General features: G+C 41.6%; 27 protein-coding genes, 1 tRNA gene and 1 pseudogene. 7 read left to right on the top strand and 22 right to left on the bottom strand.

The window, feature by feature from the left end; genetic code table 11:
* Positions 1-440: 440 nt before the first annotated feature.
* Entirely contained in the window at positions 441-827 is a 387-nt protein-coding gene (locus ATH1_RS0104000; protein WP_010417879.1) for a DUF302 domain-containing protein, read from the top strand.
* Positions 828-938: 111 nt separating this feature from the next.
* On the opposite strand, the gene ATH1_RS0103995 is transcribed toward ATH1_RS0104000, so the two are convergent.
* From ATH1_RS0103995 to ATH1_RS0103945, 10 genes are all read right to left on the bottom strand, one after another.
* A complete protein-coding gene (locus ATH1_RS0103995; RefSeq protein ID WP_010417876.1) occupies positions 939-5357 on the bottom strand; it encodes a hybrid sensor histidine kinase/response regulator transcription factor in 4419 nt (1472 codons plus the stop codon).
* Positions 5358-5530: 173 nt separating this feature from the next.
* A complete protein-coding gene (locus tag ATH1_RS0103985; protein WP_245531702.1) occupies positions 5531-7252 on the bottom strand; it encodes a glycoside hydrolase family 28 protein in 1722 nt (573 codons plus the stop codon).
* Positions 7239-7685 carry an SGNH/GDSL hydrolase family protein gene (locus ATH1_RS18900; RefSeq protein ID WP_280959754.1) on the bottom strand — a complete coding sequence of 149 codons (447 nt, stop codon included), beginning with the start codon at positions 7683-7685 and terminating at the stop codon, positions 7239-7241. The genes ATH1_RS0103985 and ATH1_RS18900 overlap by 14 nt, the downstream gene beginning before the upstream one ends.
* A gap of 213 nt (positions 7686-7898) precedes the next feature.
* Positions 7899-9524 carry a glycoside hydrolase family 43 protein gene (locus ATH1_RS0103975; RefSeq protein WP_010417868.1) on the bottom strand — a complete coding sequence of 542 codons (1626 nt, stop codon included), beginning with the start codon at positions 9522-9524 and terminating at the stop codon, positions 7899-7901.
* A 565-nt stretch (positions 9525-10089) separates the two neighbouring features.
* Complete coding sequence (locus ATH1_RS0103970; protein WP_010417865.1) at positions 10090-11532, bottom strand: DUF1593 domain-containing protein; 1443 nt, start codon at positions 11530-11532, stop codon at positions 10090-10092.
* Positions 11525-12955 (bottom strand): pectate lyase family protein, encoded by a 1431-nt coding sequence (locus tag ATH1_RS0103965; RefSeq protein WP_029163949.1) that lies wholly within the window; start codon positions 12953-12955, stop codon positions 11525-11527. Before ATH1_RS0103965 ends, ATH1_RS0103970 begins: the two co-directional genes overlap by 8 nt.
* A gap of 295 nt (positions 12956-13250) precedes the next feature.
* The gene (locus ATH1_RS0103960) at positions 13251-14225 is read right to left on the bottom strand and encodes a pectinesterase family protein (protein ID WP_010417857.1); all 975 of its coding nucleotides are present in this window, start codon (positions 14223-14225) and stop codon (positions 13251-13253) included.
* A gap of 91 nt (positions 14226-14316) precedes the next feature.
* Positions 14317-15531 (bottom strand): glycoside hydrolase family 88/105 protein, encoded by a 1215-nt coding sequence (locus ATH1_RS0103955; protein WP_010417854.1) that lies wholly within the window; start codon positions 15529-15531, stop codon positions 14317-14319.
* Positions 15532-15833: 302 nt separating this feature from the next.
* Entirely contained in the window at positions 15834-17474 is a 1641-nt protein-coding gene (locus tag ATH1_RS0103950; protein WP_010417851.1) for a RagB/SusD family nutrient uptake outer membrane protein, read from the bottom strand.
* A gap of 149 nt (positions 17475-17623) precedes the next feature.
* Positions 17624-20554 (bottom strand): SusC/RagA family TonB-linked outer membrane protein, encoded by a 2931-nt coding sequence (locus ATH1_RS0103945; RefSeq protein WP_162096775.1) that lies wholly within the window; start codon positions 20552-20554, stop codon positions 17624-17626.
* A gap of 819 nt (positions 20555-21373) precedes the next feature.
* Between ATH1_RS0103945 and ATH1_RS0103935 the strand changes: the two genes are divergently transcribed.
* The 4 genes from ATH1_RS0103935 (at position 21374) to asnB (ending at position 28121) form a co-directional block, all read left to right on the top strand.
* Positions 21374-22633, top strand: coding sequence for a hypothetical protein (locus tag ATH1_RS0103935; protein ID WP_010417842.1), 1260 nt, complete (start codon positions 21374-21376; stop codon positions 22631-22633).
* A 19-nt stretch (positions 22634-22652) separates the two neighbouring features.
* The gene (ftsH, locus tag ATH1_RS0103930) at positions 22653-24545 is read left to right on the top strand and encodes an ATP-dependent zinc metalloprotease FtsH (protein ID WP_010417840.1); all 1893 of its coding nucleotides are present in this window, start codon (positions 22653-22655) and stop codon (positions 24543-24545) included.
* Positions 24546-24664: 119 nt separating this feature from the next.
* Positions 24665-25888 (top strand): phosphoserine phosphatase SerB, encoded by a 1224-nt coding sequence (serB, locus tag ATH1_RS0103925; protein WP_010417837.1) that lies wholly within the window; start codon positions 24665-24667, stop codon positions 25886-25888.
* A 646-nt stretch (positions 25889-26534) separates the two neighbouring features.
* A complete protein-coding gene (gene asnB, locus ATH1_RS0103910; protein ID WP_010417830.1) occupies positions 26535-28121 on the top strand; it encodes an asparagine synthase B in 1587 nt (528 codons plus the stop codon).
* 90 nt (positions 28122-28211) lie between these two features.
* Here the strand turns inward: asnB and ATH1_RS0103905 are convergent, their stop codons facing one another.
* The 3 genes and pseudogenes from ATH1_RS0103905 to ATH1_RS18895 form a co-directional block, all read right to left on the bottom strand.
* Positions 28212-31724, bottom strand: a complete 3513-nt coding sequence (locus tag ATH1_RS0103905; protein WP_010417827.1) for a DEAD/DEAH box helicase — start codon at positions 31722-31724, stop codon at positions 28212-28214.
* A gap of 3 nt (positions 31725-31727) precedes the next feature.
* A pseudogene (locus ATH1_RS22730) lies at positions 31728-31874 on the bottom strand (PDDEXK nuclease domain-containing protein); the annotation flags it as partial.
* 207 nt (positions 31875-32081) lie between these two features.
* Positions 32082-36917: a RecQ family ATP-dependent DNA helicase gene (locus ATH1_RS18895; protein ID WP_010417821.1), complete on the bottom strand. Its 4836-nt coding sequence runs from the start codon at positions 36915-36917 to the stop codon at positions 32082-32084.
* A gap of 197 nt (positions 36918-37114) precedes the next feature.
* On the opposite strand from ATH1_RS18895, the gene ATH1_RS0103895 reads away from it, so the two are divergent.
* Positions 37115-37188: transfer RNA gene (locus ATH1_RS0103895), tRNA-Arg, on the top strand.
* Between the two features lie 184 nt (positions 37189-37372).
* On the opposite strand, the gene ATH1_RS0103890 is transcribed toward ATH1_RS0103895, so the two are convergent.
* The 9 genes from ATH1_RS0103890 to ATH1_RS0103850 all read right to left on the bottom strand — a co-directional run bounded on the left by ATH1_RS0103890 (position 37373) and on the right by ATH1_RS0103850 (position 44128).
* Positions 37373-38185, bottom strand: coding sequence for a nucleotidyl transferase AbiEii/AbiGii toxin family protein (locus ATH1_RS0103890; protein ID WP_010417818.1), 813 nt, complete (start codon positions 38183-38185; stop codon positions 37373-37375).
* Entirely contained in the window at positions 38182-38970 is a 789-nt protein-coding gene (locus tag ATH1_RS0103885) for a type IV toxin-antitoxin system AbiEi family antitoxin (RefSeq protein ID WP_245531701.1), read from the bottom strand. Before ATH1_RS0103885 ends, ATH1_RS0103890 begins: the two co-directional genes overlap by 4 nt.
* Positions 38971-39330: 360 nt before the next feature.
* Positions 39331-39549, bottom strand: a complete 219-nt coding sequence (locus ATH1_RS18890; protein ID WP_010417812.1) for a hypothetical protein — start codon at positions 39547-39549, stop codon at positions 39331-39333.
* Between the two features lie 255 nt (positions 39550-39804).
* The gene (locus tag ATH1_RS0103875; protein WP_010417810.1) at positions 39805-40101 is read right to left on the bottom strand and encodes a hypothetical protein; all 297 of its coding nucleotides are present in this window, start codon (positions 40099-40101) and stop codon (positions 39805-39807) included.
* A 90-nt stretch (positions 40102-40191) separates the two neighbouring features.
* Positions 40192-41013: a hypothetical protein gene (locus ATH1_RS0103870; protein WP_010417807.1), complete on the bottom strand. Its 822-nt coding sequence runs from the start codon at positions 41011-41013 to the stop codon at positions 40192-40194.
* A gap of 368 nt (positions 41014-41381) precedes the next feature.
* On the bottom strand, positions 41382-42323 hold the full coding sequence (locus tag ATH1_RS0103865; RefSeq protein WP_010417806.1) for an integrase core domain-containing protein: 942 nt from the start codon (positions 42321-42323) through the stop codon (positions 41382-41384).
* 128 nt (positions 42324-42451) lie between these two features.
* The gene (locus ATH1_RS0103860; RefSeq protein ID WP_010417803.1) at positions 42452-42766 is read right to left on the bottom strand and encodes a transposase; all 315 of its coding nucleotides are present in this window, start codon (positions 42764-42766) and stop codon (positions 42452-42454) included.
* A 31-nt stretch (positions 42767-42797) separates the two neighbouring features.
* Positions 42798-43553, bottom strand: coding sequence for an IS21-like element helper ATPase IstB (gene istB, locus ATH1_RS0103855; protein WP_010417800.1), 756 nt, complete (start codon positions 43551-43553; stop codon positions 42798-42800).
* An 11-nt stretch (positions 43554-43564) separates the two neighbouring features.
* Positions 43565-44128: a hypothetical protein gene (locus tag ATH1_RS0103850; protein ID WP_010417798.1), complete on the bottom strand. Its 564-nt coding sequence runs from the start codon at positions 44126-44128 to the stop codon at positions 43565-43567.
* 304 nt (positions 44129-44432) lie between these two features.
* Between ATH1_RS0103850 and ATH1_RS0103845 the strand changes: the two genes are divergently transcribed.
* Positions 44433-45527 carry an ATP-binding protein gene (locus ATH1_RS0103845; protein WP_211208061.1) on the top strand — a complete coding sequence of 365 codons (1095 nt, stop codon included), beginning with the start codon at positions 44433-44435 and terminating at the stop codon, positions 45525-45527.
* Positions 45528-45790: the final 263 nt, after the last annotated feature.

Genomic DNA, 45790 nt, shown 5'->3' with positions numbered 1-45790 from the left:
TTTGCCACAATCAGAACATGTATAACACCATTTAACCTCTAATCATCAAGGAAACCAAATACATGGAGCAGATTCTTCGTCGTTACCTCCTCAGAATGACATTAAACAGTCTGTCATTCTGAGCGAAACGAAGAATCTAAAAAAAGCAAACATATTAAAATGTGATTTTTATTGATGCCAATAAATAATCTGTGTTCATCTGTGTCATCTGTGGTGAATTCTCAACCTTAACCTCAACCTCAGCCTCAACTTTAGCTGTTTGTCATTCTGAGCGGAGCGAAGAATCTAACATCAATTAAAGTATGATAAGTTGCATCATTTCAATAACTTAGATGAATTTTATACTGATGCAACTGATTTAAAAAAGTCTTAATTATACCTCTGCCTCATGGTATCTTTGCGCTGAAATACAATTGTTACACACAAAAAAATATACAACTATGAATTATTACATCGAAACAACGCTAAACACAGATTTTGACTCTGCAGTAGAAAAAACCAAAGCAGCCTTAAAAGAACAAGGCTTTGGTGTTTTATCAGAGATCAATATTCACGAGAAATTGAAAGAAAAACTTGATGTGGATTTCAGGAAATACAAAATTTTAGGTGCCTGTAATCCACCATACGCATACAAGGCATTGCAGCAGGAGAATAAAATTGGTACCATGCTGCCCTGTAACGTCATCGTTCAGCAGCTGGATGATGGAAAAATTGGTATTGCTGCGGTAGATCCTGTGGCATCAATGATGGCAGTCGAAAACGACAGTCTCTCTCCCATTGCAGAGGAGATCAGGGATTTGCTGGAGAAGGTGGTGAAATCGCTTTAGCGTTTCATTGCTGACCTATATAGGATAAAAGGTGGAAAGCCGACTTTCCGGTGCTGCCGGTAATTCCATGTCACCCCGGAAAACCGGGGTGCTATTTCATGTATCTGAATGTTAAGCATCTTTGTATTCGGACGGAGACATACCAAACTTTTCCCTGAAACACCGGCTAAAATAACGGGCATCATTAATGCCAACCATGAATGCCACCTGGTTAATGTTATAATCGCCAATCTTGATCAATTGTGCTGCCCTTTTCATCCGGATGTCACGGATAAACTCAATCGGAGCCATTCCGGTAAGTGCTTTCATCTTTTTAAAAAACACACTGCGACTGACCCCCATCTCTGTCACCAGGTCATCAACAACCAAATCATTGTTATCCATATTTTTCTCCATAAAGCTAATTAATTTCCGAATAAAAGCTTCATCCATAGAAGTGATCTCTGGTTGTGAAGGCTCAATTTCAATGTGACCGGCCTTTTCAAGTACCCTTTCGCTGAATAACTGTTGTAATTGCCTTTGCCGCTCAAGTAGATTATTGATGCAAGCCTTCAGATAAGAAGGACTGAAAGGTTTGGATATATATGCATCAGCACCTTTCTCTAACCCGAGCAATTGATTTTCTAAATTTGAACGTGCGGTAAGTATGATAAACGGAATATGAGAAGTCTCAATATCTGCCCTTATATTTTGAAGAAAAGTGAATCCATCCATCACCGGCATCATAAGATCACTGATGATCAGGTCAGGTCGTTTTTTTCTGGCTTTTTTCAATCCATCCTCACCATTCCACGCTTCAATAACATGATAATCACGGGTAAGTGTGCTCTTTATAAAATTCCTGACTTCCTTGTTGTCTTCCACCAACAGAATAATAACTCTTTCTGATGAAGAATGACCTTTTACATTCTCCTCTTTACCTTTGAGTTCCAGCTCATCTGAACGTGAGTCTCTAACATCCGATATGTATTCAGAAGGCAATTTCAAAACCTGCACATCCTTATCGTAATGTTCCAGGCCTTTCCGGAATAAAAGCCGGAATTTGGTTCCTTCACCGGGCATACTTTTCACTTGGATATCGGCATTATGCATATCAATAAACTCTTTCACAACAGCCAATCCTATGCCGCTGCTTGAGTATCTGTTTATTTTCTGCTCCGGATTATTTTCGAATCTGCCAAACAAGCGGTCAATCTTTCCTTCAGAAATACCCATTCCGTCATCACAAACGGCAATCTCAACATAGTCCCCAACATCATCAACGCCGACTGTTACCTTTTTCCCATCTCCAATATACTTAAAAGCATTGGACAATAGGTTGTAGATAATCTTTTCGAATTTATCAGCATCAGCCCAGATATAAACCTCCTGTGTACGATTATCAAGTGTGAACTCGATGTTCTCATCCATTGCCCTGAAACGAAAATGGTCCATCACCTGTCGGACAAATGAAACTACAGGAATCTGTTCAACTGTCAACTTCATTTTATCATTATGTATCTTCACAAAATCGAGTATCTGATCGATAAGACGTAACATCCTGTCACTGTTTTTCTTGATGATATGAAGCAACTCTTTTGTCCGGTCTGACAGTTCTTTTTCTTTAAGGACTTCTTCCAGCGGGCCGTTAATCAGAGTTAAAGGCGTTCTCAACTCATGCGATACGTTAGTAAAAAAATCCAGCTTCATTTCGGCCAACTGATGTTCAAGTTCTGCTTTATGTCTTAACCTGAAAATGGTCATCAATACATATCCGCCAAAAGTGACGATTCCCAGAAACATTACAATATAAATCATATAAGCCAGGGGCGTAACCCAAAACGAGGGAAGAACAGTTAATGGCAAACGGCGCTCATTATTGACCCACACTCCGTCACTGTTGGTCGACCTCACTTTGAAGATATATTCTCCATGAGGAATATTTGTATAAGTAGCCATTCGCTGACCGTCAATACAGCGCCATTCCCCGTCGAAACCCTCCAGTTTTACCGCATACTTAACAGAAGCGGGATATTTCATATCGAGGGCTGCAAAACCTATGGAAAAAATATTTTGATTATGTTTCAAGACTATCTCATCGACTGCATCAACTGGTTTCTTCAAGACACTCTGTTCTCCAGGCACCACTTCCCGGTTAAAAAGGCGGAAGCCGGTAAAACTCAAAGGAGGGACAAATGAGCTTTTAGACAACATATCGGGATGAAACCACAGTGCCCCCAGATGATTACCAAACCAAAGATTTCCTTTGCTGTCTTTTATATGAGATGATTCAGAAAACCGAAGATCATAGGCATAGTCGGTCTGATGATAATTAAGAAATGACTGATCCCGAGGATTATAACGTGAAAGTCCGTTTTCTGTTGACATCCAAATGTTTCCCTTGCTATCTTCAAGTAAAGCAAACAAAACATCTGATGGAAGTCCCTGGTCTACTGTATAATGCTCGAAACGAGGAACAGAATCTTTCGAAAAAGAAACAAGCCTGTTCAGTCCTCCTCCAAATGTGGCAAAATACATCACTCCATCCGAGGCCAACAGTATATCATGCACATCATTATTACTCAAACAGGCCGAATCACCTGCCGTATAGACATAATGCCGGAAAGAAATATTCTCCACATTTTCAAATTCACCATCAAATACAACCAAGCCGTTAGTAGTAGCAGCCCATATTTTTTTATCAGGCCCCGAAGTAATGAAACGCACACGATAACAGGATTCGAAAGGATATTTATTAAAATGATTCCGGTAATTAATAAATTTCAAATTATTATCGGACCGGTAAGGGTCCTCAACCATATTGATACCGCCTCCGTATGTAGCAATCCACAATCGTCCATTCATATCTTCAAAGATATGATACACACTGTTATGACTCAGGCTATACAAATCGTCTTCACTACTTTTAAAATGATAAAACATATAACAAAAATCGTCTTCGCCACCACAGGGAACAGCTTTGATCAGCCCTTCTCCTTTCGTTCCTATCCACATAATACCATGTTTTCCCGCAACAATCGAGTAGGCTGTGGCATCCGAAAAACAGGCATTTTCATGTAGCTTCCCGTCAGGACCCAATCGTCCCAGAAAATTGTGACCTTCATCATAAACCGATATCACATCAGATTTGGTGGCTATCCATATCCGCCCCCGGTGGTCCTCGGCCACAGCTCTGACTTGGTTATCGTTGATGGTTTTCGGAAATTTTTCCGGGGTCAACAAATTAAAATTGCTGTGTGGAAAGACAAACTTATCGAGTCCTTTGGCACGGGTGCTCATCCATAAATTACCCTGACGATCGGAATTCATCGAGTGCAATCGGTCCGACAGGGACATTGGGTCTTCCCCTTTTCCCAAGAACGGAACCAGCCGGTTGTTCTTCCTGTCGAAATAAGACACTCCGCCTCCCAGCGGATGTATCCACAATATTTGATTAATATCTTCATGGATCATGAATTTCGGACAATCGATATCTTGAAAAGAGTGCCCCTTGATATTATAATAGACAATTTCCCCCTCCGCTTCATTAAATCTGGCAATGCTATCAATATCCTGTTGTAGCCAGACGTCTCCATAGCTGTCTTTCCAGGTATAAAGAATAACATTGCTTTTCAGCTTCGTTTTTGATGCGACTGAATAATGAACATACGCTTTCCCATTGTTTTTATCGTAAATAAAAAAACCATCATCACCTGTAGCAATCAAACATTCTTTTTGTCTGAGCAAATAAAGTGCAATGATGTTTCCCGCAGAAGGAAGTTTCAGTAACGAAAATTTTTGGTTACTTTTATCATATTTCCAGATATGTCCTTTCTCTGCTCCAAACCAAATCTCATTGCCAAAGTCTCTGGCAACAAAAAAAGATTGTTTAGTGGTTCCATTTAATCCTTTCTGGTTAAAAAACAAACGGGTATCGGAATGATCCTCCGCACTGATGAAACACAGCCCGTTGCCTGTAAGCAACCATTCATTACCATTTCTATCCTCAAAAACACTATTAATTGTATTGGAAGCAATGTTTCCTGAGGCCAAGGAAAAGAGCTGACTGGTAAGGGTGTAAGAAACAGAATCGGTTACTACACGAATACCACCCTGACTGTCACTCAAAAGCCATGTGGTACCCCCAGGAAGAGTTACAATCGTTTCTACCGCAATTTCCAACTCCTTTTCTTCCGGAACATTTACAAATTTCTCATTCAGCGGGTCAAAACGACAAACATCCTTTCCATAAGCCAACAGCCAGATAAAACCGTATTTGTCCTCTACAATATAATCAATACGGCTGCTGGTAATCTCCACATCATCACCAGGTCGTATCTTGTAATTGGAAAACCGGTAGCCGTCGAAACGACTCAAACCATCCCAGGTCGCAAACCACATGAAGCCACGACGATCCTGTAAAATGCTCATTACTGCATTTTGAGACAACCCGTCATTGGAAGTGTAATGCGTCCAATGATAATTCTTTTGAGAAAAAGAAAGAACGGCTCCAAACAACCAAAAGCACAAAAATACCCGGCTACGCCTCATTAGTAACGTTTTTGAAAGTACCTGCCGACAAAGCAAAATAATAAACCATAGCAGTGATTTTTCTCAACTCCACAAAAAGGGCAATTCCTGATAATCCTGTACCCTGAAGTTAAATATTCCCCGGATTTTCACCCGGGGATTATCCAATTTTTGCGACTCTGTATTTTCAGACACTATTTTATTAAAACCTCAGATTTCTGCACTCCCTCACCAAGTTCAACAAAAGGTTGAATATCATCAACACTTTTCTGCACAATGTTCACATTACGGGTCAAGGGACCAAACACGGAAATTGCTCCCCCTTGTCCGGTTTCAAACCCAAAGCCTTCTATATCAACATTTTTCCCGTTAAACAACATCAAAGCCGGCCCCTCTTCGGCTTCAACAATGATGTTTTTAAATACTATTCCATCCGCATCAATGACAGAGATGCCTCTGGTTGCACGTAAAACTGCATTTTCCAGATGAATATTTTGAAGGTTCATCTCCGGCAATCCCATAAAAAAAGCGGCATTTCCAAAACCATTGGCCCGGATATTTTTCATAAAGATATTCCTGAACGATGGCGTTTCTTCAGTCACAGGCACAGGTTTTGCCTCTTTACCGGACGGGACACTATTCCCCCCGTCATCCAATAGCGGTGCATTTCCTCCGTAAAACAGGTTGAAACGAATGGGTTCGGTGGGAATATCTATCATATCAATATTAAAGATATAAATATTTTCAACAACACCACCCCTTCCACGGGTGCTTTTAAAACGCAGACCGACATCGGTTCCTATAAACGTGCAATTAGCAACATGCACATTTCTGACACCTCCCGACATTTCGCTGCCAATGACAAATCCTCCGTGGCCATGGTATACCACATTGTTTTTAACAATCACATTTTCGGTCGGTACACCCCTGCGACGGCCATCTTCATTTTTCCCCGATTTAAAACAAATGGCGTCGTCTCCTACATCAAAACTGTTGTTATAGATTAGTACGTTTTTACAAGATTCCAGATCCAATCCGTCACCATTTTGCGAATACCAGGGATTACGAACCGTCAGGTTACGGATGATGATGTCCCGGCTCATCAACGGATGAATGTTCCAGGCCGGTGAGTTCTGAAAAGTAGGGCCGTCGAGCAATACTTGTTTACAACCTTTAATGCTCACCATCACGGGACGAAGAAAATCTTTGATCTTTTCGAAATCCTCTTTGGTTTTCAAATCAGGGACATTAAAATTATCACGTGAATCGCCGGCTTTTGACTTTTCGGAAGGATACCATATTTCCCCGTCATCACTGAGTACACCTCCTGAATTAACAAGTTTTTTCCATTGGCTTTCCGTCATCTTGCTCTTTTTTACAGGGCGCCAGGCGTCGCCGTTTCCATCGAATATGCCATTTCCGGTAAAAGCAATATTTTCAAGGCCGTGCGCATGAACCGGAGACATACACCGGTAGGTATTTAACCCTTCAAAGCTGGTATCTATTAAAGGATAATCATCAAAATCGGAACTAAAGTGAACCACAGCTCCATCTTCCAAATGAAGATCAATGTTGCTTTTCATGATTATCGGACCTGTCAACCACAAGCCGCGAGGTACCACTACCCGTCCTCCTCCCTTTTCAGAAACATTGTCTATGGCCTGTGCAAAGGCATCGCTGTTATCGAAAACACCATCTCCAACGGCTCCAAAATCAACAATTGAAACTGCATAGTCAGGGAAAACAGGTTCCTCTACCCGCGGCATATCAAATTCTATGTTATCATATATGAAACTGTAGTCCGCCTGGTCGTCTCTTTCATTTTTTTCACTACAGGCAAAGCCTCCCGTGAGGAATACTTCTGTTACTAATAAAAGAACACTTATTCTCCAAAAAACATTTCTAACTCTCATCATTATCCAAATTCTTTAATGCGTTAAATACTAATTGGGCCACAGCAGTAGCTCCTTCGGGCTGAAAATGGGTATTATCATTCTGACCTTCCGGATAAGCCATATATTTCCCGGCCGGTAAATTCATAAAATAATGCTTACTCACGTACTCTTTACCTACTTTGGAAAAATGATCCATAGACAACTGATTCAGGTCAATTAATTTCACATTCATCTCCCGGGCTACTTCCTTCACGGCAGCAGGATAATCGCCATGAACATTTTCCAAATGGCCATCTACCCAGGGATAATTTCGGGCCACAGGCGTCAGAAGAATCGGAGTTCCTCCCTTTTGTCTGGTTTGGGTTACAAAAAGTCGAAGAAATTCTTTATATCCTTCGATATTCACATAGCGTAAAGGTTTGTTTTCTGATGCATCATTGTGCCCAAACTGTATGAAAGGCCATCACGAAAAGAAGGGTAAATTTTGTTTTTGTAAACATCTTCTTTTTTAATTATATACTACTTCTAAAATGATCAATTCATAAATACTGAGGTGAGACACGCTTCAATCGCCAATCCCCTTCCTATTCAAAAAGCTTCAGTATCCGGAAAGGGTTGCAGGTGATTTGCTCCATGCAGTACGCTCTTCTTAGCTCTTCTCCCTCTCTTATTTTAAAGGTTTAATTCTGAACCAGTCAATATTTACATTTCCGGCATCGTTGATTATCCCGTCACGCAGGGCAAAATAGCCGATCTTTGCACCTATCCAACGACCGGGAACAGCCTGAAATTCTTCTCCAACGGTTTTAAACCGCCGTCCGTTTTCACTGAAACTGAAACTGCAAAGCGCTCCGTCTCTTACTTCAATACGGAAATACACGGTATTATTATCCACTTCCTGCTCATAGAGTACCTCTTCGTTGCCACCTTTTCTTGCCCCTTTACAACGAACTACACAAACCAACAGTTTCTTGTTTTCCTGTTTTAACGAAATGTATTGATACGAATCCCCCATCACAACAAAACCGGTCTCCTCTCCATCGAACCTGTGATTGAAGGTCAGCTTGGTGGTGGCCACAAACTTAACGGCCGGAAATTTCTGCAACAGCATATTGGGTACGCCCCACAGGTTCCTGGCTCCCTGGGGACGAGGACGGCAATTGAGCCGGTAGTATCCCAGGTTTCCCGAAGGATAACCATATTTTAATTTGGGATTGGCATGCCATTGCCATTGTACACCAGTGGTATAGCTGTTAAATTCATCATTCTCAGGGGGCGTAACCACCTGCCAGTCGGTATCGATATCGGGTTTTTTATAAGTCAGAACAGGCTCACCCACACCGTTGCCATCGAAGTCTTCGCCCATCACCGGCCATCCGTCGTGCCAACTCATAGGCTGTAAGTGCACAACCCGTCCGTAAGCCTCTTTATCCTGAAAATGAATAAACCAGTATTCGCCTTTCAGGGTTTCTACCCATCCACCCTGGTGCGGCCCGTTTATATTGGTAGAGCCCTGCTCCAGCACCCGCTTCGCTTTATACGGACCAAACGGACTTTCGGAACGCATGGCCAACTGCCACCCGTAAGCAACACCTCCTGCCGGGGCAAAAATGTAATAATAACCATCGTGTTTATAAAACTTGGCACCCTCAACGGTCGGGTTATCGTCATGACCGTCAAAAACCATCACCGGTTCCCCAATCAGCGACTTCCCGTCGGGTGTCATTTCATGAACCATAAGTACAGACTTGACACCGGCACGACTGCCGGCAAAGGCATGTACCAGGTAAGCTTTCCCGTCATCGTCCCAAAGCGGACAGGGATCAATGAGTCCTGTGCCCGCCTTTACAAGATGTGGTTTTGTCCACGGCCCTTCCGGTTTTGAAGCTTTCATCATATAAATGCCAAAATCGGGATCGCCATAGAAAATGTAAAACTCACCATCCTGATAACGAATGGAAGGTGCCCACACGCCGTTTCCATGCTGTGGCGTGGAAAAGTGATCTTCAGGATATTGAGTATCCAGTGCATAACCAATCAAATCCCAATTGACCAGGTCTTTCGAATGTAAAACCGGCAAACCGGGAACACAGTTGAAACTCGATGCCGTCATATAATAATCATCTCCTACCCTGCATACATCGGGATCGGAATAATCGGCATGTATTATTGGATTCTTATAGGTTCCGTCACCCTGATCGGCAACCCATACTTCTGAAACCGCCCCCTCCTGTGCATAAACAGCCGGGGAAACCATCGTCAGAATTGCCAATGATCGAAGTAGTTTTTTCATCCGTATAAAATTTATTTATTAAGGTCGGATGGAACTCGCATGCAAGGATTTATACATGTTCTTTTGTGACAAACCTTTGCCATGCTCGTTTCATCCGTATAAAATTAGTCTAAGTTATTGATCTTATGCAACTTATTATGCTTTAATTGATTTTAGATTCTTCGCTCCGCTCAGAATGACAAACAGCTAAAGTTGAGGCTGAGGTTGAGGTTAAGTTGAGGTTGAGAATTCACTACAGATGACACAGATGAACACAGATTATTTTTATTGGCATCAATAAAAATCACATTTTAGTCTGTTTGCTTTTTTTAGATTCTTCGCTCCGCTCAGAATGACAGACTGTTTAATGTCATTCTGAGGAGGTAACGACGAAGAATCTGTTCCCTGTTTTTGGTTTCTTAGATGATTAGAGGTTAAATGGTATTATACATGTTCTGAGTGTGGCAAAACGTTGTCATGCTCGTTTCATCTTACATTTAATAAATTGTTACAGCTGTTAGAATTGTTAAAGTTGTTAAGATGTTAATATTGTTAGGATTGTTAGGATTGTTAAGATTGTTGCTTTTTACTCTTGAACCTTTATCATTACCCGTTGATATCTTGTTAAATTGGGTGTTCCATTATCTGTCACTTCACAAATGATGTGAATGGTGCCCCCCTCTTTTGCATTATTTGGAATCCTAAAGGCAGTTTTTGGCTTCTGAGCATTCTCAATTGAGACACGATCGCTAAAGCTATCCGCTTCTACGTATTGCCACCAGCGATAAGTCAACTGATCGTTATCCGGGTCGTATGCTTCGGATTGTAACTGTACCTCTTCTCCTCTCTTTGCCACCAAGTCGCGGGCATGTTTCAGGGCCACTACCGGTGCATGATTCGCCTCATTGTATGGTTTCACGCACCAGTCGGCGCGGGCTGCAAAATCCTTCTGGAGCGGTTCACTCCAACGCCATATTGGTTTGAAATATTCGTACATCAATTCTTTCTTTTCCGGGTATCGTTCCCGCATATAGGTACGTCCCCAGGCACTTTCCGTATACCAACGTCCTTCCGGATATACATATCCTTTCTCCGGAACCTCGTCCAACCAAGTGTTGGCACGCACGTTTACATAACGCCCTCCCCAGCCTCCATACGCGGGTGATTCCATGCTGCGCAATCCGGTCGGCATCGTATGGAAGAATGACGGGGAATCTCCTTCTGAACGGAAGCGGCCATCATCATGAGCTTTATACAAGGAGCATAGTGGCCCATGCTTTTCGAGTATATTCTGTTTCATCCAGTCTGCAACGAAATATGCTTTTTGCTTTTCCGGTTGGATTTTGTCCCACTCATAAGCTACTGCCCAAAATTGGTCGCTGATAATCGTCAAGATATTATAGGGCTCCCATACCGGCCGGATGTATTCCTGATAGGTTGGGTCCTGTTCCCAGATACAATAGAGACGTGCTTTATTGGCCACATACTGCATTTTATCCGGATATCTCTCTTCAATGGTTTTCAAGGCACGAGCAATTGTATTGGTTCCACCCCAAGCCTGTAACCAAATCGGACGTTCATCCGACTCATCCAGTAAAGCTTTTACAATCAGATCCGATCCCTCCGTTTCTTCCTCCATATCTCCCTCAGATTTGATATTGCCTAAAACCGTAATCGATCTCACATACTCCGGTGTCGGGTAATTTTTATCATGTTTTATCAGATTCGGATAAACCGCTTCGTAAGCATCCAAATATGGTTCCATCCAGTCATTACCTGCCCAACGGTGTCCTTCCCAATGATATTGGGAGCTGGTGGTAATGATCCCTTCTACATCCCAATCGTTCATATAGAGCATAAAACGAACCATCGAACATTCGTCATCGATCTCGGCGTCGGTCGTGACAATCACCCGAGGGCGTATTTCCGGCTCTACTCGAGTCATCGCACCTTTACTACTGCCGGTCATGTTTATTCCACAAATGACGACGCTGCATCCCAACAGGATTAAAATTCTGAAATTATTCATTACAGAGACTATTGATGTATTTTTCTAAATAAGTATATCCGTCAGGCGCGATTTTATTACGATCCTCCGGATTGTTTGGATCCAGTTCGTTGGCAATTTCCCATGCATCCGGTATTCCGTCGTGATCAGAATCAACCGGTGCGGGTGTGCTTTTCAGTTCCGGCCAGCCTCCAACATCACTTGGAGAATCAATTATTCCACATTTCTGAGAAGGATATGTAACACTATGTTCGCTCTTATATGTAGCTCCTTCATAGGTAGCATATCCGCCTTTCACTTCCTCTATAATACGGCTGTCCACTCCGTCTCTTTTCGGATAAATGGCCCCGGCATTCTCCAACACAGCCAAATAAGCTTCTTCAGCAGATTCCTGACGTATAGGCATCGCATCCCAGGGTTGTTCCAGTTTCAGCTTAGCGATGTGATCCGAGCCCCCGGACACTTGAATTCCTCCATTCCAGTTATCAGCTGTAACGGTGGGGTTGCCCACTACATAATTATCCGCTACATACCATTTGCCGTAATTATCAATATTTTCACGATATGAAGGTGCTGCTATACGGTGAGATACTTCGCCAGGTTCGGTTGCCGGACCTGGTTTATAATAGTTAGCCACCATATTGATATAGAAACAGTCTCCTGAGTTATCCGGCAGGCTCGTATGTACATACTCACCACCATAGCAACTATTATATCCCCAGTTGTAAATCACATTATTCCGGTAATCATTGTAACCTCCCCCCGAAGCAAATCGTGGATTACGACTCGAATGATGGGCGATCAGGTTATGATGATAGGTACTGTAATTGGAACCCCAGATGCCGCCGAAACCGTGCGAACCTTTTACATGATTAGAATGATACAGACTTTCCGTGATCATGCACCACTGGATGGTGACGTTTTCGCAAATATAAATTGAGAGGCATTCGTCTATACTCCAACTGGCCGAAACATGGTCAAGGATAATGTTTTTTTGGTGCCTTCCACTGATTGCATCATCATCACGTCCCGATTCATCTCCCAAACGTATGCGGATATAACGCAGGATCACTTCATCGGCACCGATATTAAGCGGATAATGTCTGATGCAGATACCGTCGCCGGGAGCTGTTTGCCCGGCAATGGTGATAAATGGATTTCTGATGGTGAGTGCTTTCTCCATGTCTATGGTACCGGAGACACGGAATACCACCGTGCGGGGACCTGTTGCCTCCACTGCTTCGCGCAGACTGCCGGGGCCCGAATCGTTCAAGTTGGTCACCTCATATACCTTTCCGCCACGACCTCCTAAAGTATATTTACCATAACCCTCCGCACCAGGGAATGCGAGTAACTGTTCATTCTCTATCTCTTCATTTTCTGTATTTCCGCATAAAAATAAAAACATACTCACTAAAACAATAATTATTATTCTTGAGTCCATTTAAAAATATTTTGATGTTTTAATTTCGTTTTTTTTTAATGAATTTGTATTCAATTTTATATCAATCAACATGCCACCTATTGGCCAACATTTTAAATAACAGATTATTAGTTACTTACCTACATGTAGCTCTCATATTCTCAAATACCTTGTAGTATTGGAGGTGGCGAGTGACATTGCCTCCATAATTCAACAATATTGAGTTCACTCCGAAAAGCCGTATAAACCTTAAAAAATTATAAAGTTCCATCAGACCAATAACTTAGACTTATTTTATACTGATAAAAAAAGAACCTCAAATCCCTGAACTCAAAACTCCCTGAAAATCCCAGTTATCTTCACCACTAAGTATGTTTTTCGGAGTATATTTCAAAGCCTCTTCATCGGTCAATTGGTGCGACCATGGTACTCTCTGCCTGGGCGCAGCACCAGGGCCATAAGATTTGTACTCAGCATAAAAAGCTGTCGTTTCCTTTGACGGGTCGCCCCAGTTATGCCAGCCTTCAGGTTTTATATGTTTGTCAAGAAAACAATTAATAAACACCGTATTGGCATAAGGACGCCAGGGACGGCCCAGATAAAATGAATTCTCCGGGGCATCACCTGTTATTCGACAATCGATGAAAACAAACCCGAATTCCTTCTCTTCACTAGTGGATGCTGCAGTAATATAACCGTGGTCTTTGCAGAAAATTTCACAATCCTCAAAAACTGCCGTTGACCAACCAAAAATAAAATCGACGGTTCCCTCTATGTAGCAGTTCTTGTAATACTGCCGGCTATTCTCCCCATGTGGATACAGCGTATCCTGATTCCCGAGAAACCTGCAATTTTCGAATACCACACGATCGCCATCTACACGTACCGCCACGGCCTGTCCGACCCGACCGGCTGAATTTTCGAAAGTGATGTTGCGGGCTGCAAAGTCATTCCCGAAGACAAAAAAACCCGAAGAACCTGTAGTCCCCATCTCTTCACCAAAACGATTTTTCTTTGAGGCATAATCGTCATTAGTAATGATGGTTTTGAACCGGTCTTCACCGATAAAAGTCACATTGGTTTTAGATGCCGGAAGCACCAGTTTCTCCTTGTAAACGCCGTTTTTTATGAAAATAGTGGTGCGTTGTTTCCGAAAATCGGGTGCCGCATCAATGGCTTCCTGAACAGTTTTAAAGTCGCCGGAACCATCGGCAGCAACGGTAAAATCCTGAGCAGAAACATCTGATAACAACAGAATTAAGACAAATGTGATTATTAGTTTCGACTTCATATTTTATTCCTCAACATTCTTTTAGAGTTTTACAAATGATTGGTAACATAATCAAAAACATTGCGTCAGTGCGCCTTTAAGCTTAAGTTTTTTAACGGGCTTTTGATTCCTCCCAATGCGCTTTTTCGATAGAGGCCATAATAAACGGGCCAACCGCTTTGGGATCGTTGTCGCGAACCGGTTCGGAAATATAGTATTCGTAAGACCCGTCTCTGTATGGATCTCCTCCCAAACCGGCCACGGCACAAACATTCGTGATACTTATGGTTCCATCCTCTTCTTCTTTAATGAAATGTTCGATAATTCCATCATAAGCTTTATCAGCAGCTTTCGCATAATCCACGTCGAGATATCCATTATTCAAAGACTTATATATGAAATATGTAAACATCGTACTGGCAGATGATTCAAGATAGTTACCCGGGCGATTACCCATATCAAGCACCTGGTACCACAAACCTGTTTCGCTGTCCTGGTATTTTACAATTCCCTTTGCCAGCCGGTCAACTACAAATAACACACTGTCGCGTCCGGGATGATTCTCGGGAAGATAATCCAACACATCAACGAGTGCCATGGCATACCAACCAACAGCACGTCCCCAGAAATTAGGAGACAGACCTGCTTCAGGGTCTGACCATTGTTGTTCGCGACTTTCGTCCCATCCATGATAGAACAATCCGCTTTCGGGATCGTAATGATGCTTATTGATCAGCATTATCTGATGTACCACATCGTCAAATAATTGAGGTTCATTGAATTCCTTGCCATATAGTGCCAAAAACGGACACCCCATGTAAATCCCGTCGAGCCACATCTGATGGGGATAGCGCTTCTTGTGCCAAAATCCGCCTTCCGAAGTACGTGGATGAGTCTCCATCTGGCTTCTCAGTAACCGAATCGCTTTCAAATACTTTTCTTCCGGGCTCAGCCTATAAAGGTTAATGAGGAAACGACCGGGACTCACACGGTCAATGTTGTAGTCGGACAATTTATAGGTAAGAATTTCTCCTGAATCCTGCACCATGGTGTCGGCAAATGCTTTTACATATTTGAGGTAGTCCTCATTACCTGTTTCTTCATAAAGTCCCAGATAAGCATTCATCATCAGTCCGTGCGTATATTCCCATTTGGGTTTTTCCCTGAAATCGATCATCCAGGCTTCCGGATTTCTTTTAATATCAGAATCTGCCATTTTTTGGGCATACTCCAAAGGGGCTATTTTTTCTTTTGAAGCGCCTTGGTTACAGGATACTACCAAAGCAGGGATAATAAAAACCGTAAAAATAAACTTGAGTCGTATCATCATTATCAAATTAATCTAAGTCATCAGGCGATATAACAACCTGTTTTTGTGTATTACAATATTATAAAATCATCTGTCTTATGCCAGAAGATATATTGACGATTAATGTAGGACAAATGACCATAATTTTTAAAATTATCTACTTTCTGATAAAAAACTTTGCGTCATTGCATATCTGTGTTTAGGCCTTTTTTCAACAAACGATTGGTCAAAACAGAAGCCAGAATATCCGAAAAGAAATTAGGAAACTCCCCCGAAGAAATCCGGGAGAGTATCACAGCGTTTTCAGACATCCTCATCCATCAATAATTATCACGTTGCGGAAAATCTTCTTTATTGGTAATAGCGTCAAGAAAATCCTGCGGATAGGGGCGCAAAGTATGTCCTTCGTTGATATTGGCAGCTGCATCGGGATTGTGAGCTTTGACACGTTCTACCAGTTTACCGGTACGTTTAAGGTCGAACCAGCGAAGTTGTTCACCCACAAACTCACGGGCTCTTTCGTCAAGAAGAAAATCGATATTAAGGTCACCGGTCGTAACTTCCATCGCTGATTCATGACCCGGAACAGCTCTTTGCCGGCGAAGTTGGTTCAGATATTGAAGCGCTTCTGTTGGGTTGCTGTCCATTAATCCTTCGGCTACAATCAGGTACATTTCCGAAATGCGCATAACAAAAGCATCACGGGAACTACGGTCTTCACCTTTTGATGCCCTTGTGGGATCGCTGAACTTATCGATCTGAACATATTGCTTACGATTTTTGACAGAGCCGTCTTCCTCATAAACATCACTGAGATCAAAAATCTGGTAACGGCCTTCGGCCCAGGCCCGCTGCTCCGGTGTGGCATATCCGTTAATGGTCCAGATAGCCGTATCGGTCATATTCGGGTAGTCCTCTCCTTTGTTTTCGGGCGCATTCATAATCCAGAGCCACTTAAACGAGCCAGCCCACCGCTGATCATTTTCCTGATCCATCAACTCCAGCATAAACTTGGTTGGCATGTAACGGTTAAACGGCCTACCATTCAATACATCACGAGTCATGCCAGGCTGATCGTCATATTTCATGCAATACATCAGATGAAGGTTGTTTCCCCCGTTTCGAATCTGTGCTTCATTATCGAGTTCGAGATTCAGCAGATGATCGGTAGAATAATTGACGTACCAGATCACTTCGCTGTTGGCTGACCCCTCACTGTTGCTCATATTCCACAGCGCTTTATAATCTTTAAACAACTCAAAAGGGCCTGAATTTATCACTTCTTTGGCCAGCTTTGCAGCTTCTTCTTTCTGACCTCGGGTCAACAACATTCTTGCTTTAAAGGCTTTGGCAGCCCAACTGGTGATGCGTCCGCCTCTTTCTTTCTCTTCGGGACAATTGGTTATGGCAACATCCAGGTCATCTAATATCTGATCATATATAGCACTCACCTCTGTTGCATTGGCCGTTGTAATAACACCTTGCGACTCATCGATAGAGAAATGCGTTTTCCCCCACATCTCAACCACATGCCAGTAGTAGAAAGCCCGGAGAAACGAAACTTCTCCCAAAAGAACATCTTTGTTTTCCATCTCCACTTCATCAAGACGTGCCACGGCAGTATTGCAGAAGTTAATGGCTTTGTAGAGCCACGCCCATAAATTATTAAGCCCTCCGTTATCGGCTTTGAAATCGGTTGAATAATCATTGACAGGAGTGTTGGTATGTCCGGCGCCTTTTGTAACAATATCGGTACCAGTAGCTGTAAAATTGGAAGCCTCTTCCCTTCCATACCAATATCTCAGTGGTGTGTAGCAGGCATTCACCAGGCTCTCAACACCATCGGGGGTCGTGTAATACGGATCGCTTGTTAGTCCGCTTTTGTAGGTTTCCTTCAGAAAATCCTCGCAGGATAAAAATGTGAAGGTAATCAATATGGTTATCAGAACTTTGACTTTCATTAGTATATAATTTTTTATTTTTAACGCCTATAAGGAACGCGTCCCGGATAATCGGGGTTCGTTTCATGTTTGCTTTTTTTTCTTCTATATTCTCATATCAAAATTTACTCAGCGTCTTAGCACATCTGCGTCTATATGCCTTTTTATCATTAAAACTCGAGGTTAACACCAAACACTGTCTGCTTCGTCAACGGATAGTTAAGGCTTCCGCCACGTTCGGGGTCATAGTCATCCAGATCGCTGAATGTAAAATGATTTTTGAGTGTCACATAGAAGCGGAGTTTAGACAAGTTGAGTGAATTAAGCACTTTAGCGGGAAAGTTATAGGCCAGGCTAATGTCCCTGATCTTCCAGAAATCACCTTTCACATGGCCTAAAGAACTGTAATAAGCCCTGTTCTTGTAACTCAGATCTTTATTGGCACTAGGGAACTTATTAGAAGGGTTGTCTTCAGTCCAATAATCAACAGCAGCCCCGTTTTCGAGGGCATCGGACTTAAACAAATGATAATACTCATAATCAAAATAATGTCCGAATCGACCATAAATAAAGACAGACAAATCTACATTCTTATACGATACACGATTGGTGAGACCAAAGGTATACTTAGGTGAACGATTAAATACGACGCGGTCATCGGGAGTAATTTCCCCGTCCCCGTCCACATCGGCCACTTTAATATCGCCGGGCTGTTGTCCATGCAAAGCAGCTTCGTCGGCTTCATCCAGTTGCCAGATACCAATTTGGTCGTAGTCATAATTTACCGAGATAGGTTCACCCACGAACCAGTTATTGGCTACATCGCGATCGACGCCGCCACTCAGCTGTACAATTTCGTTCCTGTTCCATGTAAAAGTGAAATCAGTATTCCAGTTGACATTGGAAGTATTGACATTAACAGTCGACAGAGACAAGTCAATCCCTTCGCCTTCGGTTTTTCCTACATTTTCCATTACGGACGAAAATCCGGTAGTATTAGGCAATAACCTGGCCATCAGCAAATCGCGTGTTTCCGATTGATAGTAATCTATGGTAGCGGAAAGTCTGTTGCCCCAGAAACCAATATCGAGACCGATATCCATTACTTGAGTTGTCTCCCATTTAAGGTCGGGGTTAGAAATATCGCGGGGATAGTATCCATAAGCAGGTGAATCATAAAATGCATACGTAGAAGGACCTAAGCCGCCTAGTGTTGAATAGGGCTCAATGGCACTCTGGCCCGATTCTCCCCAGCTCAGGCGAAGTTTCAGGTTCGACAAATCAGAGGCACCCGAAATGAATCCTTCTTCACTAATACGCCAAGCTGCTGCCACAGATGGGAAATAGCCCCATTTGTTGCCTTCGGCCAAAACAGAAGAACCATCAGCGCGTAAAGATGCAGTGAACAAATATTTATCAGCATATTTGTAATTAAGTCGCCCGAAGAAAGAGGCCATCTGTTCTTCAACCAGCTCACTGTCAATCTGTATCTCACTGGCATTTGAACTCAGGTCGTAAAACTCGGTCGTGGATGAAGCCTGGTCACGTCCGGATGAAGTAAAATACTCCCTTCGCCGGTCAATGGTACTGGTGCCGGCCAGTGCATTCAAATCGTGATATCCGCCGAGGTTTACCTGATAATTAAGCGTATTCTCCCAGGTAAGATTACGGTTTGTTGTTATTTCCGCTCCCGACATAGAGCTTTTGTCTTCGCCCCTAAGGGTTTGTTTGGCATAAAAATCACCATGCCTCAGCGTTTTATGATCCACCCCAAGATTGGTTTTAAAGGTAAGACCGTCAATAATGTCCCAGCGAATAAACGAAGTGCCGAAAAAACGCCTGGTCTCGTAATTGTCGGTAACCGCGCCATCCACATCGTCGAGCAAAGGATTCATTTGGGAATTATAGCCGGGCGCCGGATAAGGATTAACCGTACCATCGTCGTTATAGGGTTTGGCCACTGGCAGTATTTTCCCGGCCATATTAAAGGGAGCATATCGCTGGTCCTGGTCTTTATATGTGTACAGAATACTGGCCCCGACCTGAAGATTATCCTGAACATAATGATCAAGAGTCAGACGTCCGTTGTATCTCTTAAACTCATCATTGGTTTCAAGCAATCCCTGCTCATCCATCAATCCGAAAGAAAGCTGATAAACGGTTTTATCGTTACCGCCGCTCATAGCCACTTCATAGTTTTGGGTAGCCCCGTCATGGAAGATCAGGTCCATCCAGTCGACAAATTGCTCATTCTGGATATATTCAAGTTCCAGAGGCGCGAAAACGTTAGCATCATCCTCCGGTCCGTTCCACTCACCGGCTGATGCATACGCATCACGCTTCAGTTGCACATACTCGGGACCGCTCATAAACTCAGGCATACCGCTAAGAGTATTGAAGGAATAATAAGCATTTACCGATATTTTAGTATCGCCAGATCTGCCTCGTTTGGTGGTGATCAGAATTACTCCGTTGGCACCACGTGATCCGTAGATAGCTGTGGAAGAAGCATCTTTTAATACCTCCACCGATTGAATGTCAGTAGGATTTATATCCATACTTGAACCATATTCAATACCATCCACCAGTATCAAAGGAGCATTGGAAGCCTGCAACGAGCGTTCACCACGAAGCAGGAAACTGAGACCGGAACCTGCCTGACCGCTGGTACGTGTCATATCCAGTCCGCTAATCTTTCCCTGAAGCGCTTCCAATGCATTATTGGAAGGATTGTTAGCGATTTCTTCGGCTTTAATTGAAGATACAGCACCGGTCAGGTCGCTTTTGCGCATTACCCCATAACCAATAGCAACGACTTCATCCAAACCAATGACATCTTCTTTCATCACCACGTCGATTCGCGACTGACCCTTGATGGGAATTTCGCTATCGGCAAATCCTACGAACTTAAATACCAATACGGCATTGGACGGATCGGGCACATTCAATTCATAATTGCCGTCTACATCGGTAATGGTACCGGTTGTAGTTCCTTTAACAACTATGTTAACACCCGGCAGAGGCTCACCCTGCGTATCGGTAACGCGGCCCCTGACCGTCATTTCCTGTTGACCAAGAGCAGTGATTGAAAATGCTGCCATAATCAACAGAATGTAAAATCGAAAAAAACTAATCTTTTGCATAAAATTCTGATTTAAAGGTTAAAATTTTTATAACGTATAAAATTTTTATCATCTTCACAGACAGATGATGCCTCAACAGCTGCCTTAAAAATTTACTTTTACAATTTTATGCGAAAAGAAACCCAAATTATGGTAAAAACCGGTCAAATATGTGGACTAACTGGTATCTTAAAATGGCAGGCAAAATATCAGAATGCTGTATTAAAGTATTTTAACCCAACTAAGAACAATAAATGCAATATTTTTAACATTTATTTATTATTTAACATTTACACAGAACCCGATATTTGAAGTTGCAATACCTTGCTCGTAACATTAATTAGAGTTAAGTTCGATATAAAAACACCCTTAATTTGAAGCATGTATTTCTGACACCTTTTGCCAAACCTTTTCTGATCTGAAATTTTTATGCCTGTACCAATACATCGTAAAACTTGCCATAGAATCTTAATCATCCTACCAATAGAAATTCGCAAAGCCATAAATCCTTTAATCCTATAAATCCTAACTCTGACAGTGGTGGGAGACAACACAGGCTTGCAAAACGGGACAAACAGTTCTGTTGCAGACAAAATGAAGAGATGTGTTTGCAATAACAGAAGTAATTACTACTTTTATTGTCAACGAAAAAAAGTAATAATAACAGCCGGGTCACCCCTCACCGGAAAGACCTTAAAAGTACCTGAGCCCGAAGTGTTTCGGGGCAGACTGTGTGCGGTGAATTGAAAAATCATGCATACCTTGAAATAACAACCACACAAATCCGGTTAAACCAACATGAAACCAGACATTAAAAAGCACATAGACAACCCCGTACAACTGGAAAAGTTGTACCGTGCTGATAAAAAAAGATTTAAAAATGCATTCTTTGAAATCTACCCCGAGATTGCCGACAAAAAGGCGGCTGAATTCTGGAAGACCAGATTAGAATTTGATAACCCGGGTGAAGACAAAGAAAAAAAAAGGAAGACCAATGTTTTGTATCTGATCGTTACATGCCTGGTGACCGGTCTGCTGATAAAAATGCCTCAATTAACCAACCTGGACGTCAACACCTACTTATTCTACGAAAAAAATGCCGGATTAATTGTTTTTTTGGGCTTATCGGCATTTGTTATTTCAACCAACAAACAGATAAACACTAAATTCCTGATTATTTCGGCAATCGTGTTTGTTATATCAGCCGTGTACATAAATTTATTGCCGTCTGACCGGGACAGCTACTCAATAAACCTGGCCTATATTCATTTACCCCTCTTTCTTTGGTGTTTATATGGGTTCATATTCATCGGTTTCGATGGAAATGACAGGACAAAACGAATCGATTACATCAAATACAATGGAGATTTGGCCATACTGAGTGCTGTTATTTTAATTGCCGGTGGAATATTAACAGCCGTTACACTTGGCTTGTTCTCGGCCATTGATTTGGATATCGAAAAGTTTTACTTCGACTATATCGTTATCATCGGATTGGTTTCCGTTCCGATTGTAGCAACTTATATCATTAATAGTTTCCCGTCAATGACAACTAAAATTGCTCCGGTAATAGCAAGAATTTTCAGCCCCCTGGTTTTAGTAACACTCATCATTTACCTGATAAGTATTGTACTCACCGGGAAAGACCCATACAGCGACAGGGATTTTTTATTCGTTTTTAATCTCTTGCTGCTCGGAGTTATGGCTATTATTGTGTTCTCTGTTTCAGAAACATCAGAAGGGGAAAAACAAAAATTCAGTGAACTAACGCTTTTCGTACTTTCAATAATTACCCTGATGGTTGATTTAATTGCATTGTCGGCCATTGTCTACAGGTTAGGCGAATATGGTTTTTCCCCGAACAGAACAGCCGTATTGGGCTCAAATCTTTTGATTTTTGGTAATCTGGTATGGATTATGATTGAATTGTATAAAGTATGCTTTAAGGATGACGATATTAAAAAAGTGGAGTTAATCATCGCCAGGTACCTGCCGGTTTATGCTCTTTGGACAATTTTTGTGACCTTTGGATTTCCACTCATTTTCGGGATGAAGTAAAATTACAAACTGAAAAAATATGACAAAACGAGAAAAATACAGCTGGATATATTGGCTGGCTGTGATTATGTTTTTCCTGAGTTTTCAGATGCTCTTTTTCCCTGACAGCCCGGCAAAAAAAGAGCTCTCATACAGTTCGTTCTTAGATTCTCTAAAAGCATCAAAGATAGAAAGACTGGTTATTTTTGAAGACCGTATTATCGGGCAATTCAAAGAAAAAGAAGACAGCGTTGTTCAGGATCATGAACTGACAGATGCACCTTCTACTCCCTGGAGACTGCGGATTTCCAGTATTGAAGAGCAGGTAAACCGGCAGTTCATTGTCAGCCGGCTGCCGGATGTGGAAGACAACGACCTTTTGAAAAAATTAGAACAAGCCGATGTGGAATATAAAGGGCAATTCGAAGACAATACGCTAAGAAATTTTTTCCTTAACTGGATATTGCCTCTTATTGTTCTGATGCTGTTATGGGGATATCTGTTCAGAAAAATGGGACCCGGTAACCCAATGATCGACCTTGGCAAGAATAAGGCCAAAATACAGGCGGAAAAGCCGGTTAATCCTGTCAAATTTTCCGATGTAGCAGGTATAGATGAGGCCATTGAAGAAGTAAAGGAATTGGTGGAATTTCTCAAAACACCCAAAAAGTACACCCAATTGGGCGGAAAATTGCCCAAAGGTGTTTTACTCGTTGGTCCTCCGGGCACAGGAAAAACTTTATTGGCCCGGGCAGTTGCCGGAGAAGCCGGAGTACCCTTCTTTAGTCTGAGTGGTTCTGACTTTGTGGAAATGTTCGTAGGTGTTGGAGCTGCAAGAGTACGTGATCTGTTTAATCAGGCCAAATCACAGGCTCCCTGTATTATTTTCATCGACGAAATTGATGCCATAGGAAAAAGTCGTGCTAATAGTGCAATGCACTCAGGAGGATACGACGAACGAGAAAATACTCTAAATCAGTTGCTGGTTGAAATGGATGGCTTCGATGCAACATCAGGTGTAATCATTATAGCCGCAACCAATCGCCCCGATGTTCTCGACCCGGCACTTTTAAGACCCGGAAGATTCGACCGTCAGGTTATGGTCGATAAACCCGATATGAAAGGAAGGGAACAAATCTTCAGGGTACACACACGCAATCTTAAACTCAGTGCCAAGGTAGACCTCAAAAGACTGGCAGCACAAACTCCGGGATTTGCCGGTGCCGAAATTGCTAATGTTTGCAATGAGGCCGCTATCCTGGCCGTTCGCAACAATCGGGAAGAAATAACCATGAGCGATTTTGAAGCTGCTATTGAAAGGGTTATTGCCGGTCTTGAAAAGAAAAACAAACTTATAAATGAAAAAGAACGTAAAATAGTAGCTTACCACGAAGCCGGTCATGCCATCGTTGGCTATTTCACCCCCGGCGCCGATGAAGTTCAAAAAGTGAGCATTGTCCCCCGAGGCATCGGTGCTTTGGGATATACATTGCAAATGCCGCTTGAAGACCGATACCTTATGTCGAAAAGCGAACTACTGGGAAAAATTAAAGGTCTCCTTGGTGGTCGTGCAGCAGAAGATATTACCTTTGGCGAAGTTTCCACTGGTGCCTCCAACGATCTCGAAAGAGTAACACAGTTAGCCAGAAACATGATCATTGTTTATGGTATGAGTGAAAAACTTCCGAATATCTCGCTGGTTAACAAATCCAATCCGGGATTCCTGGGGCAACCGTTTGGACTGGAAAGAAGATCAGAGTATGTAGAAAGAATCATTGACGAAGAAGTAACCCATATCATTAATCAATGTTACCAGGATGCTAAACAACTGCTTTCAGAAAAAAAAGAGCTGATGGAAAAAATGGCCGGTATTCTTCTTGATCAGGAAGTGATCAGTTACGAAGAGATAAAAACGATTTTAGGTCCAAATTGATTTTTTCATCAGTATAAAATTTATCTAAGTTATTGGCCTGATGGAACTCGCATGCAATAACTTATAAATGTTCTTGTTGTGGAAAACGTTACTATGCTCGATTCATTCAAATAAAATTCATGAGCCACAAAAGAGAAGTTATACTACTGAACATCAGCGGAGAAGACAAACCGGGACAAACAGCAGCGCTGACCGGTATTCTTGCACAATACAACGTAAACATCCTGGATATTGGCCAGGCTGTAATACATCAGGATCTGGGTCTTGGTATTCTGTTTGAAGTACCTGCTAAATCGGAGTCGTCACCAATTCTTAAGGATATACTTTTCAAAGCCTATGAGATTGGTCTCAACGTTAAGTTCACGCCCGTCAGCGAAGAGCAATACGAGGATTGGGTCAACAACCAGGGGAAAGAACGCTATATCATTACTCTGTTGTCGCCTAAGCTAACCGCCCGTCAACTCGCAGCTGTCACAAAGGAAATATCTGACCAGAAACTCAACATCGACATCATATCACGTTTGAGTGGTCGTATCCCTCTGGACGAGCCGGATGGCAAAACCAAATCGGTGGTGGAATTCTCCGTGAGGGGAACACCTGCCGATATCGAAAAAATGAAAACCCGTTTCATTGAAATTACCGGTACCAGCGGCGTGGATATTGCCTTCCAGGAAGATAATATTTACAGACGCAACCGCCGGCTGATCTGCTTCGATATGGATTCCACTCTCATTCAAACCGAGGTGATTGATGAACTGGCACGCAAAGCAGGTGTATACGACAAAGTGAGTGCCATCACCGAATCGGCTATGCGCGGGGAAATAGATTTCAACGAAAGCTTTAAACAACGGGTAGCTCTCCTCAAAGGACTCGATGAATCGGTAATGAAAGAGGTGGCCGAATCACTGCCACTGACCGAAGGTGCCGAAAGACTGTTTAAAACACTGAAAAAATATGGGTACCGCACAGCTATCCTTTCGGGCGGTTTTACCTATTTCGGTAACCATCTGAAAAACAAGCTTAACATTGATTATGTGTTTGCCAACGAACTAGAAATTAAAGACGGCAAATTGACCGGTCGCCATATCGGTGAAATCATTAATGGTCAGAAAAAAGCCGAACTGCTCAAACTCCTTGCTTTCAAAGAAGATATTAACCTTGCCCAGGTGATCGCTGTCGGTGACGGCTCCAACGATCTGCCAATGTTGCGCGAAGCAGGCCTGGGCATTGCCTTCCATGCCAAACCAAAAGTTAAAGCCTCGGCCAAACACGCCATTTCTACCATCGGACTCGATGCCATTCTCTACCTGCTCGGCTTCAGAGACCGGGAAATTAATCAATAGGAAGAAGGATCAGGTTGAGGTTAAGGTTAAGGTTGAGGTTGAGGTTGAGGTTGAGGTTGAGGCAAATGTCATTCTGAGGAGGAACGATGAAGAATCTCCTCTTTTACAGCAGGTTAATTGTCGCTTCTTTTCTTTTCAAACATCTTTTGTTATTGATGAGATTCTTCGCAAAGCTACCAATGACAGATTTTTGTAATAAGCAAAAAATCAGATTGTTAATAATCGGTGCCTTTCAGGAAACTCCAAGTTCTGTCATAAATGCATTCTGCGCCAAAATTTTTTGGGTAGATACTCAGAATGACAACAGCCCGGTACTGTCATTCTTAAAAAATAACGATTCCAGAGACAAAGCCACTTAAGGTCATTCCCTGAGTTTTGTATCATCCAAAAGTATCCCAAAGTCCCACCTTGAAATGCAGCGCCTCCTGCCTTTCCACCCTTTCCCTTTTCAACCTTTCTACCATTCCACCATTCTACCGTTTCATCCTTCGCCCTTTTAAACCTCATAGAAACTCAATCAAAAGTTTTTTTGACGATTTTATTAAAATTCGTAAGTAATACATTTGTTTTTAATTTTAATTTGTTACTTTTGTAGCTACAAACATTACAATTAATAATCTACTGGAATTTTAAAAACCCGATTACGATGTGTGGATTTACTGTTTACACCGGAAGCGACCAGATGCACAGATTGCAGATTGTCCATGACTTTAAGAAGTTGCAGTACCGTGGTCCCGACAATACCGTGATGAAAGACCTCGGCAATAACGGCTGGATGGGCTTTCACCGTTTGAAAATCATGGATTTATCTGACAATGGTAATCAACCCCTTGAATATAAACACATCAGTCTCATTTGTAACGGAGAAATATACAACTTCCGTCAGTGGAAAAAATACTATGAAAAAGCGTTTCATTTCAAATCATCAAGTGACTGCGAAGTGTTGATTCCCCTGTACCTGGAAAAAGGAATCGTCGGGATGGCTCAATCTCTGGATGCCGAATTTGCCTGTGTCATTTACGACGGCAAAAAGAACAAATACATGGCCGCCCGTGACCCTATTGGTATTCGTCCAATGTTTTATGGATACACAACCGGCGGTGAAATTATCTTTGCCAGCGAAATGAAGGCTTTGCATGACATCTGCAAAGAGGTATACCCCTTTCCGCCGGGTTACTGTTACGACGGCGATCAATTTGTCTGCTACCACGATATTGCCAAAGTAGATTCTTTCCATGATGATGAGCAGGCAACCATTTTCAACGAAATAAACAAAAAGTTGACCAGGGCGGTTGAAAAGCGAATGGATAGCGATGCTCCGCTGGGTTTTCTCCTTAGCGGAGGACTGGATTCAAGTCTTGTATGTGCCATTGCTGCACGCATGACAAATAAGCCCATTCGTACATTTGCCGTAGGAATAGAAGACGGCCCAATCGACACTAAATATGCCCGGCAGGTGGCCGATTTTCTTGGTGCCGACCATACTGAAGTACTTTTTTCGAAACAGGATATTTTCGATACACTCAGTACCCTTATTTACAACATTGAAACATGGGACATCACAACCATACGGGCTTCCATGGGGATGTATATTGTCAGCAGATACATTCGTGAAAACACCGACATCAGGGTACTGATGACCGGTGAGATCAGCGATGAAATCTTCGGTTACAAATACACCGATTTTGCACCTTCGCCGGAAGCTTTCCAGGCAGAGGCAGAAAAGCGGCTGCGGGAAATTTACATGTACGATGTTCTCAGAGCCGACCGCTGTATCTCATCCAACGGACTTGAGGCACGCGTTCCTTTTGGCGATCTTGACTTTGTAAAATATGTTATGGCCATTCGCCCCGAAAAGAAAATGAACTACACCGGCATTGGAAAGTATCTCCTCCGTAAAGCTTTTGAAGGCGATTATTTGCCAAAGGATATCCTGTATCGCGAAAAAGCGGCCTTCTCGGACGCAGTGGGACACAGCGTGGTGGATTATCTGAAAGCTTATGCTGAAGCACTATACAGCGATGAAGACCTGCAAAGGGCTAAAGCGAAATATCCGTTCGCGACACCATTTTCTAAAGAATCGTTGATGTACCGCGACATTTTTGAAAGCCATTTTCCCGGCAGAGCAGACCTCATCAAAGATTTCTGGATGCCCAACAAAGAATGGGAAAACTGTAATGTGGACGATCCCAGTGCAAGGGTATTGCCTAATTATGGGAAGAGTGGAGAGTGAACCAATAAAACACCTCAAAATACCTGAACTATGAGAAAAAATCCGGAGCATCCCCTTTCAAAGTAAAAAGGGAATGCTGCCGGATTTATTTTATTCACTCAAAGTAAAAAGTTCTTTCAACTCGTTATCTGATAAGTCACCCACCCATTTTTCTCCGGAAGCCACAGTTAAATTAGCCAGTTCCTTTTTATTGGTGAGCATTTTATTAATTTTCTCTTCAAAAGTGCCTTGTGTAATCAGGCGATAAACCATCACATTTTTATGCTGTCCTATTCGAAAAGCACGATCTGTGGCCTGTGATTCTACAGCGGGATTCCACCACAAATCGTAATGAATTACATGGTTAGCTGCAGTAAGATTCAGACCGGTTCCGGCCGCTTTAATCGACAAAATAAAAACTTTTTCGTGTGGATTATTCTGAAACTTCTCCACCATTTCATCCCTCTGTTTTCGGGTAGTCCCGCCATGCAAAAACATGGCATTCATATCGAACGTCTCTTTTATCAGATGCTGCAATATAACCCCCATCTCCCTGAACTGCGTAAATACCAGCACCTTGTCATCATTCTCAATAATATTATTAACAAGATTAAGAAACACTCCTGCTTTACCGGATAAATCAGGCGAATAGTCGTTCTTTTTCAGGTATTGAGAGGGATGGTTGCATATCTGCTTGAGGGCCATAATTAATTTTAGCACCAACCCCTTACGCTGAATTTTACCATCTTCCTCATTGACATCAACACCACTGATTTCACGCATAATATTATCAAGCACATTCTGATAAATAGCTGCCTGCTCTTTAGTCAGAGAAGCAAAAAAATCGTTTTCTACTTTTTCAGGGAGATCATCAATGATTGATTTGTCTGTTTTCATCCGCCGCAAGATAAACGGCCCGGTAATTTTCAGGAAATACTTCAACTTAGCCTTATCACGGTTTTGCTCAATAGGCTTAGCAAAATTTTCAGAAAACTTTTTCCGTGATCCCAGGTAGCCTTTATTGGTAAAATCAAAAATACTCCAATATTCAGAAAGTCGGTTTTCGACAGGGGTACCACTCATTGCCAGACGAATCGCAGACTTTAATTTCTTAACAGCTTTGGTCTGGGCAGCATTAGGATTTTTTATATTCTGAGCTTCATCAATAACCACCACCTGCCACTTTATTTTCGATAACTGATCAATATCACTCCGCACCACTCCATAGCTGCTAATAACCACATCAGCTTCGACATTCAGTTCTCTTGCAGTACCATGATAAACAGAATACAACAGTTCAGGAGCAAATTTATCAAGTTCCTTTTGCCAGTTGGAAAGCAAAGTCGTAGGCACCACTACCAAAACCCTCTGTCGGCTCAATGCACCCTCCCTTTTTAGCTTCAAAATTACAGCGATGACCTGAAGGGTTTTACCAAGCCCCATATCATCGGCAATGATACTACCGAATCCCAACCGGATATTTTTAAACAGCCAGTCGAAACCTCGTTTCTGATAGGGTCTCATGGTAGCATTCAATCCCCGGGGCAACTCAACTTCGCGGGTCTGAAACAATTCATCGATCAACGCTCTGGTTTTATCATCAATAAGAATCTTTGCCCCGTTGTATTCACCACTAATGGCAGCCTGCAACATCTGACTCCTGTCCAGGCTCTCCTGTTTTCGCAGATTATCCATCAAGGCCTTCACATCAGCCTGGTTGAGATAGACATATTGTTCCTTCAGTTTTACAATTCCCGATAACCCTTTTACCAGCTCACTAAATTCTGAAGGGTCCAGAAATTGATCCCCCAGCGCAACTTTCCACTGAAATTTAAGTATCTCATCCAGCTTCAAAAAGGATTTAGAACTATCCACTTCATTTGACAACAAGGCTACGGTAGCTTTAGGCCGCACCAGTTTTTTTAACGATTGAGGGAGAACAACCTTTATACCCGACAATTTTATTAAGGGAAGCACATTGAACAGCACTTCCGGAAGCTCATCCTGAGTAAACAAGGGGGACTCGCGCCCTGAAGATGCAATTATCCTCTCAAGAGCAGAAAATGAGCCGGTTAAAAGATCGATGCTTCGTAGAATCTCCATCCGGGTGTGCGTATAGTTGTTGTCATTCATTACCTGCTCCAAACTCACCGGCGCTTTTAGCGGTTCCCTGTTGTTTTCCACCAACACGCTAAGCCTGAACAGCCCCTCTTTTTTTTCTTCATCTATCTGCACAACAGGGGTAAAAACCTGGTGAGAGACAAAAAAACGATCCAACCAACGCTGAATAGATGCAGGAATTTCCTTCTCCCCCAACCTGTCAAAACGCCAGAAATAATCATCAATAAAAATCCGGGAAGCAGGCTCTTCCATTAATTTTTGCTCCTGACCGGCTTCACGGATAAAATAACGAGCAAAGATTGACACCAGACTTTTGGTCTGCTCTTCAGGACTCAGAATGCTCTGCTTACCATCGATAATGACCAGGGGCACCGAAAAAACTTTCGTTATTAAATCTGTCACTGCCTTCACTTCATCATTTAAAATTGCGGGAATCCATCGAACGGCATAGCCACCACGCCCGGAAAGTTTAACCAATTGGGGTATCATGGCCGATTTTTCTACAAGCTTTAATGTATAATGATAGCTAAAATAGAGTAATGATAACCCCGGTTCCAACTTCTTGATGAATTTGGGAGGTATTCCGGATAGAAAATCAACTAATTCACGGACATTTTTAATAATCAGCACTTCATCATTTTCATAAATCCTGGCTTCTGAAAAAAATAGCCCGTCGGACACATACAGTCGTACCCGATCATACTTTTCGTAATTAGCAGGAATATCCTGATCGTAACTTCCTTCGTCTTTCAGAAGGCGTGAGACAGTATTCGCGGTTTTCCGGTATATTTTATCCAGAGCTGCTTTAAAATCTGAAGAATAAAAAAGAGGCTTTTCCTCCAGGAGAGAGAACAAATCTTCGCGCAAATCCCTGATTCCGGAAAAATCAATATTGTCCACATCTCCATTAATCATCGCTTCGTCAAAATCTCCCCCGGCTTCCACTTTCCATTCATCCGTTGCAGGAATCGTCACCCTTTCATCCACTGCCTCCAACCCTTTTTTCTTCAATTCTTCAATAATGTCAAAACCATGTATCTTAAATACAACAAATGGATTGCGATCAATTTCATTCGCTATTACATTAATAACAGCTGCAAGATGTTTACAGGGAACGGCCCAATCGGGACAGGAACATTCCATCTCCAGATCGTCCCAGCGTTGCGGAAAAATTTTTATCCCCTTCTCCCGGGCAAGACTGTTTAGCGCAACCGGCAATTCTCTGTTTAAAAGCTTCGACAACAACAGAGGATTACCGATAATGGCATCAAGCAAAGTTCTCTTCCCCTCCTCCGAAAAAGCAGGTACCTTTATGGTAACGCTATACGGCTTTGGACGCGTACCCCTTACTTTGGCATTTATCGTGCTGCCATTAAATATGATTTCCTGAACAGCACCCTTATTGGCATAAGCTCTTCCTCGCGGTAAACGATTTGAATAATCGATATGCGAAAGAGCTTTGAGCCATTCTTCACCCCACCATGTTTGTCCGTATTTAGCCATTATTTATCTTTTGTTTAAAATTCGTGTATCTATTAAAAGCAAATCCAGTTTGTGACTTTCTCCATCAATTAGCATTCTTTTTTGGCGCTCTACAAATGTAAATCCTTGACCGAGCTCCATCAGGAATTTTTCCAGTTCTCTCAAAATGGCTTCTTCAAGATTTCATCAGTATAAAATAAGTCTAAGTTATTGGTCTGATGGAACTCGCATGCAAGAACTTATACACATTCTTATTGTGGCAAACTTTGCCATGCTCGTTTCATTCACTGAAATTGTCTTCTAAACCCAAGAAGTCAAGAACATAAGGGTCTCTGAATACTATATCCGGGGTTACTTTTTGGTTTTCTCTTAGTTCTTTTAATTCTTTCTTGATTTGCAGTTTTGGTTTTCTGGATATGGCTGTTTCACTATTTCAAAATGCACTTGTGGTAACACAATCCTGATCTCCTTCCCTTCTTCTTCATCGTTCCACCACACTACAAAGTTAACTCTTGCGTCTTTAAGTACATATCCCTGGCGGGCCAACGAGTCAACGGTTTCCTGAAAACGACGGGAAAACCTGAGAACAACTTGCCCGTCAGCAGTGCGGCACTCCTGATTCACAGCCTTCAATTCATCGCCGGCAACAAGATTTGAAATCCAACGTTGCCTTCTTTTGAAAAAACCGAGCCACACATCTTTATGTGTTAACTGAATGCTCAGAATGTCAGGTAACTCCCACTTTCTGGAGTCTGAATAAAGTTTCAATCCGTCAACGAATGCAGCACCATCAAGCCAGTCGCCTCTGAGATGAATAGAAAGAAACGATTTGGCCCGTGTCATGGCCACGTACATCAGCCGTTTTTGTTCATCATCAACAGGTTTCCAGATGCCGGGCATCAGAAATACGTTGTCGTACTCTTTGCCTTTGGCCTTGTGCATCGTAGAAACAATAATGGTTTCCCCGGGATTCCCGGTAAAATCTTCGAGCCGTGATTCCTGCAGGAAAATTTCAAAATCGGAGAAGTACTTTTTTGCCGTATTCACGGCTTCAAAATCTGCAATTAAACGAAGACAAAGTTCAAGGTTTGAGCTATGTGAAAATGCATTTTTCAGTTTCCTTACAGCATGCTGCCATGCATCGTCATCAATAACCAAAATATGTTCACCCCCAGCAAGTTGGTTGCAGAAAAACCTGATTTCGTCGAGACTGGCCAGACTAAATCCCTCGTTACTTTGAACCAGGCGGGCTTTCATGCCGTTTTCAATCAACAAACCCGTCACCTGAAGGGCCTCGTTGTTGGTTCTGGTCAAAACCCCGGTAGTTCCCTTCAGCGGGGTATTTAATATATCCCTGACCAAAGGAACGATCTGGTGTTCGCTTTGATGGCGTATTATCCGGATATTTCCATTGTCTGTTTGTCCGGCTTCGACAGGAATTGTTTTCAACCGGTGCGAAATGGTACTTGCAAAAGCATTGGTAAAGTGAACCAGATTCCTTTTACTACGGAAGTTTTCGGTAAGCTGATAGACGACAGCCTGCTTTTCCCTGATAAACTGCTCCAGAAAGGCTGCACTGCCACCCCTGAATTCATAAATATTCTGATCGTCATCACCCACAGCTACCACCCGCATTTCCGGATTTTTATCCATCAAAACTTCTACCAGGGCGTATTCGGCAGCATTCATATCCTGAGCCTCATCAATAACGAGTACTGTCTTTGTAATACGAACCGGTTCAATATCGCCGGATTTAATCCTTTCTACTGCTGTTTCAATTATTGTCTCGGCTTTTTCGAGTGTTCCCACTCGGCCGAGCAAGTCGAAACAATAAGAATGAAATGTTTTGATCTCCAAAAAATTGGCGGCATTCCCGATCATTTGCAAAATACGCTTTTTAAACTCTGTTGCAGCAGCACGTGAGAAAGTCAGCATCAGCAATTGTTCCTGTTTCACATCTTCCATCAACAGTAGCGAGGCCAGTTTGTGCACCAGTATTTTGGTCTTTCCGCTTCCGGGTCCGGCAGCAACGGCAATATAAGGCGATTGGTTGTCCTTGATAATATTCAGCTGAGGGGCCGACAATTCCCCGAACAACTGATGAAATCTTGCCGGGGTTATGCTGCGGTGGATTTCTTCTTTGCGACTTCCAGGAAAGTACTTATTCAAAAAAGAATCATAGTTGAGCTGAAAATAGTCATCCACAAACTGAAGCGCTCCTTTGTAATCATCAACCATTTTGCGGGCATACTCTCCCACGATATGAATTTGTTGTGTCTTATTCTCGTAATGCTGCTTTAATTTCTGATAATCTTCATTTTTGTACCGTATTTTATTGTCCTCCTCGAGGCGGTCGATGGTCAGCTTATTGTATATGACCAGAAACCCGCCTTCAATCCTGATGGCTCCAATACGGGAAAGATAAAACAACGTATCTTCGATATCCTGAAGCGAAACATTCTCTTTAAACAGCTGATTTTGCTGTTCATAAGCCTCCTTTAATTCATGCACTGAAAAATTCACCAAAACCTGATCCTTCTGTTCTGCCTCATTACTTTTTCCGAAGAGATAATCAATGACGAAGCCGGAAAGAATATGACGTTTCTCCATTTTCCGGATAAGGTTTTCAATGGGCATTTGACTGATGACCACAAGATGATTTCCTGACCCTTCGAGATATTTTTTCTTAATCCAGTTTTTAATGGCCCAGAAGTTCAGAACGGTTTTAATCTTATCGGGCGTTATGTCAGCAATGCCCTGCTCTTCAGCCAGCTCATTAAGTTCTTTAATATGATAAGTTTTCTCTTCCTCACTGACGCGGGGCAAAAGGAAACGTTCCAGTTGCCTGTAAATTCCGGTTATTTTTTGCGACTGACTGCTATTCTCACCTTTCCTGATAAAAGCTGTGAGGTCTTTGGTGTCGGCCAGGATTTTTTCTTCTCTCAAAAGACCAATGATTCGAATCACCTCTTCCTTAACAATTCCGAGATGATCGGAAATATAATCAATGCGTGTCTCTCCTTCTTCACCCGCAGCTTCTTTGCGACTCCTGGCAGAAAACAATTTACGAATGATCCGTATTGCCTTTTCTTTTTGCTTTTCGTCAAACCTTGCAGAAGCGTAGATTTTATCAATAGCATCCTGAGCATTGCGCGACAAAATACTGTTGGCAAAAATCCGGGGCATATTTTGTCCGCGCTTAATATAGCCGGCATCTTCGAGCGCGGCGATAGCTGCCGTCACCCGGTTTTCAATATCCATTACCTCATCATCCCACCCTGCTTTACGGGCAATTTCAAGCGCCGAATTGGATACGGTCTTCCGAAAACGGGTGGTTTCCTTGATCGCTTTCCAGACTTGTTGAATCTCACGAATACTGAGTTTCGTCTGATTCAGCATAACAAAATGCTTTCCCAGATCATCTTCGTTGAATAACACGTAGCAGTCGGCCGAAATATTCTCATCACGCCCTGCCCGACCGGCCTCCTGGATATAATTTTCCAGCGAGTCGGAAATATCAAAATGAACCACCATCCCCACATCTTTCTTGTCCACCCCCATCCCAAAAGCTGAAGTGGCTACCATCACGGAAACTTCTCCACCTAAAAACGCATTTTGATTGGCTGTTTTCTCATCCACCGGCATTTTGCCGTGATACGGAAGAGCGTCAATGCCATCATCTGCCAACCTTTTTGCCAGTTTGTAGGCACGATGGGTACGTGAAACATAAATAATGGTCGGGCATTGCTTCTCTTCAATCAGAAGTCGTACCGTCTGATACTTCGACTCCTCAGTGTCCCTCTCAATAACCTTGTAATGCAGGTTTTTCCTCGAAGCAGCTGCGCGAAAAACCGTTAGATTCAATGATAATTTATCGAGAAAATAAGCGCGTATATCATCAATAACCTTATTCTTAGCGGTGGCCGTAAAGCAGGAAACAGGAATCATCCTATCCAGATTCTTCTTAACCGTCAGAGATTTAATAAATTCTCCGATGTAAAGATAATCAACCCTGAAATCCTGTCCCCAGGATGAAAAACAGTGCGCCTCATCAATCACAAAACGAACAACATTGCGTCCGAGCAAAGCTCTTTCAATGGTCATTGAACGTAGCGATTCGGGCGAAATATACAGAATGGATGCAGATCCATCTTCAACGCGTTCAAGAGAGTTTGCCCGCTCGATTGGGTCAAGTAATCCGTTAATGGTAACTGCTTCGGTAATGCCTTGTTTTTCAAGATTATCCACCTGGTCTTTCATTAAAGATTGCAAAGGGGAAATAACAACGGTAAGACCTTTTACCGATTCACCCTGCATAAGAGCCGGCAACTGAAAAGTAACGGACTTTCCCCCACCGGTAGGAAAAACAGCAAGCAACGACTTGCCCTCCAAAGCGGCCCGAACCGCCTGTTCCTGCAAAGGGGAACCCTCATAAGTACGGAAGGAATTAAATCCGAAAAATGTTTTTAGTCCTTGCCGTGCATCAAGTTTACTGCGACAATAGTCACATCCCTCAATACATGGATGGTTACGTAATGACGCGAAAACACTTTCTACTTCAGGAAAATTTTTTAAGACCCATGGCGGAGTGATAGAATAACGGCTTTGAGAATTTATCAAGGCTAAAGTGTATGCCAATTCAACGGGATTATCGGCCACTAATCTCTTTATATCCGCGTTCAAACAAATATCGTTATGAAACAGTTGGCCAATTACCTCAACCGCATCGCGGGCCAGGGCTTCATATTCAACAAAGCTGAAAAATGCTGCAAATCCGGGCCTGTTGTGCAATAATAAAAACAAAAGCTCTCTAAATCCGGGCTTTAGCCTCCAAAAAGCAGAAACCTCATCATCAAAAAGCAGGCGGGCTTTTATGGCATCGCTTAACGGATTATTAAGTTCATCATTCAGGATTTTGTCATCTTTCAAAAGCGCATGATAGGGTCTTGCAGGAAATAATAAAGGGGATAAAAAAAGGGTATCTATTATTTGAGAACTATCAAAACCATACCCTTGCAAATGAGGTCGAAGAAAATTCCAGTCGTAATTCAAAAAATTATGTCCGCATAAAAAATCAGCCTCCCTGACTACCGACACAATCTCTTCGATACGGGAAGAATGCAATTGTTTCCCATCATCAGAGACACACCCCATGTCCAGAATTTTATGGGATTGAGGTTCTGTTTCGGTATCTAAAAAAACAATGGTGCTCATCGTCGCAAAAACCACTTAATTAATTACCGGAGCAAATCATTTTACTCCATTAAATTCCGGCAATTCCGCATCAATATAATAAAAATAGTTTTCACAGTCGTTTGAAAAAATTGGCAATACACTATCGTCGTGCTAAAAGTGAAATTGCGCCATGGTCTTTAATAACTTTTTCCTATCTTTGCACCGCATAAAAAAAAGGTCCGGTAGCTCAGCTGGATAGAGCAACAGCCTTCTAAGCTGTCGGTCGTGGGTTCGAATCCCGCCCGGATCACATCACCACATTCATCTAAAAACATTAAGCTGTAAATCGTTTGATTTTCAGCTTTTTAATTTTTAGACCCATTCATTTAAAACAACAACGAGTTTGGCAACAAAGATGCTTTTTAGACCGGGCTCTTAATTTTCTTTTGTTGTATTAAAATTGTGCGATGGTGGAAAGAAGAAAAACAGAGGTCCTATTTTCCGATTTTAGCATCATGTAAATGAATCAACATATCCTCCATGAACCATTGATAAGCTTCAGTGAGGTCATATTCTGTTCCCGAGCGGACCAGCCCGGACATATCCCCTATAAAGTCCGGATTCACCATTTTTTCTTCAATGTTGTTACGGAATTGTTTGAAAGTTGGAACTTTTTCTACCACAAATTCCATATATTTTTTATAGCAGAAGCCTATTTTTTCTAAATCAGGGTCGAGATGTTTCACTGCCCAATATAGATCAAACAAATCACGCCCTTTTCTTCGTTGATACAATGCCCGGGCTTTTGTCCCAAGCAATTCTTCTATTTCATATGTGGAAATCAGACTGCTTCCTCTAAACCAGGTGCTTGATGATTCAAAATTCGTTCTTTGAATTCCCAATACAGATTGGTGCTTCCTGCAATTGATTTCAATTTTCAACCGCAGGTTAATAACCGGCGGAACTTCTGACTCAAACCGATAAAGAATGGTGTTGTTGTTTTCATTTTGCTTAATACTCCGTCTGGTTCCAAGAAACTTCATCCTTTCTCGGATTTTCTGCAAAATGGGCTTAATGGGACCATCCTTTACCTGCACAAGGTCAATATCTTCTGAATATCTGACCTGGGGTTTCAGAAACAACTTATGCAAAGCAGTACCTCCACGAAAGGCCAGATGTTCGGCTAGAAAATCATCAGAAAACATTTCCACAAGTGCCCTTTCTATGATCAGGTCTTGTTCTACCTGGGCCACATCCGGCCAGGGTGCATATTTCTGCCACTCATCAATATATCGGCGTGGTATCATAAGTCACTTTCTATGGTCGTATTTTTAATTACTTGCCAATCCTTGTCTTCATTTCCTTGTTGGACTCCGTCTTTTTGCAATAAAACGGAATATTTGTCTCTCTCTTTCATCCCTTTCAGCATTCCCTGCGCAAGCTTTTTATCGCCAAGCTCTTTGTCCAGCAAATAGCCAAGCCGCTGAACGGAACTGACAGGAAAGTATTGTGACACTCTTGTCAGCGAGCTTTGTTTCATTTCCTCTGAAAGTTCTTCTAAAATGGTATAAATCCGGTTTATGCCAAAACTTCCATAAGTCAATAAATCCAAAGCGGTGATTTCTGGAATGGATACGTTCAGATACCCCGCATCTGTTTTTTTCTGAATCACATCTTTTTCACTCCAGCTCTTTTTGACAAAAAAATCAATTGACAGATCACCTTTTTGAATATTTCTCATGGAAGGGGGTTCGATAACCACATAATATTTCATCGGTTGTTGATGAGCAGCTCCATATAGTGCAGCGGCTGATAGCAACCCTACGTAATACCGACGTCCTAACCATTGCATCATGTCGTCTAAAAATAAATGGGGCGGCAGCTGTCCATGACTGGAATATTCGGGTGTAATAATGACATAGAATCCCTTCCGAACAGGGGCAATTCGGCGTTTTTGCTTCATCCGGTACAGGCCTTGCCTCAAAGCTTTATCTGTGAGTTCCATTTCCTCTCTGACATCATCCCAGGAAAAGGAATATCGCCCGGATGCCCGGATATCGTATATGACTTGTTCAAGTTGACCTCTTTCCATCATATTTTTATTTGCAATATACTACGTTAAATGTAGATAAATGCAATTTAAAACATATTTCAGAAATCTACAACCATCTTCATATTTTTTCAGCAATTCAGCAATTAGATTTTTTCACTTTCTGGTAAAATTAGTTAAAGTTTGGGACAATACATTGACTATCCCGGTATAATTAAGTTACCCGTGGAAGAAGACTACCGCAATGTGTGCTTTTTTATAGGCAAAAGTTTTAGCAAAAGTTTTTCCCTGATTCACGGAGCAGGGCATCCCCATTCGTTTTTCATTCCAATCTGATTTGGAATTTTCCGGATGTAAGGTTCATCAGCTCTGATTCAATAATGGCTACCTCTGATAAGAAACTTAAAAGCCCTTCGATGGAGGCCTGATAACGAAAACGGGCCGATTTATGAAGCCGTTCAAATCGCTTAATTTACGATCCTGCTGCTCAACTTGTAGTAGAATTTCAAGGCCCTCATTTAAGGTTAGTTCATGTTGCCTTCTGGTTTCCACCAGGGCTTTCCAGCGGCGCTCCATGTCGTGTAAACGCAAGCTGGTCACTTGTTGTTCAAGTGGTTTCATCCGTATAAAATTAGTCTAAGTTATTGGTCGAATGGAACTCGCATGCAAAAACTTATACATGTTCTTTTATGACAATCTTAGTCATGCTCGTTTCATTATGGCATAGAACGTTTTCTAATTCGCTTAATTTTCCTATTTTTGATGACATAACTAGTGGTTTGTTGATGATTTTGCTTTTTATCTTGTAATTACCTCAAATATAGCAAATTAAATCATAAAAAACCCCTGCTTTTTTTTATTTTTTATCCCTTTTTTTCAAGGTTTACAGAAGTGGGAAACTTGAATTAATTGATTAGCTTGTGTCCTGAAATACTTAGCGTGACCTCTTTCAATCTCTCCCCCGTCAAAAGGCCCTCTTATTGAAAGGCTTCTTTTATTAAAGGCACCAGAAAAAAATCTGCTTTTTAAATGCTGAGTTTCGATTTTTTCGATAATCTTGCAAATTTCCCTTGGTGGCCAAGGCTCTTCTTTTTCGGGGTATTCAGATAGCACTTTACCAATATAATTATCTGTAACTTTTATTGTTCCAGTTTTATCAGCTTTTTCGCTCACCTTGTTAATCCAATCCCATAAAAAGTTACGTCAATGCGGCCATTTTCATCAACTCATAGGATCTTGTTCTAACTTCTCAAAAGCTCATTGCTATTGATATACCACATCAATCACTTTCTCAAATAGATTATAAACAAATTTATTTGTATTCCTGACATGATCTTCAAGTTGTTCTTTTGAGATATCAATTATCCCTCCATCCTTTGAGATATTATATCTGTGTGCAATATCATGTCTCTTCTCGTATGCATTTTTTAAATATTTGTAATCAGGTATTTTAATTCCGAGTAAAGTTGAAAAAAGGTTTTCAACCTCTTCGAAATTATTGTACGGATAGCTCCTCAATTTCTCAATAACTTTCTCTTCTGTCAGCCCATTAAATCTTTTTCTGCTGTTGTACATCTTTTTAACTTTAGGAAATCTTGAATAACATATTATTAGTATCTCCATCATGAAGAGTTCATAATTTGAGAAAACGGAGAGATAAATCAATCGATGGATATTTTTTGACAAGCAGCAATTTCTATATGGATTATATTCAGTAGTATCTTCCGTAGATAAATCATCTATATCCTTGGTCCGGTCTAAAACTTCCCCCATTCCGTATATATTATAATTGTATGAGTAGATACAACGGTAAGGATTTTCTATAACAATTTCATTCCCATAACTAGAAATTTCTCCAGCCGCGTAATATATAACGTCGTCTTGGCAAATTTTGTCATTATTTACATACTTAATTATCGTACCGTTATCTTCTAATGATTTATCAGCAGATATAACCTCTATACATTGGTCTTTCCTTATATTTGAATAAGCTACTAAATCCAAGTAAGATACTTCTTTGTCTGTGTCAAAAATTATATTTCCATCAACAAAAACATCCTTGTGAAATTTTTTAATTTCGAACATGGCGCATATTGTTTTTATTTAATCTCGTACAATAAATGTAAATCAAAAATAATTAGAGGCTGCTGAAAAAGTCAGCAACCTGTTTCAAATTTATTTTCCATTGTTCTTTATGGCACTGCCCCAAAAAGAACCAAAAAAGTCTGGTCCGCTTAAACCTATCTTGTTACCGGCAATTAAATATGTATCATTTTCGGCAAATAAGGATACATGATTTTGGATTAAAAATAGGATGATTAATTGTTAAATTCAAAGAAATTTTTTTGGTTTGGTTTAGCCCCCGAAAAATCGGACAATCGTTATAGAGGATAATACAAACATAAATATTTCTGCCGATATTTGTATCGGCAAGGAACAACCGAAGGCGATTATTATACCGATGGTTGTTGAAATGTAACGGCGCCGTTCATTTCATTTTTCGACTCATCTTCAACCCCATTGAGGGGTTTCAGATGAGGGCAAGGAACACCCTTCAGGCTCATATTACCCGATAGTTGATGGTATGGAATTAACAGCCTGAATTTAGTTGCACGTTTTTTGAAATTAATATCCATGCTTATGTTTCCCAACTCCCATTGCTGCCAAAAGACCATTGGTGGCAAATACAGTGTTGAACTGTGAAGCCTGTGGTTGTTGTATTTTTCATAAAACAAAGTTAAGCATTGTTCCAATTCATCAATTGACCAGAATCTGTATCGGTTTAGCTTTCTTGAAAGAATGGCGTGAAAACTTTCAATATGACCGTTTTCCTGTGGCGTATAAGGATGCGTAAAGACCTGTGTTAACTTATTTTCTTTAAAAAACATACGAACAGACTCAGCAATAAATCTTGAATCATTGTCATTTCTTATTTCAATATCTATTCCCCGGTCAAGACAATTATATGGCTGCAGGTGATTTTCAATAATTTCCTCCCAAAGCTCTTTCACTGTTGACTTTTTTATGCTGTAAGCTGTTTTTCGCCCTAATAAAACCCTGGTAAAAGTATCTATTACGGTTAATATGAATGCATACCTTCTGAACTCTTCAACCCAGACAAGCTTTATGTCCATTTCCAATACCTGCAGTGGCCCTCGTGGAATAACCCGACGATATTTTACAAATGGACGTGGTTGACGAGTATGTTTTTCTTTAAGTTGCATGTTTTCTTTCATTAATCGATAAACCTTTTTATGATTGATTAAATAGCCAATAATCATTAATGCATAAGTCATTTTGCGATACCCGTAATCTGTATCGGGATCTTCAACAATGGTGTTAATATCCTTTACAACCTCGTCATTGGGAACTTCTAATTGTTTAGAACCATCCATTTTCAAAGTCGTCTTCGATGGCCTTCGCCCTTGTTTACCGGCCTTTTCCCGATAATAAAGCTGATGTTTTGTTATGCCGACTATTTTCAATACCAGGTCACGCTTTAAGCCTTGGTAGATATACCTGGTTACAATCTCCTTTTTTTCTCCAAGGCTTGTTTCTTTTTTAGCAACTCTCCTTTTAGCTTGTTCTCAAGCTCTTTTTCGGCAAGTAGTTGTTTTAGGGCTGAATTCTCTTTTTCAAGCTCACGTATTCGCCTTAAATGTTGCGGAGTCATCCCGTGATTAAAGCCTTCTTCACCCATCTCGTCATATTTCTTTTTCCAGCAATAGTAAGAGGCCGGGTATACTCCATGCTTCTCTAACGTTGACGTTACGCCATGAAGGCTTGCTTCCCGGATAATTGAAAGCTTTTCTTCTTTGCTAAATGTTCTTTTTTTCATCGTTGTAAAGTTATAGTTTTTATTCTATAACTTAGTCCGATGGTTTAAGGGGCTGTTTCAGGTTTGCCATTCGGTATCCCTTTCCTTGTAATTTTATGATATCGCAGCGAAAGAGTATTCTGTCAAGAATGGCGGTAACAATCACGCTATCCTCAAGGAACTCGACCCAATCTTTAGGCGACTTATTTGTTGTGATAATCAAAGAAGTCTTTCCATGTAATTCGTTGATCAGGTTAAAAAAGGCGACTGCCTCCTGTTTTGTAACGGGGAACATCATAATATCGTCAATAACAAGCAAATGAGCCTTGATCATTCGCTTGTATTCATTGGCGGCGGTTCGCGTTATCTCTTTCATTTTTAATATTTTAATAACATCTTCCATGGTCTTAAAATAAGCTTTGTATCCTTGTTCTATGGCATCAAAACACAGCCCCGCGGCCAGGTAAGTTTTTCCGGTTCCGGAGGGCCCCATGAAAATCAAGTTATAGCCTTGTTCGAGCCATTTAAGCTCTCTGATTTGTTTGAGTTGGGCTGTTTGCAGCCCGTTGTCAACGGAAGAGTCATACAGGTCTAAATTGTAATTCAACGGTAATCGTGCTTGCTTTATTCGTGTTTCCATGTCTTTGGCTTTTCGGGTTTGTATCTCTTTTTCCATGAGCCAACCAACCAATTCCAGGTAGGTACATTGCTCTTTTTCTGCTTTTTGGATGATTTCATCCAGTGTGGCGCCCAGCGAAGCAAGTTTTAATGTCTTGCATTGTTGTTTGACAACGTCTGATTTTGTCATGGTAGTTTGTTTTAATCGTTAAAAATAGATTCGTAGTCATCAATGTCACTGATTAAAGGTGTTTCATTGGTTTTGGCTAATATTGCATTATTTCCCGGAGGTTTTATCTCGGGAAGTTTGATGTGGGTGTCCTGTTGTGCTTCAAGAACGTGCCATGCCTGTACAAATTCATTGGCTGAATAGAGTTGGTTTTGAATGCAGAAGTCCAGTGTTTTATCGTTAAGTGAAGCATCATTGCTTTGTTGCAGGACTTTATGCAGGAATTGCAACTGATCACGCATATATCGGGGATAGCGGCTTTTGATTTCGGCCAGGTATCTGTTGGCTTTATCTAACGAAGAAAACCGACCGGCAACCCATTCACTCATTTGCTTAATGCTTTTTGAACGGTCGCGCCTATGATTGGTGTTGGAAATGGTTTGCCCTTTACCCGTTGCTTTTTTGTGGGTACAAATCAATACTCCCTCAGTGGTGGATATTTCGATTGTTTCAACCTTTTCTTTCAAAATAACCTGCGTAATGCCCTTTTGATAAGTGCCTGTAGGAACCGAATAAAAGTTGCTTTTAAATGCCACAACATTGTTTTTCCGGTTACATCCCGCCACAAAAATAAAAAAACCTGAATATTGAAAAAGTTTGGAGAAAGGGATGTACAGGCAACAGGATATAGAATAGTCTCCGGGAAAACATTCCTTAATTCACCAACTTGCAACCTTAAATTTTGTAAATTGTCGAGATTATTTGACAAAAAAACACTAAATTTGTCGAAGTAAATCGACAGTCATGGAATCTTTAATTGAGTTTCAAGAAAACCTTTTGCGGTTTGTCCGGAATGATTTTCGGAGGTATTTGCATAAACAAATTAATTGGGAACAGCGGATGATTGGAATTAAGGGCCCCCGGGGAACGGGAAAAACGACCCTCATGCTGCAATATTTGAAGTACGATTTAGGTGTGCCCGATAATGCGCTTTACGTAACAGCTGATCATACATGGTTTTATACCCACACTTTATTGGACACTGCAAACGACTGGTACAGACAGGGCGGAAAGATTTTAATAATTGATGAAGTCCACAAGTACCCGAATTGGTCGGTTGAATTGAAAAACATCTATGACGGACTTCCGGAAATGCAGGTCATTTTCTCTGCTTCTTCCGCCCTTGATATCTACCGTGGAGAAGCAGACCTGAGCCGGCGCGTTATTACATATACCCTTCCGGGGCTTTCATTTCGTGAATTTCTTTCTTTTACAGTGGGATTAAGTTTTAGTCCAATAAAGATTGAGGATATTACTAATAATCACCGGGAAATTAGCAGGCAAATAACTGAGGAACTAAGGCCATTACCTGAATTTAAACGCTATTTGCAGGTCGGTTATCTGCCCATAATTGCAGAAGGGGAAGATTCTTATCATTTAAAATTAAATCAAATAATCAATACAATCATTGAAACCGATCTCGCTTACATTGCAGGTTACAATACAGGAACCGCAACTAAGGTCAAAAAAATGATGGGGGTTATTGCTGAATCAGTACCATTTAAACCCAATATTGCTGCTTTGGCCCGAAAACTGGATTTGAGCCGGGATAGTGTGTATCAATATCTCTACCAATTGAGAGAGGCAAAACTGCTAAATGTGTTGATTGCTGAAGGAAAAGGGGTATCCAGACTCCAAAAGCCGGATAAAATATTTCTGGAGAATCCGAACTACTCTTTCGCTTTAAAAGAGAATCCTGACATTGGAAATGTCCGGGAGACCTTTGTTTTAAATCAAACGTTGAATGCCGGGATCAACGTAAATTGCCCGTATAGAGGCGATTTTTACATTGATGGGTTGACTGTTGAAGTTGGGGGCAAAAGTAAAAATCACGCACAGGTCAGGCATCTTGACAATTACCTGATAGCCACGGACGATATTGAAATCGGAACCGGCAAAAGCGTTCCACTTTGGTTGTTTGGTTTTTTGTATTAAATCAAACGCTCTGTCACCTGTTGGAACCACCAAAGACTCATCAAACCTGAAAATGACATGAATAGAAAGCATTGATTACTTTTCTCAAGCCATTAAGAACAATCCCACACAAAAAGATACAAAAAATCAATAAAATGAAATGGCACTCAATTGAAAGACGAAGACAGGCATTAGGAAAACATCTTCTTCTTCTTTTGCCGGATTCAGACCTGCATATAAAAAATTACCTTAACCCAACTTGTGAAAAATGCCACCCAAAAAAC

Source organism: Anaerophaga thermohalophila DSM 12881 (assembly GCF_000191885.1).
GTDB classification, from domain to species: domain Bacteria; phylum Bacteroidota; class Bacteroidia; order Bacteroidales; family Marinilabiliaceae; genus Anaerophaga; species Anaerophaga thermohalophila.
Note: the sequence above shows the minus strand (reverse complement) of the source record. Positions and strands in the feature narration are given on the sequence as shown.

What these genes read in the sequence shown, in the direction of transcription:
- ATH1_RS0103970 (WP_010417865.1), bottom strand. Translation starts at nt 11,532, where the DNA reads ATGAATAATTTCAGAATTTTAATCCTGTTGGGATGCAGCGTCGTCATT.
- ATH1_RS0103935 (WP_010417842.1), top strand. Translation starts at nt 21,374, where the DNA reads ATGAAACCAGACATTAAAAAGCACATAGACAACCCCGTACAACTGGAA.
- ATH1_RS0103905 (WP_010417827.1), bottom strand. Translation starts at nt 31,724, where the DNA reads ATGGCTAAATACGGACAAACATGGTGGGGTGAAGAATGGCTCAAAGCT.
- ATH1_RS0104000 (WP_010417879.1), top strand. Translation starts at nt 441, where the DNA reads ATGAATTATTACATCGAAACAACGCTAAACACAGATTTTGACTCTGCA.
- ATH1_RS0103960 (WP_010417857.1), bottom strand. Translation starts at nt 14,225, where the DNA reads ATGAAGTCGAAACTAATAATCACATTTGTCTTAATTCTGTTGTTATCA.
- ATH1_RS0103945 (WP_162096775.1), bottom strand. Translation starts at nt 20,554, where the DNA reads ATGGCAGCATTTTCAATCACTGCTCTTGGTCAACAGGAAATGACGGTC.
- ATH1_RS18890 (WP_010417812.1), bottom strand. Translation starts at nt 39,549, where the DNA reads ATGAAACCACTTGAACAACAAGTGACCAGCTTGCGTTTACACGACATG.
- ATH1_RS0103995 (WP_010417876.1), bottom strand. Translation starts at nt 5,357, where the DNA reads ATGAGGCGTAGCCGGGTATTTTTGTGCTTTTGGTTGTTTGGAGCCGTT.
- serB (WP_010417837.1), top strand. Translation starts at nt 24,665, where the DNA reads ATGAGCCACAAAAGAGAAGTTATACTACTGAACATCAGCGGAGAAGAC.
- ATH1_RS0103975 (WP_010417868.1), bottom strand. Translation starts at nt 9,524, where the DNA reads ATGAAAAAACTACTTCGATCATTGGCAATTCTGACGATGGTTTCCCCG.
- ATH1_RS0103845 (WP_211208061.1), top strand. Translation starts at nt 44,433, where the DNA reads ATGATTGGAATTAAGGGCCCCCGGGGAACGGGAAAAACGACCCTCATG.
- ATH1_RS0103955 (WP_010417854.1), bottom strand. Translation starts at nt 15,531, where the DNA reads ATGATACGACTCAAGTTTATTTTTACGGTTTTTATTATCCCTGCTTTG.
- ATH1_RS0103865 (WP_010417806.1), bottom strand. Translation starts at nt 42,323, where the DNA reads ATGGATGGTTCTAAACAATTAGAAGTTCCCAATGACGAGGTTGTAAAG.
- ATH1_RS18895 (WP_010417821.1), bottom strand. Translation starts at nt 36,917, where the DNA reads ATGAGCACCATTGTTTTTTTAGATACCGAAACAGAACCTCAATCCCAT.
- ATH1_RS0103860 (WP_010417803.1), bottom strand. Translation starts at nt 42,766, where the DNA reads ATGAAAAAAAGAACATTTAGCAAAGAAGAAAAGCTTTCAATTATCCGG.
- ATH1_RS0103965 (WP_029163949.1), bottom strand. Translation starts at nt 12,955, where the DNA reads ATGGACTCAAGAATAATAATTATTGTTTTAGTGAGTATGTTTTTATTT.
- asnB (WP_010417830.1), top strand. Translation starts at nt 26,535, where the DNA reads ATGTGTGGATTTACTGTTTACACCGGAAGCGACCAGATGCACAGATTG.
- ATH1_RS0103890 (WP_010417818.1), bottom strand. Translation starts at nt 38,185, where the DNA reads ATGATACCACGCCGATATATTGATGAGTGGCAGAAATATGCACCCTGG.
- ATH1_RS0103950 (WP_010417851.1), bottom strand. Translation starts at nt 17,474, where the DNA reads ATGAAAGTCAAAGTTCTGATAACCATATTGATTACCTTCACATTTTTA.
- istB (WP_010417800.1), bottom strand. Translation starts at nt 43,553, where the DNA reads ATGACAAAATCAGACGTTGTCAAACAACAATGCAAGACATTAAAACTT.
- ATH1_RS0103985 (WP_245531702.1), bottom strand. Translation starts at nt 7,252, where the DNA reads ATGATGAGAGTTAGAAATGTTTTTTGGAGAATAAGTGTTCTTTTATTA.
- ATH1_RS0103870 (WP_010417807.1), bottom strand. Translation starts at nt 41,013, where the DNA reads ATGTTCGAAATTAAAAAATTTCACAAGGATGTTTTTGTTGATGGAAAT.
- ATH1_RS0103885 (WP_245531701.1), bottom strand. Translation starts at nt 38,970, where the DNA reads ATGGAAAGAGGTCAACTTGAACAAGTCATATACGATATCCGGGCATCC.
- ftsH (WP_010417840.1), top strand. Translation starts at nt 22,653, where the DNA reads ATGACAAAACGAGAAAAATACAGCTGGATATATTGGCTGGCTGTGATT.